This window comes from Oribacterium sp. P6A1, from assembly GCF_000702885.1.
In the GTDB taxonomy this organism is placed as follows: domain Bacteria; phylum Bacillota; class Clostridia; order Lachnospirales; family Lachnospiraceae; genus Oribacterium.
Window position 1 is genome coordinate 115,344 of the sequence record NZ_JNKO01000001.1, and the last position, 57,671, is coordinate 173,014.

Annotated in this window: 50 protein-coding genes and 2 riboswitches (2 of these 52 cut by a window edge); of the genes, 8 read left to right on the forward strand and 42 right to left on the reverse strand. The window is 41.6% G+C overall.

From position 1 onward, the window contains the following. Positions 1–2,304: the 5' portion of an ATP-dependent helicase gene (locus T515_RS00485; RefSeq protein ID WP_036606374.1), read on the reverse strand. 204 nt of this gene lie to the left of the window's left edge; the window shows 2,304 of its 2,508 coding nt (coding positions 1–2,304); it begins with the start codon at positions 2,302–2,304; its stop codon lies beyond the left edge, outside the window. 111 nt (positions 2,305–2,415) lie between these two features. Here T515_RS00485 and T515_RS00490 point away from each other — a divergent pair, with 111 nt between their 5' ends. Then, positions 2,416–3,063, forward strand: a complete 648-nt coding sequence (locus T515_RS00490) for a DUF1836 domain-containing protein (protein WP_036606626.1) — start codon at positions 2,416–2,418, stop codon at positions 3,061–3,063. A 161-nt stretch (positions 3,064–3,224) separates the two neighbouring features. Here the strand turns inward: T515_RS00490 and T515_RS00495 are convergent, their stop codons facing one another. Then, the gene (locus tag T515_RS00495) at positions 3,225–3,533 is read right to left on the reverse strand and encodes a YerC/YecD family TrpR-related protein (protein WP_036606376.1); all 309 of its coding nucleotides are present in this window, start codon (positions 3,531–3,533) and stop codon (positions 3,225–3,227) included. A 473-nt stretch (positions 3,534–4,006) separates the two neighbouring features. Next, positions 4,007–5,755, reverse strand: coding sequence for a polysaccharide deacetylase family protein (locus T515_RS00500; RefSeq protein ID WP_242839295.1), 1,749 nt, complete (start codon positions 5,753–5,755; stop codon positions 4,007–4,009). Positions 5,756–6,005: 250 nt separating this feature from the next. Here T515_RS00500 and T515_RS00505 point away from each other — a divergent pair, with 250 nt between their 5' ends. Then, complete coding sequence (locus tag T515_RS00505; protein ID WP_036606378.1) at positions 6,006–6,860, forward strand: DegV family protein; 855 nt, start codon at positions 6,006–6,008, stop codon at positions 6,858–6,860. 44 nt (positions 6,861–6,904) lie between these two features. Here T515_RS00505 and T515_RS00510 read toward each other — a convergent pair whose 3' ends face one another. The 15 genes from T515_RS00510 to T515_RS00580 all read right to left on the reverse strand — a co-directional run bounded on the left by T515_RS00510 (position 6,905) and on the right by T515_RS00580 (position 22,567). Beyond that, positions 6,905–7,912, reverse strand: coding sequence for a hypothetical protein (locus T515_RS00510; protein WP_036606380.1), 1,008 nt, complete (start codon positions 7,910–7,912; stop codon positions 6,905–6,907). Positions 7,913–8,152: 240 nt separating this feature from the next. Continuing rightward, positions 8,153–9,649 carry a carbon starvation CstA family protein gene (locus T515_RS00515; protein WP_036606382.1) on the reverse strand — a complete coding sequence of 499 codons (1,497 nt, stop codon included), beginning with the start codon at positions 9,647–9,649 and terminating at the stop codon, positions 8,153–8,155. Between the two features lie 311 nt (positions 9,650–9,960). Further along, entirely contained in the window at positions 9,961–10,941 is a 981-nt protein-coding gene (locus T515_RS00520) for a peptidylprolyl isomerase (RefSeq protein WP_036606391.1), read from the reverse strand. A gap of 23 nt (positions 10,942–10,964) precedes the next feature. Next, on the reverse strand, positions 10,965–11,432 hold the full coding sequence (locus T515_RS00525) for a divergent PAP2 family protein (RefSeq protein ID WP_036606393.1): 468 nt from the start codon (positions 11,430–11,432) through the stop codon (positions 10,965–10,967). Positions 11,433–11,438: 6 nt separating this feature from the next. After that, positions 11,439–12,884 (reverse strand): glycogen synthase GlgA, encoded by a 1,446-nt coding sequence (gene glgA, locus T515_RS00530; RefSeq protein WP_036606395.1) that lies wholly within the window; start codon positions 12,882–12,884, stop codon positions 11,439–11,441. A gap of 129 nt (positions 12,885–13,013) precedes the next feature. Continuing rightward, the gene (recN, locus tag T515_RS00535) at positions 13,014–14,669 is read right to left on the reverse strand and encodes a DNA repair protein RecN (protein WP_036606397.1); all 1,656 of its coding nucleotides are present in this window, start codon (positions 14,667–14,669) and stop codon (positions 13,014–13,016) included. A gap of 92 nt (positions 14,670–14,761) precedes the next feature. Further along, positions 14,762–15,211 carry an arginine repressor gene (gene argR / locus T515_RS00540; RefSeq protein WP_036606398.1) on the reverse strand — a complete coding sequence of 150 codons (450 nt, stop codon included), beginning with the start codon at positions 15,209–15,211 and terminating at the stop codon, positions 14,762–14,764. Between the two features lie 21 nt (positions 15,212–15,232). Beyond that, a complete protein-coding gene (locus tag T515_RS00545; protein ID WP_036606400.1) occupies positions 15,233–16,051 on the reverse strand; it encodes an NAD(+)/NADH kinase in 819 nt (272 codons plus the stop codon). 28 nt (positions 16,052–16,079) lie between these two features. Continuing rightward, the gene (locus T515_RS00550) at positions 16,080–16,910 is read right to left on the reverse strand and encodes a TlyA family RNA methyltransferase (RefSeq protein ID WP_036606402.1); all 831 of its coding nucleotides are present in this window, start codon (positions 16,908–16,910) and stop codon (positions 16,080–16,082) included. 86 nt (positions 16,911–16,996) lie between these two features. Next, entirely contained in the window at positions 16,997–18,883 is a 1,887-nt protein-coding gene (gene dxs, locus T515_RS00555; RefSeq protein WP_036606404.1) for a 1-deoxy-D-xylulose-5-phosphate synthase, read from the reverse strand. 83 nt (positions 18,884–18,966) lie between these two features. Then, the gene (locus tag T515_RS00560; RefSeq protein WP_051671277.1) at positions 18,967–19,947 is read right to left on the reverse strand and encodes a polyprenyl synthetase family protein; all 981 of its coding nucleotides are present in this window, start codon (positions 19,945–19,947) and stop codon (positions 18,967–18,969) included. Next, the gene (gene xseB, locus T515_RS00565) at positions 19,925–20,167 is read right to left on the reverse strand and encodes an exodeoxyribonuclease VII small subunit (RefSeq protein WP_051671278.1); all 243 of its coding nucleotides are present in this window, start codon (positions 20,165–20,167) and stop codon (positions 19,925–19,927) included. Before xseB ends, T515_RS00560 begins: the two co-directional genes overlap by 23 nt. A 1-nt stretch (position 20,168) precedes the next feature. Then, the gene (gene xseA, locus T515_RS00570; protein WP_036606406.1) at positions 20,169–21,506 is read right to left on the reverse strand and encodes an exodeoxyribonuclease VII large subunit; all 1,338 of its coding nucleotides are present in this window, start codon (positions 21,504–21,506) and stop codon (positions 20,169–20,171) included. A 3-nt stretch (positions 21,507–21,509) separates the two neighbouring features. Continuing rightward, positions 21,510–22,058, reverse strand: a complete 549-nt coding sequence (nusB, locus tag T515_RS00575) for a transcription antitermination factor NusB (protein ID WP_036606408.1) — start codon at positions 22,056–22,058, stop codon at positions 21,510–21,512. 125 nt (positions 22,059–22,183) lie between these two features. Continuing rightward, positions 22,184–22,567 (reverse strand): Asp23/Gls24 family envelope stress response protein, encoded by a 384-nt coding sequence (locus T515_RS00580; protein ID WP_036606409.1) that lies wholly within the window; start codon positions 22,565–22,567, stop codon positions 22,184–22,186. Between the two features lie 311 nt (positions 22,568–22,878). On the opposite strand from T515_RS00580, the gene T515_RS00585 reads away from it, so the two are divergent. Continuing rightward, positions 22,879–23,499, forward strand: coding sequence for an NUDIX hydrolase (locus tag T515_RS00585; protein WP_081832595.1), 621 nt, complete (start codon positions 22,879–22,881; stop codon positions 23,497–23,499). Between the two features lie 145 nt (positions 23,500–23,644). Here the strand turns inward: T515_RS00585 and T515_RS00590 are convergent, their stop codons facing one another. Together T515_RS00590 and T515_RS16200 are read right to left on the reverse strand one after the other, a co-directional pair. Continuing rightward, positions 23,645–25,039 (reverse strand): hypothetical protein, encoded by a 1,395-nt coding sequence (locus T515_RS00590; protein ID WP_036606410.1) that lies wholly within the window; start codon positions 25,037–25,039, stop codon positions 23,645–23,647. Between the two features lie 183 nt (positions 25,040–25,222). Continuing rightward, complete coding sequence (locus T515_RS16200) at positions 25,223–25,801, reverse strand: ComEA family DNA-binding protein (RefSeq protein ID WP_051671279.1); 579 nt, start codon at positions 25,799–25,801, stop codon at positions 25,223–25,225. Between the two features lie 66 nt (positions 25,802–25,867). Continuing rightward, positions 25,868–25,965, forward strand: a riboswitch (TPP riboswitch). 87 nt (positions 25,966–26,052) lie between these two features. Between T515_RS16200 and T515_RS00600 the strand changes: the two genes are divergently transcribed. Beyond that, positions 26,053–26,595: an energy-coupled thiamine transporter ThiT gene (locus T515_RS00600; protein ID WP_036606411.1), complete on the forward strand. Its 543-nt coding sequence runs from the start codon at positions 26,053–26,055 to the stop codon at positions 26,593–26,595. 413 nt (positions 26,596–27,008) lie between these two features. Here the strand turns inward: T515_RS00600 and T515_RS00605 are convergent, their stop codons facing one another. The 11 genes from T515_RS00605 to T515_RS16205 form a co-directional block, all read right to left on the reverse strand. Beyond that, a complete protein-coding gene (locus T515_RS00605; RefSeq protein WP_036606412.1) occupies positions 27,009–27,827 on the reverse strand; it encodes a hypothetical protein in 819 nt (272 codons plus the stop codon). A gap of 120 nt (positions 27,828–27,947) precedes the next feature. After that, complete coding sequence (locus tag T515_RS00610; RefSeq protein ID WP_051671280.1) at positions 27,948–28,898, reverse strand: hydroxyethylthiazole kinase; 951 nt, start codon at positions 28,896–28,898, stop codon at positions 27,948–27,950. A gap of 95 nt (positions 28,899–28,993) precedes the next feature. Next, positions 28,994–29,542: an energy coupling factor transporter S component ThiW gene (thiW, locus tag T515_RS00615; protein WP_242839296.1), complete on the reverse strand. Its 549-nt coding sequence runs from the start codon at positions 29,540–29,542 to the stop codon at positions 28,994–28,996. 61 nt (positions 29,543–29,603) lie between these two features. After that, on the reverse strand, positions 29,604–30,404 hold the full coding sequence (gene thiD, locus T515_RS00620; RefSeq protein WP_036606413.1) for a bifunctional hydroxymethylpyrimidine kinase/phosphomethylpyrimidine kinase: 801 nt from the start codon (positions 30,402–30,404) through the stop codon (positions 29,604–29,606). A gap of 366 nt (positions 30,405–30,770) precedes the next feature. Then, positions 30,771–31,415: a thiamine phosphate synthase gene (gene thiE / locus T515_RS00625; protein ID WP_036606415.1), complete on the reverse strand. Its 645-nt coding sequence runs from the start codon at positions 31,413–31,415 to the stop codon at positions 30,771–30,773. A 166-nt stretch (positions 31,416–31,581) separates the two neighbouring features. Continuing rightward, a riboswitch (TPP riboswitch) is annotated at positions 31,582–31,694 on the reverse strand. Positions 31,695–31,773: 79 nt separating this feature from the next. Further along, positions 31,774–32,655: a bifunctional 5,10-methylenetetrahydrofolate dehydrogenase/5,10-methenyltetrahydrofolate cyclohydrolase gene (locus T515_RS00630; RefSeq protein ID WP_051671281.1), complete on the reverse strand. Its 882-nt coding sequence runs from the start codon at positions 32,653–32,655 to the stop codon at positions 31,774–31,776. 173 nt (positions 32,656–32,828) lie between these two features. Further along, positions 32,829–33,512 (reverse strand): cyclodeaminase/cyclohydrolase family protein, encoded by a 684-nt coding sequence (locus tag T515_RS00635; protein ID WP_051671282.1) that lies wholly within the window; start codon positions 33,510–33,512, stop codon positions 32,829–32,831. Between the two features lie 251 nt (positions 33,513–33,763). Then, positions 33,764–35,200, reverse strand: coding sequence for an N-acetylmuramoyl-L-alanine amidase family protein (locus tag T515_RS00640; protein WP_036606417.1), 1,437 nt, complete (start codon positions 35,198–35,200; stop codon positions 33,764–33,766). Between the two features lie 501 nt (positions 35,201–35,701). Beyond that, on the reverse strand, positions 35,702–35,941 hold the full coding sequence (locus T515_RS00645; RefSeq protein WP_081832596.1) for a cyclodeaminase/cyclohydrolase family protein: 240 nt from the start codon (positions 35,939–35,941) through the stop codon (positions 35,702–35,704). After that, a complete protein-coding gene (locus T515_RS17255; RefSeq protein ID WP_197026375.1) occupies positions 35,916–36,023 on the reverse strand; it encodes a cyclodeaminase/cyclohydrolase family protein in 108 nt (35 codons plus the stop codon). Before T515_RS17255 ends, T515_RS00645 begins: the two co-directional genes overlap by 26 nt. Positions 36,024–36,293: 270 nt before the next feature. Beyond that, positions 36,294–37,745: an N-acetylmuramoyl-L-alanine amidase family protein gene (locus T515_RS16205; RefSeq protein WP_051671284.1), complete on the reverse strand. Its 1,452-nt coding sequence runs from the start codon at positions 37,743–37,745 to the stop codon at positions 36,294–36,296. 502 nt (positions 37,746–38,247) lie between these two features. Between T515_RS16205 and T515_RS00655 the strand changes: the two genes are divergently transcribed. From T515_RS00655 to coaBC, 3 genes are all read left to right on the forward strand, one after another. Beyond that, on the forward strand, positions 38,248–38,931 hold the full coding sequence (locus T515_RS00655; RefSeq protein WP_051671285.1) for an ECF transporter S component: 684 nt from the start codon (positions 38,248–38,250) through the stop codon (positions 38,929–38,931). Positions 38,932–39,081: 150 nt separating this feature from the next. Beyond that, positions 39,082–39,864, forward strand: a complete 783-nt coding sequence (locus tag T515_RS00660) for a type III pantothenate kinase (protein ID WP_036606419.1) — start codon at positions 39,082–39,084, stop codon at positions 39,862–39,864. Between the two features lie 23 nt (positions 39,865–39,887). Continuing rightward, the gene (gene coaBC, locus T515_RS00665) at positions 39,888–41,090 is read left to right on the forward strand and encodes a bifunctional phosphopantothenoylcysteine decarboxylase/phosphopantothenate--cysteine ligase CoaBC (protein WP_036606421.1); all 1,203 of its coding nucleotides are present in this window, start codon (positions 39,888–39,890) and stop codon (positions 41,088–41,090) included. A gap of 63 nt (positions 41,091–41,153) precedes the next feature. Here coaBC and T515_RS00670 read toward each other — a convergent pair whose 3' ends face one another. From T515_RS00670 to T515_RS00705, 8 genes are all read right to left on the reverse strand, one after another. Next, entirely contained in the window at positions 41,154–42,578 is a 1,425-nt protein-coding gene (locus T515_RS00670; protein WP_036606423.1) for a hypothetical protein, read from the reverse strand. Between the two features lie 209 nt (positions 42,579–42,787). Further along, positions 42,788–44,023 (reverse strand): aspartate aminotransferase family protein, encoded by a 1,236-nt coding sequence (locus T515_RS00675; protein WP_051671307.1) that lies wholly within the window; start codon positions 44,021–44,023, stop codon positions 42,788–42,790. A gap of 21 nt (positions 44,024–44,044) precedes the next feature. Then, positions 44,045–44,932, reverse strand: a complete 888-nt coding sequence (gene argB / locus T515_RS00680) for an acetylglutamate kinase (RefSeq protein WP_442950141.1) — start codon at positions 44,930–44,932, stop codon at positions 44,045–44,047. A gap of 69 nt (positions 44,933–45,001) precedes the next feature. Continuing rightward, a complete protein-coding gene (gene argJ, locus T515_RS00685; RefSeq protein ID WP_036606655.1) occupies positions 45,002–46,231 on the reverse strand; it encodes a bifunctional glutamate N-acetyltransferase/amino-acid acetyltransferase ArgJ in 1,230 nt (409 codons plus the stop codon). A 339-nt stretch (positions 46,232–46,570) separates the two neighbouring features. Further along, a complete protein-coding gene (locus tag T515_RS00690; protein ID WP_036606425.1) occupies positions 46,571–47,833 on the reverse strand; it encodes an argininosuccinate synthase in 1,263 nt (420 codons plus the stop codon). 518 nt (positions 47,834–48,351) lie between these two features. After that, entirely contained in the window at positions 48,352–49,683 is a 1,332-nt protein-coding gene (gene argH / locus T515_RS00695; protein WP_036606427.1) for an argininosuccinate lyase, read from the reverse strand. 160 nt (positions 49,684–49,843) lie between these two features. Further along, complete coding sequence (locus T515_RS00700; RefSeq protein WP_051671286.1) at positions 49,844–52,513, reverse strand: YfhO family protein; 2,670 nt, start codon at positions 52,511–52,513, stop codon at positions 49,844–49,846. A 20-nt stretch (positions 52,514–52,533) separates the two neighbouring features. Next, positions 52,534–52,953 carry a GtrA family protein gene (locus T515_RS00705; protein WP_036606432.1) on the reverse strand — a complete coding sequence of 140 codons (420 nt, stop codon included), beginning with the start codon at positions 52,951–52,953 and terminating at the stop codon, positions 52,534–52,536. Positions 52,954–53,235: 282 nt separating this feature from the next. On the opposite strand from T515_RS00705, the gene T515_RS00710 reads away from it, so the two are divergent. After that, complete coding sequence (locus T515_RS00710) at positions 53,236–53,745, forward strand: CarD family transcriptional regulator (protein ID WP_036606434.1); 510 nt, start codon at positions 53,236–53,238, stop codon at positions 53,743–53,745. 234 nt (positions 53,746–53,979) lie between these two features. Here the strand turns inward: T515_RS00710 and rlmH are convergent, their stop codons facing one another. From rlmH to T515_RS16210, 3 genes are all read right to left on the reverse strand, one after another. Further along, positions 53,980–54,459, reverse strand: a complete 480-nt coding sequence (gene rlmH, locus T515_RS00715) for a 23S rRNA (pseudouridine(1915)-N(3))-methyltransferase RlmH (protein WP_036606436.1) — start codon at positions 54,457–54,459, stop codon at positions 53,980–53,982. A 174-nt stretch (positions 54,460–54,633) separates the two neighbouring features. Then, positions 54,634–57,273: a valine--tRNA ligase gene (locus T515_RS00720; RefSeq protein ID WP_036606438.1), complete on the reverse strand. Its 2,640-nt coding sequence runs from the start codon at positions 57,271–57,273 to the stop codon at positions 54,634–54,636. 28 nt (positions 57,274–57,301) lie between these two features. Further along, positions 57,302–57,671, reverse strand: the end of a protein-coding gene (locus tag T515_RS16210; RefSeq protein ID WP_155988217.1) for a hypothetical protein. The gene runs 422 nt beyond the window's last position; only the last 370 of its 792 coding nucleotides appear in the window; its start codon lies off the right edge, out of view; it ends in the stop codon at positions 57,302–57,304.

The window sequence follows — 57,671 nt, forward strand, 5'->3', positions numbered from 1 at the left end:
CTTGGGAATGCCTGAACCGCTGGTTTTCTTTGGAGTTCCCGCGCCGGTACTTCTGTTCAAATATCCCGTGGAACCCATACCGCTTAAACCATAGCTGTTGGCGCCAAAGCCTGATGAACCGAAGCCTCCCGATGAACGGTTTCCTCTTCCGCCTATAGTATTTCCAAAGCTGTCCGAACCGAATCTATATTCATCCAGTTCATTATACTTCTGACTCTCACGCCTGTTCTTTCTGTAATCCCCGCAGCTTCCTGAACCGTATGAACTGCCATGACCGTAACCGGAACCAAAGGCATCCGCAAACGGCATTTCATCCTCACCGTATCTGTTGATAAAAGACTTCCTGCACATCTCATCAGGTATTTCATTGATAAACATGGACGGCTTCATTCTCTCGAAGTTTCCGTTTACCATACGTGAACGGGCACTTGTCATAACAAGCTCCTCTTCAGCTCTTGTAATACCGACATAGCAAAGACGTCTTTCCTCTTCAAGATCTTCATGGTCCTCCATGGATCTGTAGCCCGGAAAAAGACCGTCACTCATACCAACAAGGTATACCTTTGGAAATTCAAGTCCCTTGGCTCCGTGAAGGGTCATAAGAGTGAGAAGATCAGTATTGTCATCCTTTCTGTCTATATCCGCAACAAGAGAAACCTCTTCCAGGAACTCACTCAGCTTCGGTTCCTCGGCATGAGCCTGATAGTCGGCTGCCTTGTTAATGATTTCCTCAATGTTCTGGAATCTGGTCTCTGCTTCGATGGTTCCCTCTGCCTTTATCTCTGTTCCGTATCCGGTATCATCACGAATGGACTCAATAAGCTTCTGAATGGAAAAACTCTCCTCATCCATTGCATTCTGGTCAAGATAACCGGCGATACGAAGTCTGTACTTCCAGTTCTCAACCATCTCAGTGAACTCAAGAAGTTTTTTTCCTGCTTTTCCCGAAATGCCTATAAGCTCTGCCTTTGTGGCCGCCTCGTACATGGTCACAACATGCTCCGGAGTTGTATTGGCCGCAGCAAATACTCTAAGCTTTTCAAGGGTGGCATCACCGATACCGCGCTTAGGTACATTGATGATACGTTCAAATGCCACATTATCCGCAGCATTGGCAATCACCTTCATATATGCAAGAACATCTTTTATCTCACGTCTCTGATAGAAGTTTACACCGCCTATAATCTGATAAGGTATGTTCATCTTTATGCACTGCTCTTCCATAAGACGGGACTGGGCATTTGTACGATAAAGAATAGCCTGGTCATGGTAGGCTCTCGGTGTATTCTTAACCTCTCTTACTACAGCATAAGCTTCATCATTGGCACTGTCGAACTCCTGAAAGGTAACATCGGCACCACCCTTTTTGTCGGTCCAGAGACGCTTCTGCTTACGGCCCTTGTTGTTCGCGATGACAGCATTGGCACAATCAAGGATCTTTTCTGTGGAACGGTAATTCTGCTCAAGCTTTATTACCCTTGCCCCCGGAAAGCTCTTCTCAAAGGAAAGAATATTTTCGAGATTTGCTCCACGGAACTTGTATATACTCTGATCATCATCACCTACAACACAGATATTTTTATACTTTCCTGCAAGCTTGTGAATGAGGTTGAACTGTATATCATTGGTATCCTGATACTCATCCACAAGTATGTATCTGAATCTCTCCTGATAATACTGAAGTACCTCAGGCTCCGTATCAAGAAGCTCAACTGTCTTTAAAAGAAGATCATCGAAATCCAGTGCATCGTTCTGATGAAGCTTCTTCTCATACAGTGTGTAGCACTCGGCAATTTTCTTTTCAGTGAAATCTCCTCCTGAAATCTGCTTTCCGAAATCCTCAGGAGACATACCCTCATTCTTTGCCTTGGAGATAGCTGACAGAACAGCCCTGTCCTTGATCTTCTGATTATCGATATTAAGCTCTTTAAACACCTGACGCATTACGGTCTTCTGATCATCTGTATCATAAATCGAGAAATTGGAAGTATATCCAATTCTTTCGATATGACGACGCAGCATACGGACACACATGGAATGGAAGGTTGAAACCCAAACCTCTCTTGCCCGGACACCAACTATCTTATCAACACGGTCTCTCATTTCTCCGGCTGCTTTGTTTGTAAATGTTATGGCCAGGATGTTCCACGGCTGAACATCGCAGTTTTCGATGAGGTAGGCTATACGATGAGTAAGAACTCTTGTCTTTCCTGATCCTGCTCCGGCAAGTACCAGAAGAGGTCCTTCTGTATGTCTTACTGCATCACACTGTTCCTTATTTAAAATTCTTTCAAGATTTTCCATGTTACTCCTAAATCTCTTATTATTTTAACGTCGCTCGATTATAACACATGAGTCTTTAGGGGTCAAAAGTATTTATTGTGGCAAAAAATGGATTGTGTTATACTTTACGGCATGGACGAAAAATACTTTGAAGAATTAATTGAATATTTTCATTCTCTTGATCATATCACCACTGAAGATATACCAAACATAGATCTTTACATGGATCAGGTGACCGGTTTTATGGATCAGCATCTTGATCCCATTAAGAGACATCACGAGGACAAGGCACTTACGAAGACCATGATCAACAATTATGCGAAGAACAAGCTTCTGCCTCCTCCTGACCGTAAGAGATACAACAGAGAGCATATGCTCATTTTACTGTTCATCTACTATTATAAGGGCATCCTTCAGTTAAATGATATTGAGGTCATCCTTAAGCCTCTCAATGAGAAATATTTTTCCGGACATCCCTCAGTGACACTTACAGATATCTATGATGAAGTGTTTACTCTGGAGCCTGATGAGAAGAAAAGGATCTTTGCCGAAGTTGAAACCATGGCAAAGATGTCGCTTGATTCCTTCCGTGCCGATAATCCCAAATTTTCCGGAATTTCCGACGAAGACAGAGGGGAACTCCAGCTTTTTTCTTTTTTGTGTGAACTTGGATTGGATGTATTCATGAAAAAGCTGCTTATGGAAAAGATAGCTGACAAGCTTCATGAAGCAGAGCTTTCAAGACAGGCCGCAGAAAGAGCCATGAAGAAAAAGAAATAATGTTTTATTAGTTAATTATAAATAAGGAGGCAAACGATCATCGGTCGTTTGTCTCTTTTTTCGCGATACGGCTGTCAAGCGTCTATCCTGTTTGCATAAGCGGACCATAACAGAATTAATGAAATCGGGCAGGGTATTTCTACCCTGCCCGATTAATCGAATCATTTCTTTTTCAGATTATCTTCATACCCCAGTCTCTCAAATACCATATCGTATCCGTCTGCTCCGTAATTAAGGGAACGGTTTACTCTTGATATAGTAGCTGTAGAAGCTCCGGTTGCTTTTGCGATGTTCAGATAAGTCTCTCCCTCACGAAGCATCTTGGCAACTTCATATCTCTGTGCCATGGAAAGAAGTTCATTGATGGTGCAAACATCCTCAAAAAACTTATAGCATTCATCCTTAGACTTAAGTGTAAGGATTGCATCAAATAAATGGTCTACCTCTTTTGTCTTTAATTTACTGTTCATATCCAAATCCTCTGTCTTTATACGTCAGCCAACACGTATTTTGCAAAGCAATAGACTGACGTTTTATGGCTGACCTGTACAAGGCTGCATCGCCATATCATTCTTTGATTATTCGCTTTATTGTTTTAGCGTGTTAATTCTTTGAACTTTTACACTTTATAACACGAAAGTAGTATAACATTCACCATATTTCATTTCAAGTGAAAAGTTGCAATATAAAAGGGCATGTACTTTTGCAACACACCCCTTGTTATTGTATAACTCAGACGTATACTTTACATAATTCGAAATTATATATCAATAGGTTTTACTTTACGACATTTTATGATATGTATTTAAATTTTTAATTCGTTAAAGTATTACCGCATCGCTTTACTGTACTTGTCTTATGAACTTCTCTTTTCAAACCTGGAAAGAAAAAAACAAGTCATTACCAGGATATGGCATGACTTGTTTTCTTTATTCCTATTGATTTAGTTCCAGGTGATAGGTGTAGGTCTTCTGGTATCAAATACGGTCTTAACATCCATCAGATCGGAAAGTTTACTGTCCTGTCCGGAGTAATCCATCCACATTCTGTAGCCGTCCAGGTTTCTGCGTCCCTGTCTTACAAAATTGCTTCCGAATTGTACCCATGCCGGATTTGAATCCACGTTACAGAAATATCTGAATCCTGCATTCTGAAGCATATTGAACTTTTCATTTTCAGTTGTGTATGGATGCCAGTCTGCAATATCAGCTCCGAAAGGATAGAGAATAATATCACAGTTGCCCGGCATGAGAGTCTCAACATTACGCTCCCATCTGTCTGTATCCTTGGTAAGAGCAGCAAGATCTCTGTTGGTGAAATTCAGATGACCCCAGCTGTGTGAAGCCAGCTCGTAACCGTCATCAACAAGTGCCTGCATAAGTACCTTGCAGGTTTCTCTGTCATCAGCTATGTTAGGATTTGCCTTCATACTCGGGTCACGATTAGGTGAACTTTCATCGTAGGTTTCATCGGTTCTGTATCCAAGAACACCGTTATAACCTGTAAATGCTATGATAGCCTTTGCTCCTCTGTAGGAAAAATCAGGGTGCTGTTCGATGAAATTATCAAGTATGGGAACAATATCATAGTCGCCTATGGAAACATTGCCCGCTGCATCGGTATACTGAAGCTTCAGCTTGCCGTTCTCATCAAGAACCATCTTATCAGCAAAGCCCTTGCCTTCCATGTACTCATAGTAGCATACGTCATCTTCCGACATTACGAATGCTTTCTTTCCTTCCGGCAGCATGATCTGCTTCTTCACCATTTTCTCTGTACCATCCGGCTGAACTTCTATCTCTGCCATGTCGTGAAGTCCTACAAGCACATATCCTCTGTCATACATCTGCTGAAGTATGGCTTCAAACTCCGGTATGGTTGTCATAACCTGATTGAAGTCCTTTCCGGCTGCATCATTTGTAAATGCTCTGTCGGTATCAACACAAAGAATATGGAAGAAAACATGAGTCACCTGAGAATTGTCAAAAGGAACACAGGCTTCCGCTGCTGTTCTGTACTCCTGAATCTTCGCCTGTACTGTCGGATCAGCCCCATAGGCTGAATTGGAAAGGGTCTCAATAGCAGCATCATAGTCATACATAGCAGCCTTTATGTCACAGGCAGCTATAAGCTGATTCATATCCTCCTGAGCCGAAACACTTTCAGAGCTTATATCTGATTCAAGCGCAACTGTTGATTCTTCCGGAGCTGCAGTTGTTTCTACGGCGACCTTCTTACCGATGAGACCACTTAAATTCAGCTTACCTGTGAAAAACATTACTCCGAGAACAAGAACCACGACGATATCTATGGCTATCAGAATCGCAGAAAAACGCATCTGTTTTCTTTTTCTTACGTTCTGCCTGTGCCTGCTTCTTATAGCTTCGCGTCTTTCAGCAAGCCTTTCATCAAAAGACTTTTCTTCATCCGGATAATCGGTTATATCATCATAACTCCCAGTATCCGAATCCAGAAAGAAATCCTCGGAATTCTCCGGAACATCATCATAAGCTCTTCTTTCGGAACGATATGATTCTCTTTTATATTCAGAATCTAAATCATCTCCAGTAGGTACTCTTCTTGTATACTCATTTTCCGTTTTCTGCTGATTACTTTTTGAAGAATCGTTTCTTAATCGATCAGAATGTCTGGAACTGACGGAATTGTTTTGAGAAAACTTTTTCAAACTCATGATACTACCCTCTTCCTGATACGCCAGTCCTTTTAGATTTCACTGTTGGAAGTTCTGACGCTTTTTGCCATTTGTTTATTACAAATGACATATTATGTGATAAAATACCATCCGATTAATATCAAATCAGTATTACACATATTTAATGATTTTAACGCTTATCTTCCATTAGGGCAAGGTCATTGACATACTTTTGTCCTTTGTTATAATATGTAGTAATCAAAACTACGTCAAGAAACGTGGAGGTTATATGGATTACAAGGTTATAGGAGACAGCTGTTGTGATTACACACCTGAATTAAAGGCTGATCCTCATTTTTCTATAGTTCCCCTTACATTGGAAATCGGTTCTTATTCTGTAATTGATGATGAGAATTTTGATCAACTGGACTTTATCAAAAGACTAAAGGAGTCTTCTGAAGGTGCAAAAACCGCCTGTCCTTCTCCTGAAGCCTATAAAAAGGCCATTGAAGACAGTGATTCGGATGAAATATACATCATAACCATATCGGAACATCTTTCAGGATCTTACCAGTCTGCAGTTATCGGTCAACAGATGTATGAAGAAGAGCATCCCGAAAGCACAAAAAAGATTAAAGTTTTCAATACCAACACAGCTACTGCCGGTGAATTGAATCTCTGCCTCACCTTACAGGAGTTAAAGAACGAAGGAAAGACCTTTGATGAGGTTGTTAGTTACATGACTGATAAAATCGATGTCATGCAGATATATTTCGTTCTGGAATCTCTTGAAAACCTTCGAAAGAACGGACGACTTTCCGCTGTAAAGTCTTTCCTTGCATCAGCTCTTAACATCAAGCCTGTTATGACTGCAATCGGAGGAATCATTCAAAAGCTGGATCAGCAAAGAGGACTCAATAAAGCCATTAAACGTATGGTTCAGCTTGCAGTTGAAAGAGCCGGAGGTCCCGAAAAAACAAAACATATGCTTCTTACCATTACTCATGTGAACAATCTTGAGCGTGCCGAATATGTAAAAGAAGAGCTTTTAAAGCTTGCAAGCTTCCGCAGGATTGTTATTTCCAACACAATGGGTGTTGCCACAGTATATGCAGAGGATGGCGGTATCGTTATAGCTCTTTAATCAGGTAAAATAAACCGGCAGGATCATTCATCCTGCCGGTCTTTTTATCTGTAATCCATTACCAAAAACATCGGTTTTACCGTTACTACTTCATCATATTCTTTCTGAGAAACGGTCACATCGCTGTTGAGTTTTCTTAAATCATCTTTCATAGTCCTGAAGGCTTCTGCTACTGTTGTAGCCCTGCCCTCTCTTATGACTCTTATCATGCGTTCTATCACTACAGGATGTGCATACTGGGGCGGTATGGGGAAATCGGATCTGCCACTGATTGTTGAAGTCATATCCGAAAGTGCATCCTCCCATTCTTTTTGCGCACTCCGCTTGTTATTATGTCCTGTAGGAAGAATTCTTGAGGAAATAACTATAAAAATAAATGAAAATCCAAACAAAACAAAATATATTGCCATGCCCTGTCCTTTTAAAATTGCAAATATTCCGAATAATGCAGAACAAATTGCAAGCATAAGTATAACAAGAGCTACCTTCTGATATGTGGGATTTATTCTGTCTATAATCCTCTTCTGTTTAGCCGTTACGGAAAGTCGTGTATACTGTTCTGGATAAGTGTTTATAAGCCTTTCTGCATCTCGCAATTCTTTCACAGAGGCTTCCTGTGCCGGAGAAAGCTCTTTCAGGTATCTGGCCTTCTCTTCTTCCTCTGCTTTTCTTAATTTATATTCCGCCTCCACACTGTGCAGAGGTATTTCGGGCTTCATCTTTTTAAGTTCCGAAAGAAAGATATCAACCTCTTCTTCGTACTTAAAATTACATTGTTTTTCAAGTCCTGTTCCGTATTTTACAACAAGATAGGGCATAGTCCCGAAGATTCCCTTTCCGGAAAATCCTCCCTTACTCATGGCTACGCGTTTGAAGCATCTGCTGATGTCTCTGTAACTGATGTAGTAGCGTCTGTCTATAAAAAAACTGTTCAGGTATATGGCCTTTTTTCCAAGTCCGCACGGCCCCACCTTGATACATTTTTTTCTGTCTTCCCTAAGCTCTTCCCTGCTTAATGTTGTTGTTCCGAGACATATTGGAGTAAATAACATAATGTCCTCCTGTTGCTAAAAATTTGACAGGGTGTAGATTAACTGCACCCTGTCCGTAAATCAAATTGTCGAAGTGAAAATTTGTTCATAAGGATGAACTGTTTTCATTGTTATGATGAACAGTGTACGTTTACGTCTTTTCTGTGCATCATGCAAATATTTAATTTTCAATGTCAGTGGTCAGTTGACATTATCACAGACTCCGGTACTCCTCCTATTCAGTATCCGTAAGCCAGTGTCTCAGGCGTGAGCCAGATTAGCATTCTGATTTGTGCTGTACTTCTTTGAAGCTCTTATGAAGAGATACAGGAAGAATGCTGCGATGATGATTCCCAGTGGATATGCCACTGCAGTATTGTTTTTGAAGAATGGAATAAGTCCCAGACACTCAGGAGCCATCAGGAAGTATGTAGCTGAAACTGCTGACATAAATGTTGCAGGAACTGCGCATACCCAGTAATTTCTCTTCTCTCTTACGAGATACATAGCACCTGTCCAGAGTACCAGCATTGCCAGAGTCTGGTTTGTCCATGAGAAATATCTCCAGATAACTGCATAACTGAAAATTCCGAAAGAGTTTCCGAATCCGAGGAAAGCACCGCATCCAAGTAACGGAACACAAAGCTTAAGTCTGTTGGAGAAGGATTCCTGATCCATCTTGATCCAGTCGGCAACTGTATATCTTGCTGAACGGAATGCAGTATCACCTGATGTTATAGGACATGCAACTACACCGAGCATGGCAAGTACAACACCGATATTTCCCATTGTCTTTACGCAGACATCATATATTGCAACTGACTGTCCGCCTGCAAGAATCTCATTAAGACCAGAATTAAGTCCACCTGTTGTGCTGTAAATAGTGCAGCCTGCCAAAGCCCAGACAAGAGCTATACATCCCTCTGCTACCATCGCACCGTAGAATACGAAGTGTCCCTGTCTCTCGGACTTAAGACATCTTGCCATAAGCGGTGACTGAGTTGAATGGAAACCGGAAATAGCACCGCACGCAACGGTAATGAACATGAAGGACCAGATTGGCTTTGCATCAGGATGCATGTTGTAGAAGTGATCCCAGAGCTCAGGTGCATGGAATCCGTTTATCGGTAATCCGATTACAACACCGATTGCCATGATGATAAGACAGATACCAAATACAGGATAAATCTTTCCGATGATCTTATCGATGGAAATGAAGGTGGCTATGAAATAGTAGATAAGAATGATGGCAAGCCATACAGCCGTATTTGCAAATGCTCCTTCAACGCCCTTACTCTTGAGGAGCTGAACGATGAGACCTGCAGGTCCTACTGCAAATACAGTACCAACCATTACAAGAAGTACTACAGAGAATACTCTCATGATAGACTTCATGGTATTGCCCAAATACTTACCTGTTACCTCTGCGATGGAATAACCGTTATTTCTCTCACTGAGCATTCCTGAGAAATAATCATGTACGCCTCCGGCAAAGATGGTACCAAATGTAATCCAAAGGAAAACTATAGGTCCCCAAAGTGCGCCCTGAAGTGCTCCGAAGATAGGGCCGAGACCTGCGATGTTCAAAAGCTGAACCAGGAACAGCTTCCACTGTGGTAAAACCACGTAATCAACACCATCATTTATTGTGACGGCCGGAGTTTCACGGTCATCAGGTCCAAATGTGCTGTCTACCAGTTTACCATAGGTAAAGTAGCCTGCGATCAGTAAGCAAAGACAAATTAGAAAACTGATCATACATAACCTCCCTAATTATGGGCTTTGATTTAGTAAAATGTTATTGACCGGATAGCACTTTATTAAATCTTTATTAATTGTTCCGTATATATTGTAAATTCTTTATAAATTGTTTTCAATAAAAAAATCATCATCTGTTGAAAGTGCATTAAAAATAATTTTTTATTTGTATAAAATAAGAGTTGTTTTTCGGAAATATTTTCGCAGACCTTTAAATTTTAAGGATTATTTGATTTTCTCCCTGCATTTTTTGTAAAAAATAAGCACTTTGGAGTAAAAATATGTCTCCAAAGCGCTTACATTAATAAATTTTAAAAACTAATATTTTCATTGAAAAGTTTGAAAAAATTGTCAGCTTTACTTTCAGGATTTGAATTCAGGTCGATCTCATTCCAGAAGGAATCTCTGAACCTTACGATGTGCTGGTCTTTATACTCACCGTATACGTCAAAAAAAGCCTTGGACTTCAATACCTCTTCAAGCTGCAGTTTTTTTACATGGGTAGCCTCCTCGTCATAAGAATCCACAACCTTTAATATATAGTATTTACCGTTCTCTTCTATGATTCCGGATATCTGACCCTCTTCAAGACTGAAGGCGGTTGTATATATGGCATCGGTTTTATCGGATTTTGACAAGGTTTTCTCTATCTCGGGATCTTCACTGTTCTGTCTTGCATAATATGCGAAATTTGCCCCTTCCACATTAACAAGTTCCAAGAGCTTTTCCGCAGATTCTTTATCCGAACATTCTATCTGCTGAACCTTTATGACCTTTACTTCCGCATCGGATACCTCAAGGTCAGCATCGGAAATCAGGTAATCCGCTGTTTTGCATGCAAGGAAATACTCCATATAGATGTGCTGTACATCATCAAGAGTACAACCTCCCATAAATTCTATATCCTCAGGTGTAAGCCCATTGTAGAATTCATTGGAAATGGTTCTAATCTTATCCATCTCTGTGGATGTGACTATGATGCCTGATTTTGACGCAAGAAGATTAAGTGTTTTTATGTTCTGAAGAAACTCTTTGTTTTTCGATACAAAATAGGGTCCGTAGGTCGCTTCATGCTGATTTTCCACAGGCAGATTCCAGATATCGGCTCCAAGAGCATTTTGATATCTGTTTCTTTCCGATCCCATAACTATCATACACTCTGCTTCCGAATACTCTTCTACGTCTTCTGTTTTACCTGTTATTTCCACACCCTTACACGAAACTAAGCTGCATGCTATAAGCATGCAGCTCAGAAAAGTTACAGTTGTTTTTAAATACTTTCTAAAAATCATATGTTACTTTTTCCATTTAAGCTTTATATCCATGGATATCTGCTCTTCACAAGAAAAGCCATGCCTATGCCGAGCAATGCCCCCATAAATACCTGCAAAGGAGTATGTCCCACATACTCCTTGAGCTTCATTTCGAACTCCTCAGGCTTCCAGTTGAAAGGATTGTCCTCAAGTATCTTGTTCAGGAGAACAGCCTGTTTTCCTGTTTCCCTGCGGACTCCGGTGGCATCATACATAACTACACTTGCCAGCGCAAAGCACACAGCAAACATAGATGACGATATACCGTATTGAAGAGCTGCCGCCGTAGCTATGGACACTACAAAGGAGGAATGGCTTGAAGGCATGCCCCCCGAGCCGGTCATCCTTTCCCAGTTGATCCCCTTGTTGAAATATGCGTCTATAGCCGTCTTTATCACCTGGGCCGCCAGCCATGAGGAAACAGCCGTGGTGAGCATATAGTTACTAAGTAATTCTTCAAGTAAATTCATCTAAAATCAATATCCTATCAACCAATCATATAATTCCTGATACTTCATGGCTGAAGTTCTCCAGGAGTAATCCTTAGCCATGGCACGATCCACCATCTTGTTCCAGTCACGCTTACGATCATAATATATCTTTTCAGCATACCGGATAGTGTTCAGCATTTCATGGGCATTGTAATTGGTGAATGAGAAACCGGTACCCTTGTCCTCATATTCATTGAAAGGTTCAACAGTATCACGAAGTCCGCCTGTTTCTCTTACGATAGGTATGGTTCCGTATCTTAAGGCTATAAGCTGAGAAAGTCCGCAGGGCTCAAACAGCGACGGCATAAGGTACGCATCGCATGCGGCATACATCTTGTGGCTGATCTCATTGGAATAGTAAATCTGGGCAGAAACCTTGTTATGGTACTTCCAGTCATAGTGACGGAACATATTCTCATACTTCTCATCACCGGTTCCCAGTACAACAAACTGTATATTGTCCTGGCAGAGCTCATCCATGATGCATTCCACCAGATCAAGTCCCTTCTGATCAGTAAGTCTCGATACTATACCGATCATCATCTTTCCGGGATCCACATCCATGCCCCAGTCTTCCTGAAGGGCCTTCTTATTCTTAGCCTTTTCTTTTCTGAAATTCTTGGCATTGAAATTCTTAACCAGGAATCTGTCAGTCTCAGGATTCCACTCATCATAATCAATACCGTTTACTATACCTCTCAAGTCATGCTCACGGGCTCTTAAAAGTCCGTCAAGACCCTCACCGTAGAAAGGCATCTTTATCTCTTCGGCATAGGTATCTGAAACAGTTGTGATGGCGTCTGCATATACTATACCGCCCTTAAGCAGATTACCGTCCTTCTTGCATTCAAGCTTATCAGCCGTAAAGTAGTAATCACTTAACTGTGTGAATCTCTGTATGGTCTTAACATCCCAGACACCCTGGAACTTAAGATTGTGAATGGTGATGACAGACTTTATTGAGCGATAAAACTCACCGCCGGCAAATTTATCATGGAGAAGAACAGGTATGAGACCTGTCTGCCAGTCGTGACAATGGATAAGATCAGGATGCCAGTCAAGAAGAGGTAATGCAGAAAGTGCTGCATAACAGAAAAAGCTGAACTTTTCCAGATCCCAGTACCAGTCACCGTAAGGACGATCTCCTGAGAAATATGACTCATTGTCTATAAAATAATATGTCACGCCGTCCTGCTCGTATTTAAGAACTCCCACGTAGCGGGACTGACCGAGGTAATCCATGTAAAAATGTGTTACATATTCCATTTTCTGTCGCCACTCCCATGGTATGCACATATACTTGGGAATCATAACGCGACAATCATAGTATCTCTTATCAATGGTCTTTGGAAGTGAACCAACAACGTCAGCCAATCCTCCTGTTTTGATAAAAGGCACAGCCTCCGATGCAAGCATCAATACATTTTTCATTTTATACAGCCTCCCACTCGTGATTTAGTTGCGTATTCCGTAATTCTTATGATGTATTGAAAACAATAAGTGAAATTTTTAGTCAAATAGCAATAAATTTACACCCATTAACACATATTATTATACTTCCTACAAACCATCATTAGCAAGTTTTTTAAGTTCTCTGGCATTTGCAAGAACAGCGTCGGTAACCTTTCCTCCCGCAAGAAGTCTGGCCAATTCCATAACCGACTCTTCATTATCAAGCCTTCTTATGCTGGTATGAGTATGCCCGTCTTCTGCAGTTTTCTCTATACAGAAATGAATATCTGCCTTCGCAGCGATCTGAGGAAGGTGAGTGATAAGTATTACCTGATGGGACAATGCTATTTTCTTCAACTTCTCAGATACCTTTTCTGCAGTTCTTCCGGAAATACCTGTATCAACTTCGTCAAATATAAGTGTGGGTATTTCATCGGTATCCGCAAGAACAGTCTTTATGGACAGCATGATACGGCTCAGCTCACCGCCTGAAGCAACCTCGCTAAGGGGCCTTACAGGTTCACCCGGGTTCAGACTGACAACAAAATGAACGTCATCCATTCCGTTTGATGAAGGATCTTTGAGACTCTTGAAATCCATATCGAACTTAACGTCAAGGAAACCCATCTCCGTCATTTCCGACCTTATCTTCTCACAAAGCAGTTTCGCCCCTTTCTTACGGGCTTTTGTCAGTTCATCACAAAGACTTATAAGTTCTTCTTCAGTCTTTGTGAGCTTTTTTATACATTTAGCTCTGTTCTCATCATAATCTTCCAGTTCTTTTAATCTTTCCTGCTTTTCCAAAAGTGCGGCTTCCGTCTTCTCCACAGTACCGCCGTATTTGGCCATAACGCCCCGGATGTAATCAAGGCGTTCCGTGATCTCCAGGAAATCTTCTTCATCAAAATCATTTTTATCAAGATAATGATCCAGCTCTCTCACGGTATCCTCGGAAATAGTCTGGAGATCATACAGACTGTCACTGATATTCTGAAGAGAATCGTCATAATTCAAGGCATCCTGTATGGCTTTTATAGCCGATGAAAGATCCACCTCGTCCATAATGGCTCTCGCCTTTTGGACGGAGCCGTAAATCTTCTGAATATTCTGATACTTTTTGTATCTCTCAGCCAGTTCTTCCTCTTCCCCGTCTTTCAGATCTGCCTTTTCTATATCGTCTATTTCAAATTTAAGAAAATCCAGTTCTCTCAGTCTCTGACCTTCATCCATGTCAAAGCCGGAAAGCCTGTTCTTTAATTCAGTGTATTCATGATACTTTTCAGATACAGATACACGAAGAACACCAGTCTCCTTTTGCTGGAAATCATCCAAAACCTTCAGATGATATCCATCTCTCAAAAGAGACTGATGTTCATGCTGGCCGTGAATATCTATAAGTAATTCCGCAACCTTACGTAACTTTCCGAGTGTCACGGTTTCATCGTTGATCTTTATTTCAGATCTGGTGTTTGAAATCTTACGTTTTATGATGATCTGACCTTCCTCAGGCTCTACATCCAAAGCACGAAGCATCTCTTCCTGATGCTCTGTGAGATCCCCGAAAACAATCTCCACAAACCCTGATTCTTTTCCGTTTCGGATCATATCCTTGTTTGCTTTTGATCCAAGGCAAAGATTGATGGATCCGATCAAAATAGATTTTCCTGCTCCCGTCTCACCTGTGAGGATATTCATCCCTTCACCGAATTCAACTTCCTCCGATTCAATAAGTGCAAGATCTTTTACATGTAGATGATATAACATTTTGTCTCCTCTTTTCCGAAAACCGAGGCATTTATAAATTTGCCAGTCAGCCTCAGGTTTTCACTGTAGTCTTTATCATCCGGTAAATGTTTTTACTCCATTATCTCCTGGATGCGATTCTTTACATCCAGCGCATCCTGTGCGTCTTTCATTGCACACATAATAGTGTCATCGCCGGCAAGAGTTCCGACGATCTTGTCAAGCCTGAACTGGTCCAATGCCGCAGCAACTGCATTGGCCATACCGGTCATGGTACGGATAACAAGAAAATTACCTGCCGTATCCATGCTCATGAGGGCTTCACGAAGAACTCTGATATACTTTTCGGAATATACATGTTCCTCTTTCTCTATGATCTGATAGTATTGGTTACCGTCATTACCCGCAACTTTACTGAGCTTAAGCTCTTTAATATCTCTTGAAACAGTTGCCTGTGTAACCTTGTAGCCTTCTCTGTTCAGAATATCTGCCAGCTCCTCCTGCGTGCCTATGCGCATTCTTCCAACCAGCTCAATGATCTTCTGATGCCTTGATTTCTTCATCTCAGCTCTCCTCTCAGTGTACTATCGCTCACTGTCCATTTTATTTTTCAATGTCTCCAGAAAGCTTCCTTCCCGTAATTTGATGAGCGTTGTCATCTCATTTGCTTTTCTGACAGTGACTATATCTCCTTTTTTCAGTTCAAAGATATGTTCACCATCAAATGCAACCATTTCATTTTCCGAATCCACCCTTACCTGAATCCTGCTGGAGTCCGACAATACAACAGGCCTGCTGTTCGTACTGTGGGCACATACAGGAGTCATAACGATAACAGGCGAACCCGGAGCTACGATGGGGCCTCCTGCAGACAGATTGTATGCCGTAGATCCTGTGGGAGTCGCGAAAATGATCCCGTCGGATATATAGTTGCTCAGTTCCTGACCGTCACAGGTCACAGCGAATCTCATGACACTTATTCCGCTCCTGCGACTAACAAGAATCTCATTAAGAGCAGTATCTCTCATGATAACTTCACCGTTTCTTCTGACACTTCCATGAAGCATGGCTCTGACGTCACGTATATAGTCATGTTTAATGAGGCGATCCATGGCTTCCGGTATCTGATCCTTTTTTGATACCTCTGTAAGATATCCCAGGTGTCCGGCATTGACACCCAGAATAGGTGTGTCCTGACCACGTAAGACTCCTGCGATCCTGAGCATGGTTCCGTCTCCTCCTATGCTGACTATGGCGTCTGCATCGTAGAAATCGTCCCTGCTGTAGGTCTCTTCCAAAAGCGAAGCAACCTTCACTCCTCTGGAGCTGAGATAGTCCTCTATGATATTTTTAAACTCCAATGCTTCTGTTTTTCTGGTATTAACAACTAAAGTTACTTTCATATCCTGTCTCTTTGATATAAGTTTTCTTTTATGATTTAACGTCCAGCAAATCATGGGATGCATTTACGGTCTTCTCTGCTTCCTCATGAATCCAAAGAAGATCTTTTTCCTCAGACTCTGTATCGCTTCTCAGCATAAGCTCTGCAAGATACTCGATATTACCCTCAGGTCCCTTTATAGGACTGAATGTAAGTCCTTTAAGCTCGAAGCCTATGGAATATGCAAAGGAAAGAGTCTTCTCTATAACTTCAACATGAACCTTCTTATCCCTTACAACTCCTTTTTTGCCAACCTGATCTCTTCCTGCTTCAAACTGTGGCTTTATAAGACATACCACCTGGCAGTCATCTTTAATCAGGGTTTTAACAACAGGAAGAACAAGCTGAAGACTAATAAAGCTGACGTCTATGGATACAAGACTTGCAGGCTCTCCCAGATCCTCCGGCTTAACATAGCGTATGTTGGTTTTCTCCATACATACAACCCTCTCATCATTACGAAGCTTCCAGTCAAGCTGCCCGTGACCTACATCAATTGCAAAAACCCTGACTGCACCATTCTGAAGCATGCAGTCTGTAAAGCCACCGGTACTTGCACCTATATCCAGACAAACCTTTCCATCGCAGGAAACCCCAAACTCCTTTATTGCCTTTTCAAGCTTTAAACCGCCTCTTGAAACATAAGGAAGTACATTGCCCCTTACCTCTATATTTACTTCGGGATCAAATGTTGTACCTGCTTTATCCTCTTTTTCACCGTTTACATATACTATACCTGCCATGATGGTTCGCTTGGCCTTTTCTCTTGATTCAGCCAGACCTTTATTGACAAGTAATACATCAAGTCTTTCTTTTTTCAAAATCAATTCCTCATTTTAGGATACTGTGTCTTTAAGAGCATATGACAAAGGCGGGTTCACAGGAATCCGAAAACGGATTTAAGCACTCACACACTCTGCTCTCTGCATCTAAAGTCAATTATTCCTTTTTCATTTAAAAGCTTCATAATGGATTCACTGTCTATTCCGAGACCCTCACGAAGCTTTGTCACATTGCCATGCTCTACATATTTGTCCGGAAGAGTTATGGTAACAACCTTTACCTCCGGATGATTTTCATGAATATATGCCTCAACCTGTATGCCGAATCCTCCCTGCTTGACGTTTTCTTCAAGGGTTACTATCACTTCATGGTCAAGAGAAATGAGATCAAGCATATCTGTATCTATAGGCTTGACAAAACGGGCATTAACAAGAGTAAGATCATAGCCGCATTTTAATGCTTTATCACGTATGTGCTCTGCTGTAGATACCATGGATCCTGCTGCAAGAAGGGCTATTTTCTCTCCCTTGAAAAGCATCTCCGACTTTCCGTATTCTATCGGTGATGAGAACTCGCTTAATCCCTGATATGCAACTCCACGAGGATACCTGATGCTTACAGGCAGTGGATATTTCATGGCAAATTCCATCATCATCTGAAGCTCTGTGGCATTCTTAGGTGCCATGACAGACATGTGGGGGATGGAAGTCAGAAAACTGTAATCGAAGATTCCCTGATGGGTTTCCCCGTCTGAACCTACAAGCCCTGCTCTGTCTATGCAAAAAACAACAGGAAGCTTCTGAAGACAGACATCATGAACTATCTGATCATACGCTCTCTGTAAAAAGCTTGAATATACTGCGATAACAGGTTTAAGACCATTTGAGGCCATACCGGCTGCACAGGTAACCGCATGCTGCTCGGCTATTCCCACATCAAAAAATCTGTTGGGATAGTCATGAGCAAATCTGCTGAGCCCGGTTCCGTCAGGCATAGCCGCTGTTATGCCGACTATCTTTTTGTTTTCCTTTGCAAGTTCACAGATTTTGTCGGAAAAATATTCTGTATATGTCTTTCCGTTATGTGAAAGAGGCTTTCCGGAATGAACATCAAAGGGTGAAACTCCATGATATCTGGAGGGGTATCTTTCAGCAGGTTTATAGCCCCTTCCCTTTTGGGTGAGAACATGAACCAAAACGGCATGATCTATCTTCTTTGCTTCATTAATGGTTCTTTCAACCTCTTTTATATTGTGACCGTCGATGGGACCAAGATATGTTATTCCCATATCCTCAAAGAACATACCGGGAATAACAAGCTGTTTTATGGATTTTTTCGCCTGCTGTATATGCTTTACAAGCCTTTCTCCAACGACAGGAAGTTTAAGCAGTGTTCCGCCTACGTCAACCTTTAATCTGTTGTAGCCCTTTGCGGATCTGAGACCGTTTAAGTACTTGGATATACCTCCGACATTCTGGGAAATAGACATATTATTGTCATTCAGAACTATGATAAAGTTCTTTTTCATGCGGGAAGCATTGTTAAGTCCCTCATAAGCGAGGCCGCCGGTAAGAGCGCCATCACCTATAACAGAAACAACTGTATAGTCCTCGCCTTTTATATCTCTGGCTGCCGCTATGCCGAGTCCGGCTGAAATGGAAGTCGAACTGTGTCCGGTACCGAAGCAGTCGTATGGGCTTTCAGAACGCTTTGGAAAACCGCTCATACCATGGTACTGTCTCAATCCGTCGAAGTTATCCTTACGACCCGACAGAATCTTATGGGTATAAGCCTGATGTCCCACATCCCAGACAAGCTTGTCATGAGGAAGATCAAGGGCACGATAAAGTCCTATGGTCAGATCAACAACACCCAGGTTAGATGCAAGATGTCCTCCGAATTCTGAAGTTTTTTCAATTATAAATTGTCTGATTTCGGACGCAAGCTGATTAAGCTGCTGTTCATCCAGCCTTTTCAGATCTTCAGGTCCATATATATCATCAAGTAACATTTTAATATCTAACTTTCTAAAAAATATTTTATTAGAAAATCATCCGTCCCCGACTTTGTTTTTAAAGTTTCCTGAAGACGGAATCATTTTTTTCTGTTGATCAACATATCCGTCAGATTCATAAGAAATTCACGGCTTTGGTCATTTACATCCGGGAGATTTTTGAGCTCATCAATAGCCTTCTTTGATAAACTCTCCACCTCTTTATGAGCATCTGAAAGACCATATATGGAAACATAGGTGGTCTTGTTGTTTTCATCATCAGAATGAATAGGCTTTCCGAGAACCTCTACAGTACTTGTTTCATCCAGAATGTCATCCTGAATCTGGAAGGCCACACCAATCTTCTCTCCAATATCTTCAAGCCTTTTCAGCTCTTCATCCTTTGCACCGCCGAGGACAGCTCCGATCATAAGAGATGCCTGTAAAAGCGCTCCGGTCTTCAGTTTATAGATAAACATAAGCTGTTCGTCCGTAAGGGGCTTTCCTGTCATTTCAACATCAACCACCTGACCTCCCAGCATACCGTAAACCCCCGACTTTTCCATAAGGATGTCAAGTGCCCTGACAAATGAAAGAGAATAAGCATTGAGCTCTTCCTGAGTTATACCCTTATCACCTCCGGAATACTCCGAAAGCTGCTTTTTATAAGCCTTCGCGACTATCTCCGGTGCATACATCAAAAGAGCATCACCACAAAGAGTTCCCATGGCTTCACCATATTTAAACCATGTAGACTCTCTTCCGCGTCTGTACTTATCACCATCCATGCAGGGAAGATCATCATGGCAAAGACTTGATGTATGAATCATCTCCATGGCACACATAAAGCTGTGGACCACAGGAAGCATGAATTCATCTCTGCCGGAGGTTCTGTCCCTGTAGAGCTCATAGCTCTTAAGTATCATAAGCGGTCTTATGCGCTTACCGCCCGCTTCCACAGAATAATCCATGGAATCCAGTACGGTAGACTGAAGACCTTTGACCTCCGGAATTCCTTTTTTGATAATCTCGTTTACTGATCTGACTGTTTCATCCAATTCATGAGAGAATGCCATCTTCATCCAACACCTTTACCTGTTTTTCAATCTTATCGATACTTTCGTTTGCATCCTTAAGAAGTCCGACACCCTTTTTATACATATCAAATGTCTTTTCAAGGCTGTCTTCATTTTCCATCTTTTCTATAAGCTCATCCAATTCTGCAAAAATCTCATTTAAGGGTTTTCTGCTTTCTACGGATGCTTCAGCCTGTGGTTCCTTGCTTTTGGTTCTGCCGGCCATATCAACCTCCAAAATTTATATCCTCAATACGGCTTTTTAATGTTCCGTCCTTGAGTGTAGTGCTTATCAGATCACCTTTTTTCAGCTTCTTTACACTGTCAACTCTTTTTCCTTCATCATCACGAATGAAACCGTAACCACCTGACAGCTTTCGCAAAGGACTGACGGCTTCAAGCCGTTCTGTCTTTATCATAAGCTTATGACGGGCTTTTTCCAGACTCTGTTTCATGATGGAAGGCATACCATCATAGTCTCTCAAATGATTCTTCGTAAGATGAAGCATGTCAGTCATAAGAGTTTTTAATTCATCATAATCTCTCAGTCTTTCCCTGCAGAATACAAGTTTATTCTGCATAAGCCTGGTCAATTCGTTTTTACTGAGAATTTCTTTTTTGTGGTATTCATTGAGAATGTACTTGGGATTAAGCTGATTTAACTTAAGTTTGTACATGGATAACTTCTGTCTTGAATCCTGAACATGCTCATAAAGAACGGATTCCAGTGCAGCTTTGTATCCTGAAATATCGTCTTCGAATTTTGAATAGTCAAAAACTGCCAGCTCAGCTCCGGCACTTGGTGTCGGGGCCCTGAGGTCTGCCACGTAATCAGCAATGGTAGTATCAGTTTCATGCCCTACTGCACTGATAATGGGAGTGTCTGCATCGAAGATGGCCTGAGCCACAGCCTGTTCGTTAAAAGCCCATAGATCCTCGATGGAACCTCCGCCGCGGCCCACTATGATGACATCCATACCCATGAGATCCAGGGTCTTTATACCGCGTATTATAGATTGAACAGCTCCGTCACCCTGAACCTGAGCAGGATACAAAGTAAGGTTCACATAAGGATTTCTTCTCTTCGCTATCTGAACTATATCCCTTACGGCCGCACCTGTTTTTGCCGTTACTATCCCGATATTCCTTGCATACTTCGGAATCGGCTTTTTATACATAGGGTCAAACATGCCCATTTCGGCAAGCTCTTTCTTTAGCTGTTCAAATCTTATGTATAGATCTCCGACCCCGTCTGACCTAAAGCTTTTGGCATAAATCTGGTATGTTCCGCCTCTTTCGTAGACACCTACGCTTCCGGTACACAGAACGCTCATACCGTCCTCTAACTTAAACTGAAGCCCCGCACGATCTCTGACGAACATTACGCCGGAAATCTGCGAAGCTGTATCTTTTAATGTAAAGTAAATATGACCTGAAGTATGATACTTCAGGTTCGATATTTCTCCTTTTATTGTGATGCCGGACAACGCAAAGTCCGTGGCAAACATATTACCTATGTAACTGTTGACCTGCGATACCGTATATGCCCTGTTAAGCTGACCCATCTTTTATTTATTGTTCTTATTGATAAGAATATGAACGCTCTTGCCTTCAGCGGACTTCTTTTCAGTAAGCTCGCCCTGCTGCTTACGAGGTGCCTTCTCCACTTTCTTAGATTCACGTGTGCTGTCAACAAGTCTCGCAAGAACCCCGTTTACAAAAGAACCTGATTCATTGCCGCCGTACTTCTTGGCAAGCTCGATTGCCTCGTTGATAGCAACCTTCTCAGGAACGGCTTCATCATAATTTATCTCATAAAGAGCAAGACGGATTGCTGTAAGATCAGTCTTTGTCATACGATCCGTTTTCCATCCGTCAGCACTTGAATTAATCTTTTCATCAAGTTCAGGAAGCTTGTCAACTATCTTCTGTACTGAGGATTCAAGATCCTTCTGTTCATCTTCAGTCAGATTTTCAATTTTGATCAGACTGTCACCATCCTCATAGTCAGGTGAATCAAAATAACGATCCATCTGTGAAGGAATCTCGTCTCCAGGATAAAACTGTGTGGAGAAAAGAAGTTTAAATTTATGATCTCTTTCTTCTCGCTTATTCATACTTTTCCTATCTGATAATATTTTAAATGTACTGTGGTTTAAAACTTCATGATTTTCAAAAATGAAATAGTCACAATGACCTGCTTCTCTTCGGATCATGAATTAAACCTGTTCATCGGAGGACATCAATCCTCTGTGGTAACAACTCCCGAAATCTTGATGTTTACATCAAGCACATTGAGACCTGTCATGGATTCAATAGCCTGGGCAACCTTGTCCTGAACATTCTTAGATACTTCAGGAATAGAATATCCATACTTGACATTGAGACTGAGGTCAACCGAAACATGACCTTCCTCAATACTTATGGAAACTCCCTTTCCAAGATCCTTGATTCCCATTCTGGAAATGATCTCACCTGACCATCCTCCGTTCATGGAATCAACTCCCTCTGTCTCTGTTGCAGCAATTCCGGCAATGACAGCTACAACTTCATCGGCGATAACAACCTGACCGTTGTCATCCTTCTCATATACAACATGTGTTGCTCTTTCCAGTTTCTGTTCCATATAGAACCTCCAATATAAGTTGTGCAAATGCACATTTTACATATATATATCTGATTTGTACAGATTAATTTGAATATTTGATACTTTTGTCATGAAGTCCATCTACCACTTATGTTCTTACACAAACGGTAGATGGACCTATTGAACTGATGCAATCATACCATATTTCTTTATTTTATGCATTTTAAAAATCTTTTTTGTATATTTTTATGAAATAAGAGTTTATTATATATATTAAAGAAATCAGTTCCAAGTCGTGCACTTAGGATTCGTGACATCAGGTATTCCGATAACCTTGGGGAGGGTATAATATGCAGTTCAAAGGCATTAAACAAATCGAAAAAGGTAACTTTATCAACAGGTATGATATTCTGTATGAATCCAATGATCATAAAGAGAAGACCTATGAAATCGTAAGCCGTAATCCAAATATCACATCACTTGAAGAATTATCCGATTGGAGCAGTAAAACCGTCTGCATTATTGGTCTTTCCAGAAATCATAATCGTATCCTTCTGAACAAGGAGTATCAGATGGCAGTCGGTGACTGGGTATATAATTTCCCTTCAGGTCTTATAGATGAGGGAGAAACTCCCACAGAAGCCGCAAAAAGAGAGCTTATGGAGGAAACCGGACTTCGTTTTGTAAAGCGTATAGTACGTCTGAAGAGCAGTTTCAATTCCGTTGGCCTTTCCAATGAATCCACCTCCTGCGTTATCGCTATAGTAGACGGTGACATTCAGGAAAGTAATTCCAGCTTTGAAGAAATCGAAGCTGTCTGGCTCAGCAAGAACGATGTCAAGGAGCTGCTCAAGACTTCAAAGATGTCAGCGAGAGCACAGCTCTTCTGTTTCCTTTGGGTCTACGGAGATCTGTGCCTCGACAGATTCTATGAAGATCAGGAAGATTTCGGAAAAGGCAATTTAAGATAGTTGAAAAGATTTTTAACGACTTCCGGAAAGATGGTGATCTGTCCGGAAGTCGTTTTTTATTTGTGATAAAGTATCAACAGATGTATTGCAAGTACGATAAGATTTTAAAGCTTCGTACACCTGTATAAAGCTTATTCCAGGAATATCACACAGAGCCGAAACTGTCATAATAGATACAGTTATGGTCACATCCGCCCATAAATAATTTTCTGCAGGATTTCATGCGATAGGTTGATTCCTCTTCACTTTGGTTTCTTCCAGTACGTTTTCTTATATAGCCTATATTCTCAAAATTGGCTTCCTTCCCGGGTATCAAAGCCGCACAGGCATTGATCCAGATAACATTACAATCATCATGTGCACAAAGATCCAGTGAAAGCTTAAAATCATAGGAACCGGTAGAATATGCAGGAGCAATGATCATTGTCAGCATAAAGCCTCTCATGATACGTTCCATATATTCATTTGTCAGAAAGTCCTTGCAGATCATAACAGCGAAGCGTCCTATTCCGGGATAATGGAAAATGGTTATTCTATTATTTTTCTTTAAATACTCTCTGTGATTGCCCTGCTTTGTCTTAAGAAAAAATGGATTCTGTTTGCACTGTCTCGTAAGTACATTTCCGTATCTGTCCAAGACCGGGGCATAATTCAGCCCGTCCATGCTGCAGGAAGGAAGTACTATCAATGGCGGTATCTGTTTTCTCTGTTCTTTATCAAGCGAGCCGAGTTTCTCACGTATAAATGTCTCCATGGTGGGATTTCCGAGCATTTCAGGGAAAACCATGAGCTCGCTTCCCTTTTCTCCGGCTTCTTTAATCTTGTTCCACACAAGAACATTATCACGTTTCATACGGGATTCGTTGTACTTTATATCGAAGGTCTGATAATTGTCCGTATTGTGATACTTGATATCAAAATTTGATTTTGCGCTGAGGGGGGAAGCTGCAACATTAAGCTTTTTTGTTTTGTCAAACAAAGGCAGTGAACCTTTTTTTATAAAAACATGGTCGGCTTCTATATCCCGCATATCTTCCACTACAAGAAGATATTTCAGATAACTGTCTATGCGCTCATAAGAAAAGGAATGTCTGTTTTTTCTGGACCATACACATCGCATCTTGGGAAATACAGAGATACCTGTCTCTTTTCTGTTTGTATTGATTTCCGATGAAACACCCTTCTCTTCAAGTATTTCCCGTTCATCATACAAAAGAACTGCTACAGCTTCATCAAGTGCCTGAATAAATCTTATGATACTGTTCCTGTCCAGCTCCCTGTACAGCTTATCCTTAAATGAATACAGCTTATTTATATATTCCCGGTCGAGATCAGGTTCAAAAACCGGAAAATACATACCTTTGTCACTGAGACTGAGATCCGTATTTTCCTGAATATATCTGTCGATACGACTGCATTCTAATCCTGAAATACTTTTATACAAAATAAGATAATCCTTACCAACAGACTTTATCAAAAAAGAACATAAATCCGCGATAAGATCATATATCAATACTCTCTCCGGAACCGACTCTGCCATACAGTCAATTCCTCCTCTCTTCAGTTTTTTCCCATGCCATCATACTGAATCCTGAACACTCTGTGTATTAATGACTTCTGTTACTGATTTTCTAAACTGTTCTCTTTATATCCACAGCATATTCTACAGTTTTATATCTGTTTTTTCAAATGAATACATGTCTTTTATTCTTTATGTATAAGCTTATACAGTTATATGGTCCCTGAGTTTTTCGAAGGTTTTATCTCCTATCCTTTTTACATTCTTTATCTCTTCTACAGCCGCAAAGCCACCGTATTTTTCTCTGTATTCTATGATGTTTTTTGCAGTGGCGGGACCAACTCCCGGAATGGTTTCCAATTCCTGCTGATCTGCTTTATTTATATTAACCAGAGTAGATTGGTATGAAGATGATAAAGAAGAAAAATGAGACCCATTAGCTTCTGATTCAGCCATCTTGTTTTGGGTATCAGAATTCCGTGTATCATCAGATTTTTGAATATATTGTGGTTCCTCAGTACACGGCACATCATTGTCTTTTTTTGAATAGAGCTTATTTTCTGTGTTTTCAATTACTGTCGGATTATAGTTGTTAGCAGAGCTTTTGGTTTTCTCCTCTTCTTTGTACCCCTGGGTTTCCGAATACACTTTAAAGGTAGCTTTGTTTTGGGCTCTTCCCATAGTCACATAATAGACTCCGCTTATAATCATCAGAATGATCACAAGAATCTGTTTTAAACTTTTTAGTCTTTCTCTAAGTTTATTTTTTTCTTTTTCTGTCATAGATTATTCATAATCCTCCTTTTTAAACATTGACAGCCTCCTGCTCCGGCGTATAGAATTATAAAGATAAAACGCTAGGGGCGCATTTGCTGAGATGATCTTAGGATCAACCCTTTTTACCTGATCAGGTTAATGCCTGCGTAGGGAAGCAATATAAGTTAGTTTCATATAGGGTTATCCTGTGTGTTACTTCCATGCCCCTCCATAGATAACGTCTTAAAAGTGACGTTCAAATCAAGGAGGATTTTTTTATGTCAAAAAACATCAAAACACTTGTCTACTGTTCTGCCTGCATAGCTCTTTCAACTATTGCATCCATGATCACACTCTTCAGCTTTCCCACCGGTGGGTCTGTAACCATGTTTTCAATGCTCTTTGCAACTCTTCCGGGATTTTTCTTTGGTCCGGTTGCGGGAATAACCAGCGGCATCGCCTGCGGAATACTGAATTTCATACTTAAGCCCTATATGCTGACGCCGGTACAGGTGATCCTCGATTATGTTCTTGCTTTCGGAGCTTTTGGATTATCCGGTTTCTTTTCAAAAAAAGAAAAGGGGCTTTCACAGGGATATATAGCTGCCCTGGCTGCAAGATGGTTCTTCGCCTTTCTTTCAGGCTGGGTATTTTTCGGAGAATATGCATGGGAAGGATGGAATCCTGCGCTGTATTCCGCCGTTTACAACCTTATCTATATAGGGGCAGAAGCTGTAATAACCCTTGCTGTACTGCAGGTTCCTGCTCTTATAAATGCCTTTTCAAGGGTCAGGACCTCAGCCAATACTGACCGTCGATAATGTTAAACCCGTAAAAATATGACCCGGCAACTATTACAAATTAAAAAAGAACCGTTTTTAATAGTTATAAAAATGTTGTAAATGGAAATGGAAATGCAACTGCGAATGCAGCTAAAATGAATATACATGAGTATCAAACGTCGTCATGGAATCCTTAAACCCGGTGCGTTCTTACGACACTTATGTCATATAAATAAATCCATTCGTATTTTAGAGAATCTTTTGATTCATAACAAGATATCTGTATATTAATTCAGAAAAATTTTACACATATCTCACATCTTTAAATGTTCGATTATGCATTATACTTAAAATGCTCCGAAGGTCTATTGTGCAAGCACAAAGACCTTCGGAGCATAATTTTATATCAACTTACATATTTTGTTTTGCTATAACAGCTTGACCAAAAATCATCAATACACAAGAGCACCATCAGCTCCCACATAGTGGGTTCCGAAAAGAGAATCTGTAACGTAGGTATCGGCATCCATAAATCCTATTGAATTAAGATGATAGTACTTGCCGTTAGACATAACCCATTTATCTTTTACAAGCTGACCGTTTTCAAAGTAAACCCAGCCATATCCCCAATCCTGCCAGGCTGTTGCAGAAGCCTGTGTCTTAGTTTCAGTCTGGGCTGTCTGTGCCGTTTGTGTACCATTCATGGCATCAGCAGGGGTTGAGCTTTGCTGCGTTGTTGTGTTTCCTGATGAAGGATTGACACTGGGGCCACTGCTTGAACCGGAACCTGAACTCGAAGAAGAGCTTGAAGAATTACTTGAAGCAAGTGACTTCAGATAATCGCTGTCGATTTCAAGTGCATCCGACTCTGCAGATGATTTTTCATCTTCACCCTTATTCTTTTTCTGTGATGTAATCTTGAAAGTATAGGATCCCTTCTTGTTCAGTTTCTTAATGATGGATGTAAGCTCTTTTCTTCCTGCAGTGGTTGTTGTAGATATAGTTCCCGTAGAAGACTGCTTCTTCTCATCGACATATATGGTAATGGTTGCACTGGCCTTGTCATCTGATTCCGACCATGTAGCGTATACATGCACTTTACCATTGCTGTCTGTTTCTTCTTCCCAGGCGGCATCAGAGATACTGTAGTCCTTTTCATCTTCATCACTGCTCTTTGCGAATGAAGAGAGCTGACCAAGATATGCTCCCGCAGGTGTTGATGCAACAAGTACAGCCGTCATTAAGGCTGCTGTCATCTTCTTAAATTTCATTTTTCCATACTCCTTGTTTTCTGTAAGATATAATTATCTTTTCTTCTATTCTACAATCCGTTACAGAAAAAACAATTTACAATGAACTTAAATTATAGCAATTAAATATTAACTATGTTTTCAAATATTATCCCTGCCAAGCTGATCTATAAACATCACCCTGTAGCTGCCTGTTCTGAAGGTGCCGAAGGGCAATGTCTCCTTCTTTCTAAGATAATTCAGATTTTCTTCCGCTCTTTCTGCTGCAGCATTAATGTACTTTACTGCCGAGACACAGGCATCAAAATCGCTGATTTCCGTTTCAACCTCTGAGTGTTTTTCAGACCCGGATTCTGATTTATCATATACTTCGGATCCGGCACCGGAGTCCCTCAGGCTGTTATGCTCTTCACTGTTTTTAATTCTCGCTCCTGACAAAAATGAAGCCAGGATGACGGAAGACATACAGCCTGTTCCTGTCACACCGGACATCTCAGAGGAGCCACCCTCAGCTACGACCGATTTATCAGAACAGGCTATAAGATCTGTTTTACCGGAGCAGACAAGAATGAGCTCATGTGAAACTCCTGAAGCTATATACTCTTCTTTTCTTTTCCTGCAGAATTCCTGCATCATAGAAATTATTTCTACGTCGGAGTAATCCGCATCAAACCTTAGAGAATCCACTCCTGTTTCGGTTTTTTCATCCCTTATCATAGCAAGTATCTCCGAACGGTTTCCTCTTACAGCCACAGGATGACAGCATTCAATAAGCCTTTTCAGGAAATTTCTTCTGTATGAAGAGCCTGAAACTCCTACAGGATCAATGATTATGGGAATCCCTGATGAATCAGCCTCTCTTCCGCTGAGAAGCATGGATTCATAGTACTCCGTAGCTCCCAGATTCAGCTCCAGTCCATCACTTCCCGAAGTGATCTCAGCTGCTTCCTCCGGCGCATGGGACATGACAGGACGGGCACCTATGGCAAGTAAGGCGTTCGCACAGTCATTGACAGTCACATAATTCGTGATGGAATGAATGAGAGGACGATATTCTCTGATTTTGTCTGATAGTTCTTTAGTTGTATCCATATATTATTCCTGTAATTTCCTGTTAAAGCTGTGATTCATGTGAGACAGTTCATCTTCGGATAAAGGTTTCAGTTCAGTAAATCAAAAAGTGACTTTTATACCAGATTTTCCCTGATCCTGTCAATGAGATTCAGCTGCCTTAAGGCCATGGTTATGACTATGGCAAGTATGGTTCCTCCTATGGTGCTGATGAGGAAAGGAATCACAAAGGTGAATACACCCGCTGAACTGTTTCCCATGATAAATGCAGCCACCGGATATGAAAGTATGCCGCCGATTATACCGGTACCGAATACTTCACCTATATAAGCTGCAGGCAGCTTTCTTAGGCTCTTATACATAATTCCGGAAAGGAAGGCTCCGCACATGGATCCCGGAAAGGCAAGAAAAGATCCAAGTCCCATGAGATTTCTGATGAGACTCGCCACAAATGCGGCCAGAACACCATATCCCGGTCCTAAAAAGATAGCGCACAGAACATTGATAAGATGCTGGACAGGTGAACATTTTGCCCCGAAGACCGGTATGGAAAATGTGGAGCCCACCACTGCTACAGCCGCAAAAAAAGCAGCCAGGGCAAGCTTCTTTGTGTTGATATAGGTCGTTCCCTTCATTTCCAGTGTTTCCTTTTTTACATTATTCATTTTGATCTCCATTCCAAGGAGCAGCAGTAAACAATTTATTTAATCGGCAGGTACCATGGCCTTAAATATTTTTGTATTCACCATTTATGGCAAATCCATGATCCATGGGTCCAGAACCCTTTCCGAGATCAAGCATAGCGGCAAGAGCTCCGGAAATATAGTTTTTTGCATAACGTACAGCAGTTTCAAGATCATATCCCTTTGCAAGATTCGAAGCTATGGCTGATGACAATGTACATCCCGTGCCGTGGGTGTTTTTGTTATCAATACGTTTTCCCCTGAACCAGGTATATCCGTTTTCCGAGTACAGAAGATCATTGGCATCATTAAGGTTATGTCCGCCTTTGCAAAGTACTGCGCAGCCATACTCCTCAAATATCTTTTTTGATGCCTCCACCATATCCTCCGGGCTCTCTATCCTCATTCCTGAAAGTACCTCTGTCTCAGGTATATTCGGAGTTATGACAGTGGCAAGAGGAAGCAGACTTTCCTTCAATGTCTTTACAGCCTCTTCAGTAATGAGCCTGGCTCCGCTTGTTGCCACCATAACTGGGTCTACAACGATGTTTTTTGCCTTGTAGAACCTGAGTCTCTCAGCAATTACTTCTATAAGCCCCTTTGATGATACCATTCCCGTTTTTACCGCATCCGGGTAAATATCAGTGAATATACAGTCCAGCTGCTCCTTTAAAAATTCAGGACTGCTTTCCATAATGTCAGAAACACCGGTAGTATTCTGGGCAGTCAATGCCGTAATCGCACTCATGGCGTATACATGATTTGCGAGCATTGTCTTGATATCTGCCTGGATGCCGGCGCCTCCGCTGGAATCACTTCCTGCGATTGTTAATGCTGTTTTCATTATTACTCTCCTTTCATACGGGAATATCGATCCATTTTAATTATCATAAAGACAAGGATCCACATCATATTGCATAAGCATTTACCTATGCACATATCTGCACTTCTGCAGCCCACAACACTAATTTTATATAGCGACCTCAGGTGGTGCCCCCAAGAAGCCGCTGTATGTAAAGCGATATATTATGATGTGTATGCTAATGCTTTTGCCAGAAGCTTTCTAAGAACACATCAAATCGCATCATACTTTTATGTTTTGATTCCGATATCGATAGCCACCTTACTGTAGCTGCCTTTCGGTTATCACTCTATTTTTTTCTGTGTTTGTTTCAACTTGCTCTCTGTTTCCACTACTTTTTCAGTTCTCTTATTTGCTATATGCGACTATTTTTTCAGCTGTCTTTCTGAGCCTTTCAGCAGCTCCTCTTATATCCTCCTGTCCGAAGATGCTGCTGACAACAGCTATTCCGGCAGCCCCGGTTCCTGTAAGAAGCGATGCATTGTCCTCATTTATTCCGCCTATTCCCACAACAGGGATATCAACGGAGCGAATGATATCTGCAATTGTTTCCCTCGTCATGTATATGGCATCCTTCTTGGTTGATGAACCGAAAAGAGCACCGGAACCCAGATAGTCAGCTCCGTTTTGTACCGCATTTTCTGCCTGTTCTACAGTTTTGGCCGTAACTCCGACAATTTTCCCCGGACCAATGATCCTTCTTGCCTCCAGAGGCGCCATATCCTCCTGACCCACATGAACACCATCAGCATCGATGATCCTGCAAAGCTCAGCATCATCGTTTATGATGAATGGGATGTCATGTTTTCTGCATATCAAAAGAAGCTCTCTTGCAAGGTTTTTTAGATCTTCCCCCTTCAGTTCCTTTTCCCTGAGCTGCAGCATGGTTACTCCGCCTTCTATGGCTTCCAAAACTGCCTGAGTGAGGCTCTTTCCCCGGGGAAGACATCCTCTGTCGGTTATTCCGTATAATAGTAGTGACTTTTTATCCATATATTCTCCTGCGAAGCATACTCATTTTTAAATAATCAAGTACGGAAGAAGCACCCTTCTCGATGAATCTGGCTGCCAAATGCATATTCAAGCGGACACGACATGCTCTTTACAGCCTTATCAAAAAAATAAGGGACTGTCCTGATTCGGACAATCCCTTTAAAGGCGTTAAATAAAGCTCACTCCCTACGTTGGCATGATCCAAATCAGGTTTCATAGGGTCCGGAAACGTACAGTTCCCATCTCAGCCGGTTCTGACCGACACCCCCGTTAACTTACTTAAAAAATTCTTTTTAAAAATATTTACCTTCGAAATTATAGCACTCTGTTTTGAAATATGAAATGAGTTTTTAACAATTTACTCTATATATTCATCCTTTGAATCATCAACCGGAGCCAGATTCATCTGACGTCTTGCCGCATCTATAAGATGCTTTGCAAGAACAGCTGTTGTCACTGTTCCCACGCCACCTGGAACCGGTGTTGCAGCTCCAGCCTTAAGTACGATCTGATCCCAGTCACAGTCACCGCAAAGATTGCCGTGCTCGTCAACATTGATTCCTACATCGATAAGTGTCGCATCTTCCTTTATATATCCGCTGCTGATCTTCTTCGCCTTACCTATGGCCGCAATCACGATATCAGCATCACTTGCCACTTCCTTGATATTTTCTGATTTTGAGTGGCAGACTGTAACAGTGGCATTCTCATTAAGAAGCAGCATGGAAAGAGGTTTTCCTACCACCATGGAACGCCCGATTATGCAGGCCTTTTTACCTGCCATCTCGATATTATATCCCTTAAGAATCTCAATTACTGCCTGTGCCGTACAAGGTGCAAATGCTTCCTTGTCGCCTCTCATCACGCCGGAAACATTGGCATCGGTTATACAGTCGATATCCTTCAACGGATTCATCTTCTTAAGCATCTCTTCCTCATTGATCTGCTTTGGAAGAGGACGCATAACAAGTATTCCGTGAATTTCAGGATCGTTGTTAATGAAATCAAAGACCTCCTGGAACTCTTCGTTGGTACAATTCTCCGGAAGCTCATAATCCTTTGCCTCCAGTCCGAAATTAACGAAACGGTTTTTTATGCTTCTTTCGTAAGAAAGGTCTGCTTCCCTGCTGCCGACTCTGAGAATAGCCAGTGCCGGCATGATGCCGTTGTACTTTCCCACAAAATCAAGACATTCTTCCTTTATTCTGTCTGCAATGAGTTTTCCTTTTAATTCCTGCATGTTCACTCCTCTTTTATTGCTGTAGGTTTAACTGCTGAAACAGCTTATTAAGGCCTATCCCGTTTGGCTATTATTTTCACTCATAGTCCTATACCTTTTATGATAATGCATTTACTATCAAGTGTATGGTTCTAATTATTATAATAATATCTCAGCCGTCTCGTTAGATTATATCAGGAAAAATCGACTTTATTTCTCGTGATTTTGTCTTTTTCCGCATCATAAGACGGTTTTATCGCAGTCTCGACCTGCTCATATATTAGTCTCGCTCTGCTCTTTCCGTCAGACAAAAGCTTATATGCATATTCATTGAGCTCTATCATACGATTTCTGTTCTTCATCATCTTTGTGTTAATATAGACATTCATCACTGCACCCTGAAGGGCTGTGTTCAGGAATGAAACACCTACTCCCACATCGCTGAGCATAAGCTTCGAACCGTTATCTGCAAGCTCCTGCATGTAATTCAACGCCTCGCATGCACACTCCATAATCTTTATGGGTGTCATGGAAGCCGCGGAAAGACAGGTCTCAAGAGTGGTCTCTTTATAATCTTTCTCTTCCACTGTCTCTTCCGGAAGTCCGTATGCCTGACTAAGCGGATAGAAAACCTTCTCATCTTCGTCTGAGAGTTCCAAAAACCTGACTCTCAATTTCTCAAGCTTTTCTTTTATCGCCTGAAGTCTTGGCTCAAAATCTGCATATTTCTTCTTGCCGCTGGTGAAGGACACAACCATCAGACCAAGACTGACTCCATAAGCCCCTGCAAGCGCACTGGCACCGCCGCCACCGGGAACAGACTCCTTTGCACCGAGTTTTTCCAGATAATCATTCAGTTTAGTTTCCTTTGCAGTCATCTCGTTCTCTCAATACTTTCTTCTATATTTTGCACAACAGAATCAACTATACCCATATTGCTGTAGGTTTGATACTTCAATATATGACTCGTATTTCAATGCTTACATCATAATAACCATTATTATAGTTTTTATCAACCTGATAAGAAGGTAAGAAGACTTCACTGAATCTGAGATTAAAAAAGCCCCTCCATAACGGTTTCACCGTTACGGAGAGGATGTATTTCGGAGGGTATATTTTAGTAATAGATTTATGCTAATGCTTCATAAGAAAGCATAACACCTTCATCATTAAATGTGATTTTCATACCATTAAGTGTAACAACACCTGTGTAGAAAAATCCCTGGGCATTAACAAAATGAGCATGCATCTGCCCATCAAGTCCAAGCTGCATATAAACAGCATCGGCTCCTGTTGCAAGAGGAGCTCCTGTTGCAGGATTTACAAAGCATCCGACAACTGTGCCGTCAGGTTTTGTTGTGACCATCATAGTCGCATTTGTCACCGGATATGTCATACCATCAGGTGTGGTAAGTGTTGATCCGTCTGCTGAAACAGCTCCAACTCCTGCAAATGTAAGACCTGCAACATCACCGCTGACCTTGTATTCTCTTACTGTTGAATCATCAGCAAGCTTAGTAACAGTTTCAACAGCTGAAATACTCTTTCCGCCAAGGGAGATAGTTGCTGTAGTAATGATCTCGCCATTAGCACCTGTAGTTACGTTTGTGGTTACTACTGCGCCGCTTGACTGTGTTGAGACACTATTCTGGGAAGATGTAGAACCTCTGTCGTTTGAATCGCCGCTATCTGAAGAACCATTATCTGAAGACTTCTTCCAAGTCTTAATCAGTTCGCCTTTTTCATTAAACATGTAGTAAGTATCGCCAAGACGGATAGTCTTACTTGTTACCATGATTCCATCATCATCGAAGAAATAGGTGGCAGTAGTTCCATCTTTATATTTATATGTAAATAATGTAGCAGTAAGCATGAGGCCTTCTTCATCGAAGAAATGCCATTCTCCATTGATTTCACGCCAGCTATTGATGACCATAGCGCCATCTTTGCCAAAGTACTGCATATGTCCATCCGGTGTTTCCAGGAACTTGTTTGTTTCCATAAAACCTTCTTTACCGAAGAAATAAATCTTTCCGTTTATCTTCTTTAACCGGCTCTTTAACATGGAACCCCTGTCATAATAACGCCATTTTCCATTGCTGCCTTCTTTATGCCAACCGCATTTTACATTTACGTTTACAATAAGTGTTGCGAAACACTTTATTTCACTCGGACTGCTTTCTGAAGGAGAAGAAACATTACTTGGAGTGCTCTTATAAGTATCATGTAGCTCAGCCGTGATTGTCACGGCATCAATTATTAAACTTTTATTATTATCTTCGATATGTAATTCAAGATTTCCGTTTTCATCTACAGATAATAATGAAGGATTGGATGAATTCCAGTATATTAATGGATCTTTAGAAGCTTCTCCTTCGAGAAGTTTAGTCAAATCATCCATTTCTTTTACCTGTTCTAAAGACTCAATAGTAATACTATTCTCAGTAAATTTAAAATAATCACTATTTGTCTTTGTTGTTGTTCCGGCAATAGACATCACCGGCACCTGTGCCACTGCCAGAAGACCTGCGAGGACAAGGCACATAAGTTTTTTTGTTAATTTCATACTAACTCCCTATGCAAATGCACACAACTTCATAAGGAAGTGTAAGAAATCATAGTGTTTTATTCCCAATGAGCTGATATAACTAATTTATACTCTCTTCAATAATCTTTAACCCTCCCGAAGAGTGGGAACTAAAGCACATCAACTTGCCAAACCACTTCTTTACGAAGTAAATCCAGCCTTATTTTCATAAGGCAGTTCACTGAGCTATTCTTAATTTTTTCATACAATATATGAAGATTTTTCAGCTCATCATAGTTATTATAGTACATATACATATATGTTCAAGTGGTGTTTTTGTACATTTCATACAATACATAGCGTAAATCACCAACGTACCGCATATAATCGGTACGTTGGTGATTATAAAAAAAACTAAATCTATGCACGCCCTTAAAAACAGTATACTTGACTCATTCCTTTGACTTTAATCTCAATATCTCATCCAGAAGCTTATGGGCTGCCTCCCACTTTGACATGAGGGGGAGCTCCACCTCGGAATCATGGGAAATAAGGGTCAGGACATTGGTAAATAAGTCTTGCCCTGCTATTCCCGTCAGTAAGAAGTTTATAGGCATATTCATTCAGCTCTATCATACGGTTAGTGTTCTTCATCATCTTTGTGTTGATGTAGACATTCATCACCGCGCCCTGGAGGGCAGTGTTCAGGAAAGATACGCCTACGCCCACATCACTGAGCATTAGCTTTGAACCGTTATCCGCAAGCTCCTGCCAGTGCACTGGCTCCGCCGCCTCCGGGAACAGATTCCTTTGCTCCAAGCTTTTCAAGATAATCCTTCAGTACCGTTTCCTTTGCTGTCATCATGGTCTCCATTCTTGTGATTGTGCCGATGTGCTTACTTCGCATTTCTTAATTATGATAAACCTTAAGTTTGATTTATCAATGAAAAAAGTTTGACAGCAGATTCCAGGATTCAACTTAAGGATTTTTATCATTCTTCTGCATTTAAAAGCCCCTGCCTGTACCGGACGAACCAATACAAACAGAGGCTTATATTCGGAGGGTTAAAACCATTCAGGGAATCATTTTATTTCAGAGTTCCCTTATTAAAAAATTAATGTTCTTTTACCGTCAGGCAAGGCTTTCAAAGGAAAGCATCACGCCCTCTTCATCGAAAAGAATCTTCATTCCGTTGAGAATGACTTCACCTGTGTAGAAGTATCCCTGAGGATTGATGAAATGTCCATGCATCTGACCGTCCATGCCGAGCTGCATAAGAACTGTAACAGTTCCGGTTGCCATAGGCATTCCCGTAGCAGGATCCTCAAAGTAACCTAATGTTGTGCCATCAGGAGCCTTGGTGATGATCATAGCTGCATTTGTAACATGAAGTGTTAATCCTTCCTGAGTTGTAAGTGTTGAACCGTCTTGAGATACTGTACCGACTCCTGCAAATGTAAGACCAGATACATCACCTGTCACCTTGTACTCTGTTTTTATTGAGCCGTCAGCAAGCTTTGTCGCAGTTTCAATAACGTTCATGGTCTTTCCGCCAAGAGAAATAACTGCTGTTGTAATTGTCTCACCATTAGGGCCTGTTGTACCACTGGTGTTTACAGTAGCTCCGCTTGGAAGAGTTTCTACCTTGGATGAATTAGTTCCTTCAGAGCCGCCGGATTCTCCGCCACCTGATGATGAATTATTATCTGATGACTCTTTCCATGTCTTTATGAGTATTCCTTCATCATTGAACATATAGTATGTACCGTCAAGAAGGATGGTCTTGTTTGTAACCATGATACCGTCAGAATCAAAATAGTATGTGTTCTCTTTACCATCTTCATCTGCAAAGGTGAATAGTGTATCTATCAGCATAACACCGTCTTCATCAAAGTACTTCCATACACCGTTTATCCTTTTCCAACTGTCTACGACCATAACGCCATCTTCACCGAAATACCGTTTGCTCTTTCCATCTGCAGTTTCAAGGTAAGCATCGGTTACCATAAATCCGTCTTTTCCTAAGAAATAGGTTTTGCCCCCAATTTCCTTCAGAGCGCTCTTGACCTGCTCACCCCTGTCAAAGTAACTCCACTTTTTACTGTTTTGGGTCTGGAACCAACCGTTCTTGACATTGATATGAGCTTTTAATGTTGCGATACATACTATCTCACTCGGTGTTGCTTCATCTGAACTTTTCTTGATTTCACTTTCAGTACTGACTTCTTTTCTTAATGAGGCACTTATATCAACATCTTTTTTTATCACCTCACCCACAGGATCCGTGTTTTCTTCGATATTTAAAGTGAGCTTTCCATTATCCTCTACAGACAGAAGTTTCTCATCTGAAGATTCCCACTCTATTCCGGGACCTTTATAATCTCCGGAAAGCATACTATCCAGTTCATCAAGTTCATCAACCTGTTTCTTAGAGGTAATGCTTATACTGCCTTCTTCAAAGTACAAATAATCTTTATTGTTTCTTACTGTTTTAGTGGTTGCTGCCATGGACATCACAGGCACTTGACCTACTGTTAAAATACATGCAAGTCCAAGACACAGCAGTTTTTTGGTTAATTTCATACTAATGCCCTCATAAAAATAAATGCACACGACCTTGATATGAAGTCACTGTTGTCATGGCATTCCATCTCTTGTGAGCAGTATTTGATTTTCTTTCTCACGACTTATTTAGCCCTCCATAAATCATGAAATACATGTACCCATATTACTTCACTATCAAAGCCCTTATTTAACCTTACTTAAGTAAGGATGTTTCACGAATTGTTAATGAAATTATGCAATATACATAATTTTCTATTACATTCTTTAAAAATATTATATACATCCACATATATGTATTCAAGGTTTTTGGGATGATTTCTTCACTTATCCAATCGCAGCAAAATTACTTTCCACACTTTTCATCTTTTCTTCCCATTTGTTTTATAAAAAATCCATTTTGAAATATTGCATACAAAAGTAAGAAATGACATAATGACCCTGAGCGATACTTTGCAGAGAATCCCCGGGATAGTCTCAGGGAACAATCCTCATAAGACAAAGACCGCATCAGGAGGGAAAAATGAATAATAATTTATCAACAACTACCACTACCAAAGCTGGCATCGGTATCTCCGGTCAGGTACGTGACCTTTCAATCATGGCTATGTTTACAGCCATAGTTATGATCATGGCATTTACCCCGTTTGGAATCATCGATCTGCCGCTCATCAAAGCAACTATCTTACATGTACCTGTTGTTATTGGTTCCGTAGTTCTCGGACCTAAAAAGGGTGCATTCCTTGGATTCCTTTTCGGAGCAACAAGCCTTTTTAAAAACATCACAGCCCCAAGTCTTCTGTCCTTTGCATTTACACCGACAGTTCCTGTTCCGGGTCTTACACATGGTTCAGTATGGGCACTTTTCATCTGTTTCGTACCACGTATCCTTGTGGGCGTTACACCATGGCTTCTTTACACAGCAGCAAAAAAGCTTCTTCCAAAGATGAATGATGCTGTACGTTTTATGTTTCTTGCTCTTTGCGGTGCTCTCGGTGCCATTACCAACACTGCTCTTGTTATGGGATCGATATTTGTTGTTTTCAGAAATGCTTATGCCACAGCAAACAACATTCCGGTTGACAAGGTTCTAAGTGTGATTCTTGGTATCGTATTTACAAACGGCATCCCTGAAATGCTTGTAGCAGCAGTTATAGTACCTGTTGTCATTACAGCACTTATCAAGGCACATGTAGTTTCAAAATAAATCACCAGTTTTCCGGCACATATTGATAACAGATAAACCAGTCTTTATAAAGCTAAGTACTGCTAGATTCAATATTCCTGGATTACATATTTCTACCGGTCAAATTGAATATCAGTTTGACCGGTATTTTTTAGATAAGAATGGATATAAATGAAAACTCTTTTAATAGATGTAGGAAATTCAAATATCGTCATCGGTCTTTTTGAAAACGGTACAAAGCTTTTTCAGGACAGAGCCGATACAAGAAGGAAGTGGGATCAGCTCAGCTTTATGAATGAGTTAAAAACCATTTTTAATCTTAATAATGTTTCCGCCGGTGAAATCGATGGCTCCATCATCTCATCAGTGGTACCGGACATTAACCCTATCCTTGTTTCAGCCATAAAAAGGCTTACAGGTAAAAAGGCCATTATCGCAGGAAAGGATAATGTCGACATTCCCGTAAAGAATTATGATATGTCTCTGCTTGGCATGGACAGAATGGTGGATATGCTGGCAGCCAGAGAAAAGTACGGCTTTCCGCTTATGATCTACGACCTTGGAACCTGTACCACCATGTCGGTTATAGACAGCGATGGCTTTTTCATCGGTGGGATGATTTCACCCGGAGTTCAGTTAAGCCTCGACGCTGAAGCCGAAAAGACTGCACAGCTTCCGGAACTTATGGCGGATGCACCGGAAAAGCTTCTCGGTGACGATACCGTTTCATGTATGATAAACGGTGTGGTCATCGGAACAGCAGCAATGATAGACGGTATTCATGAAAGAGTTTCGGATGAACTTAATATCAGTCCCGAAAACTTCCCTCTTGTTCTGACCGGCGGACTCAGCAGACTCGTGCTCCCCTGGATGAAACATGAGGCACATTTTGAACCGGATCTTCTTTTGAATGGCCTGGAGATACTGTACCTGAAATCAAATTCAAATCCTTGATTTATATTAAGTAGGTAGAAATTATGCTAAATGGAAAAAACATACTTCTTGGAGTCACAGGAGGCATAGCCGCATATAAAGCAGCAGATATCTGTTCCCGACTTGTGAAGCTTCATGCCAATGTAGACGTCATCATGACTGAGCATGCCCTTAACTTCATAACTCCCAACACTTTTGAGGCCCTTTGCCACAACAAGGTGACTACAGATACCTTTGACAGAAACCATCCTTTCGAAGTTGAACATATCGCTCTTGCGGATAAAGCAGACTGTGTGATTATCGCTCCTGCAACAGCCAACATTATCGGGAAACTGGCTAACGGTCTCGCGGACGACATGCTTTCAACAACACTTCTGGCCTGCCGCTGTCCGAAGCTCATCGCCCCTGCCATGAATACTCATATGTGGCAGAATCCTATAGTGCAGGACAATATTTCAAAGCTAAAACATTATGGCTTCTCCATAATTGAACCTGCCAGCGGACATCTTGCCTGCGGATATGACGGTTCAGGAAAACTGGCTGATACCGGCCTCATAGCAGATTATGTAGTTAATGCCTGTGCCCATGAAAAGGATATGGCCGGACTTAAGGTACTTGTGAGCGCAGGTCCCACCTGTGAGGATCTTGATCCTGTACGTTTCATCACAAACCGTTCTTCAGGAAAGATGGGCTACAGCATCGCCTCTGCTGCCGCAAGCCGCGGGGCAGCAGTCACACTTGTAAGCGGGCCTGTGGATCTCCCCGTTCCTGCCGGTGTAAATATCGTACATATAAGAAATGCCGAAGATATGTATCGTGAAATCACTTCACGTCAGGAAGAATCTGACATCATCATAAAGGCTGCTGCCGTTGCAGACTACAGACCATCCATAGTTTCTGATAATAAGATAAAGAAAAAGGATGACGGTTCAGATCTGAGTCTTCCTCTCGAAAGAACAAAAGATATACTAAAATTCCTGGGGGAACATAAAAGAGATGGGCAGTTCCTCTGCGGCTTCTCCATGGAAACGGAGAATATGCTTGAGAACTCCAGAAAGAAACTTACAAAGAAAAATCTTGACCTTATAGCCGCAAACAACGTAAAGGTTTCCGGTGCAGGCTTTCTGGGCGATACAAATGTCCTGACCCTTATATCAAAGGACAGGGAAACCGAGCTTCCTCTCATGTCTAAGTGGGACGCCGCACATCAGCTTCTTGATGAAATACTGAAGATAAGAAACAACTGACTTAAGAATTCCTTTTACTTAACGATTAAGAGCCGCAGGATTATCCCGCGGCTCTTTTTTTCTTTAGTTAAATGTAATACTGTTAAGTATCTTATCTCCCATTGCCCCATCAGAGATATCCACTCTGACGATTCCTACGGAAATTGCCTTTCCATCAGATACTGTTCCAATGTACTCCGTCCACTCGTATCCGATGTTCTTGTATGTGCGGCCTTTCATCTTGATTCCGCCTATCTCTCTGTCATCGATTTCCTTATAGTTTTCAAATTTATCTTTATAGAAATCAAATTTTTCGATTTCCTCTGCCATCTCAAATTTGATAAATCCGGCGCCAAATGCATCAGGATCTTCATTTTCGATGAGCTTCCATTTACCACTGGTCTCACTGGTGCTCCATCCGGAATCAGGCATCTGTAACTTGACATCCAGAGTTTTATCTGAGGAACCGAAAGGATGCAGGGTAAGAGTTGTATCCTTCATAGCAGCATTGGCCGCTGCTGCCTTTCCTGCTTCGGAAGCTTCTTCCTCAAGTACGGACAGATACTTTTCTTCCGCTTCCGATGACTTGAATCCACTGGAGTTAAATCCAGTGATCTTATAAACTCCGGGAGCTCCTGCAGGATCCTTCTCTCCGAAGTTCACATAAATAAAGTGATTCGGATCCTCTGAAGAAATCCACTTATAGTATCGGCGGTTCTGTTTCATATTCTCCACGTACTCTTCTTTATCAAACTCACCGTCTACACCAAAGTAAGCCACCAGATCCTCGTATGTGGTGTTAAAGATATCCTTGTTGATCTTATTCATCCAGACATAGCCCTTCTGAACCTCTTCTTCACTTATGATACCATCTCCATTGGGAACATCTGCGGAGGCTGATGTTTTCTTGTTATCATCCTTTTCAGACTCAGTTTCAGCCGCTGCCTCTGTAGTTTCTTCTGTATCCTTCTTATCCTTACTGTCATCCTTGCTGTCAGGTTTTGCTGCTGCAGGTGCCGCATCACCGCTTCTCTTCATGGTGTACTGAACACCGGCCATATCAAGGATAAGAGTGTCACCGTCCAATGTATAGGTATAGTCAGTTGTGCCGTAAACCTTTACACTGCCTTCTTTCCAGGTAATATCCAAAACAGTTGTGAAAAGACAAAGCTCTCCGGTTCCGTCATCTCTCAGATCAAGATAAGTATCTCCCATTCCTGCCTGAACCAGCATTTCATGAGTTACTGTATTTCCGTTTCCGGTATACTCATAGATTTCATAATGACCGACATCTTTGGATGTTGTTTTTTCAGCCGCTTTTTCTTCCTTCTTTTCCTCTGCCTCTTTCTTTTCAGCTTTGGCTTCCTTTACGGCCGCGGCCTTCGTTTCAACCTTCTCTGTTTCCTTATGAGTTGTCTCCTGAGCACTTGCTTCCTTTGTTCCACCACATGCTATAAGAGCTGCCGATGTGGACAAAGCCAAAAGAAACATTATCAGCTTACGTTTCATTTTCCCTCCCATTAACACAAATAAAAGTCTGATCTTTTTTAACGGATCAATAGTGTATAGCTACATCTTAAATATCAGCAAAGGACAGCCTATATATAAGCTGCCCTTTGATATTCACATAACTTGCTACATATTTAAGCGTTTTTATACGTTGATTTTTACTGTTTATTTCTATGTAAGTGTGTTGGAAATATTTAATTTAGTTTATATTAGGCTTTCATCTCATCCAGAACTGCAATGAGTCTTTCCTTCATCGCTTCCACATGCTCACGCTCAATAACAAGAGGAGGAACAAAACGGATAGTGTTGTGTTCCGCTGAAATAAGTATAAGCTGCTGCTCAAGAAGTGCCTTGCTGACTATATCGGAAACCTTTACATCAGCCGCAAATTCAAGTCCCTGAATAAGGCCCTTTCCTCTGTGATCCACTATAAGCTCGGGATACTTCTCCATTACTTCATCAAGAGCCTTAAAGAGATGTACACCCATCTCCTTTGCATGTCCCGGTATGTCCGCTTCCTTAAACACATCAAGTACCGCAGATGCCACAGCACATACAAAAGGATTTCCTCCGTAAGTGGAACCGTGATCTCCCGGCTTCATGGCATCTGAAGCCTTTCCGGAAGCGAGGAACGCACCAACAGGCACTCCGTTTCCGAGAGCCTTTGCCACAGTAAGCACATCCGGCTTCACTCCGAACTCCTGCCATGCGAACATATATCCTGTACGTCCCATTCCGCACTGAATCTCATCAAAAATCAGAATGAGATCATTTTCATCGCATATCTTGCGTACGCCCTTCAGAAACTCTTCGGTTGCAGGATAGATTCCGCCTTCACCCTGGAAGGTCTCAAGGATTATGGCTCCGGTGTTCTCATTAACAAGAGCCTTTACCGAATCAAGGTCATTGTATGTGGCGAACCTGACTCCTCCCACAAGCGGTTCAAAGGGTTCACGATAATGATCCTTTCCCGTTACGCTGAGAGCTCCCATGCTTCTTCCGTGGAATGAACCCTGCATTGCAATGATTTCACTGTTCTTCTTGCCCTTATTGTAGTTGTATCTGCGGGCTATCTTTAATGCACCCTCTATGGCCTCGGTTCCTGAATTTGTAAAGAAAACCTTGTCCATCTGAGACAATGCTATGAGTTTTTCCGCGGCATCGATTGCAGGTTCGTTATAAAAAAGATTCGATATATGAAGAAGTCCCTTATCGATCTGTGATTTCATTACCCGGTTCACAAGATCGTTTCCGTATCCGAGACCGCAGACAGAAATTCCGGCACCGAAATCAAGATACTTCTTGTCTCCCACGTCATAAATATAAACCCCATCTGCATGGTCAAAGACCACCGGGAACCTGTTGTAGGTTTTGTAAAAATACTTCTCACCCTCTTTAAGAAGACGGTCATTTACAACATTACCCTTTACGATGGTATCATCCATAAAATTCATTTAAGTCTCCTTTTAGTCAAAATGCTTATCTATCGACTTCTCGATCATAGTTCCGATACCCTTATTCGTGAATATCTCAAGCAAGAGACAATGGGGCACTCTTCCATCCAGAATATGTACCTGATTTACGCCCTTCTTCATGGCATCTATGCAGTTCTGGAGCTTGGGAAGCATGCCTCCCCCAAGTACTCCTGAATCTATCATGGTCTGAGCTTCATCGAGATTCAAGGTATGAATAAGAGATTCCTTATCTTCAAAATCTCTGTACACACCTTCTACATCTGTAAGGTATGCCAGCTTTTCTGCATGCATTGAAGCCGCAATGGCGCAGGCTGCATCGTCTGCATTGACATTATAGGTCTGTCCGTGATCATCAAAACCCACAGGACAAATAATGGGTATGAAATCGTCATCCAAAAGGTCCTTAATAATGGTAGTGTCTACATCCACTACCTCCCCCACATAACCTATGTCCTGTCCCTTGCTGAACTTCTTCACACATTTAAGGAGATTTCCGTCCTTACCTGAAATACCAACTGCCTTTCCCCCCAGGTTGTTGATGAGCTGCACCAGAGACTTGTTCACTTTATTCAGAACCATCTCTGCTATCTCCATGGTATCCTCATCGGTAACACGAAGCCCGTTTACAAATCTGGGTTCCATCCCCACCTTGCCTATCCATCTGGAAATCTCTTTTCCGCCTCCGTGGACAAGTATGGGCTTAAGACCAACCAGCTTAAGAAGGGATACATCCTGCATTACCTGCATCTTGAGATGCTCATCGGTCATGGCAGATCCGCCGTATTTTACGATAACCACTTTATTCTGGAATTTCTGAATATATGGCAGTGCCTCCACAAGGGTGGCCGCTTTATTCATTATTTCCTGTGAAATCTCCATCATATACCTCCAGGGTTCAAATCATATAAATGAGTATAAAAAACACTCCCCGCTATTCACTTATCCGTATCAGGTACGGTATTCTGCGTTAATGTCTACATATTCATGAGTCAGGTCACAGCCCCATGCCGTTGCCGTTTCTGATCCTTCATTCATTTCTATAAGAGCCGTAACTTCCTGATAAGAAAGAATCTCCAAAGCGAAATCCTCATCGAAATCAAGCGGTACTCCCTGCTTATAGAGGGCAATCTTTCCTATATCATTAACAAAATAAAGGTCCACCTTCTCAGGATCAAATTCCGCACCGGAGTAACCCATGGCACAGAGTATACGTCCCCAGTTTGCGTCCTTTCCGTAAATCGCAGCCTTGGTAAGTGTGGAGGATACAACAGCCCTTGCAAGAGTTCTTGCCTCTTCCTTGCTCTTTGCTCCGACAACCTTTGCTGTGAAAAGATGGGATGCACCTTCTCCGTCTGCAGCCATACGGGTGGCAAGTGTACTGTTCACCTGGTGAAGAGCTTCGCAGAATGTCTTGAAATCCTCATTTTCTTCGGTTATCTCTTCATTACCCGCTGTTCCATTGGAAAGAATAACACAGGTGTCGTTTGTGGAAGTGTCACCATCAACGGATATCATATTGTAGGTATCTGTGATGTCGGCACTGAGAGCTTTCTGAAGCAATTCTTTTGAGATCGCCACATCGGTGGTCAGGAAGCAGAGCATGGTACACATACGAGGGTGGATCATGCCTGAACCCTTTGTCATTCCTCCCAAATGAACCTTCTTTCCGGAAAGCTCAAACTCAACTGCGAACTCCTTGTTCACAGTATCAGTGGTCATAATGGCTTTACTTGCAAGAGTTGCATTCTCTTCTCCGTCTGAAAGCTTCAGCACCATCTCCGAAATCGCATCCTGCATCTTTTCTACAGGAAGCTGCATTCCTATGACACCTGTGGAAGCAACAAGTACCGAATCTTCTGAAATTTCATTTCCAAACTGGTAGGCTACACTTCTTGCAAGCTGAAGACAGGCATCCAAGCCCTCCTTGCCTGTGCAGGCATTCGCGATTCCCGAGTTTACAACTACCGCATGTACATCATTACCTGAAGCAACAATTTTTTTATCCCACTGGACAGGAGCGGCCTTAACCACATTTGAAGTAAAGGTTCCTGCAACTTTACATGGCTCCTTGGAGAAAAGAAGGGCCATGTCCTCACGACCTTTTTTCCTGATTCCTGCAGCTGCGGATGCTGCCATAAATCCTGAAGCGGCACATACACCGCCATTAACTGAAATCATTCCCATAACTCACCCTCTATATATTACTGACAATTCAATATCTTAAAATCTACTTTAACACATTTCCTCAGGGAATATTAACATTAATTATTATTCATAAATTCACTGCATCAATATGCAAAAATTCTATGAAAATGTATAACTAAACATCTGTGTATACTCATAAAGTCTATCTTCCGCTTTGTGAAGGCACGCCCGGTTAAAGACTTATGACACTTATATCATAATATGAATTCAGCTCTCCGGTTTACCGCGCCGAAGAGCCTCCTTCTATGAGCAAGCTTTTTCATGATGCTGCAGTAAGCCGCTTCATGAAAAAGATCTTACCGGTTTAAATGATCACTTGTTGTTCTCAAGATTTTTCACTTCAAGCATCTTCATGGCACGTACCTTCTCCGGAAGTCCGAACAGGGTGATGAAACCGGATGCATCATGATGATCGTAAAGATCACCTGTAGTGAAAGAAGCGAGAGATTCATTGTACAGTGAGTATGGTGATGTTGTTCCGGCCTTGATTACATTGCCCTTATAGAGCTTCATCTTAGTCACACCTGTAACATACTGCTGAGTTGACTTAACGAAAGCCTGAAGAGCTTCGCAGAGCGGATCGAACCACTTTCCTTCGTAAACCACCTGTGAGAACTTTGTATCTACCATCTGCTTGAATTCCATGGTCTGACGGTCAAGTATGAGTTCCTCAATCTGCTTATGTGCCTCCATAAGGATGGTAAGTCCCGGAGTCTCATAAACGCCTCTGCTCTTCATACCTACTACACGGTTCTCAACTATATCGATGATACCGATTCCGTTCTCTCCTCCAAGCTTGTTCAGCTCGATGATGATTTCCTTTACGCTCATTTTCTTTCCGTTGAGTTCTACAGGGATACCCTTTTCCCACTTGATCTCCACTGCTGTCTCCTTGTCAGGTGCCTTCTCGGGAGAGTTTGAAAGTACAAGCATATGATCATAGTTAGGCTCCTGTGAAGGATCCTCAAGCTCTAATCCCTCATGGGAAATATGAACGATGTTACGGTCACGGCTGTAAGAGTTGTCAGCAGAGAATGTAAGAGGAATTCCCTTTGACTTAATATAATTAAACTCATCTTCACGGGACTGGAAGGTCCAGATATCTGTCATACGCCAAGGAGCGATGATATCGAGATCAGGTGCCAGTGCCTTGATGGAAAGCTCGAAACGTATCTGATCATTTCCCTTTCCTGTTGCACCGTGGCAGATAGCCTTTGCCCCTTCCTTACGGGCGATCTCAACCAGCTTCTTCGCAATAGCCGGTCTTGCCATGGAAGTTCCCAGAAGATATTTATTTTCGTAAGTTGCATCCGCCTGAAGGCAAGGTACAACATAATTATCACAGAAATCATCGGTAATGTCTTCGATGTAGAGCTTTGAAGCTCCGGAAAGCTTTGCTCTCTCAGCAAGTCCGTCAAGTTCGTTTCCCTGTCCTACATCAACACAGCAGCAGATTACCTCATAGCCGAAGGTCTCTTTGAGCCATGGTACGATAGCTGTTGTATCAAGTCCGCCTGAATATGCGAGTACGACTTTCTCGCCCTGTGTGTTGTTCTTAGGTGTAAGATTGCTCATAATTACTCTCCTTTTCAAAAACTCTTTTTTCATACTGCGAAAGTACCGATCAAGATCTGAAGTGTGGTAAGTACTTCATACTTTCTGCATCAGTTCTTTAAACCGATGCTGTATGAAAGTTTTATCTGATGTTTGGATAATACGCTCTATCGAATAAAAATGCAAGCTTTTTCTGTATAAAAATGCATATTTAGTCATTTTAGTTTGCATAAACTATCACATAATGCATTTTTGGGGTATATTTATACATACGCTCCGGTGATATCTGTTATAACCCGGCTAACGCAGAATCTCCCATGTTCTTTTGTGCAAGCACAACGCCCATGGATGCACTTGACGGCTTTATCAACCGCGCAGGGTAAACCCTGCGCGATTCCGCGTTGGCCGTCAAATGTACCCATGGTCTTTTGTGCAAGCACAACGCCCATGGGTACACTTGACGGCTTTATCGCGAAAAAAAACGGGACAGCAAAGCTGTCCCGCAGAAAATCTTATTCTATTTCACCACGACAGGAACGTTAAAGCATCTCTCCCGGTGCACCCTTTGTCTTACGGTTTCTGACACAGGTGTCAAGGGAAATAGCCTCATATATGTCTTCGTCTATCTTGTCACATATCTCACGATATTCCTGAACTGTAAGGTCATCCAATGCGCACTTTTTCTTTTCACAGAGAAGTACAAGCTCTCCGACTATGCCATGGGCTGTACGGAATGGAACACCCTTACGTACAAGATAGTCGGCAACATCTGTAGCATTGGTAAATCCCCGCTTTGCCGAATCTTCCATACGAGGCTTGTTCCATGTCATGGTACTGAGCATACCGTTCATGAGTATAACCGAATTTGTCACTGTATCCATGGCATCAAAAGCCATCTCCTTGTCCTCCTGCATATCCTTGTTATACGCAAGGGGAAGTCCCTTCATAGTCACCATAAGACTCTGGAGAGCTCCGTAAACACGTCCTGTCTTGCCGCGGATAAGCTCTGCTATATCCGGATTCTTCTTCTGGGGCATGATACTTGAGCCTGTGGAATATGCATCCGAGATTCTGACAAACTGATACTCATTGGAATTCCAGATTATTATCTCCTCGCTGAGACGGCTCAGGTGCATCTGTATGGTGGAAAGATCAAATAAATACTCAAGAAGATAGTCTCTGTCCGAAACCGAATCCATGGAATTGTCTGTCGGCTTTCTGAACAAAAGCTCCTTTGCGGTAAAATCTCTGTCCAGAGGATATGTGGTTCCAGCAAATGCTCCCGCTCCTAAAGGACATTCATTGAGACGGTCTCTTGTGTCACTGAGACGTCCGAGATCTCTCAGGAACATCTCCTTATAAGCCCCCATATGATGGGCAAGAGTAGTTGGCTGAGCCTTCTGAAGATGAGTAAATCCCGGCATGAAGGTATCTTTGTTCTCATTAATGATCTTTTCAAAAGTATCTACCAGCTTTTGAAGTTCTTTCATCATGCCGTCGATGTTATCTCTTGTATACATCTTCATATCGAGAGCAACCTGATCATTACGGCTTCTTCCCGTGTGGAGACGCTTTCCGGCCTCTCCTATACGCTGTGTAAGTTCAGCTTCTATGAAGCTGTGAATATCCTCTGCATCACCGCCTATCAGAAGCTTTCCTTCCTCGATATCCCGGAGAATGCCCTGAAGCCCGTTTACGATTTCTTCCGAATCCTCCATAGAAATGATTCCCTGTTTTCCCAGCATCTTTGCATGGGCTACAGAACCGTTTATGTCCTGCCTGTACATACGCTTATCAAAGCTGAGGGATTCATTAAATGCCTCTGTTAATGCATCCTCCGCTTCTGTAAATCTGCCGCCCCAAAGCTTCATACAAAACCCTCCAAATTATTATTCATGGCAGGATATAATCAAATCTCCTGCTCTGCCCTTAGTTATCCTATATATTACCGGTATTTTACTGCAATAAAAACCCAGTCTATAGATAACCATACTACAGACCGGGTCCAATGTTAAATAATAAAAATGAATATCAGAGATTCTCTATTTCATCAACTGCGTCTATTTCTTCTATCTCTTCATTTTCTTCTATCTCTTCTATTACTCCTGTTTCTTCCAATTCATCCTCATCATACTCCTCATATCTCACCGGCAGGATTCTTTCGATACAGCCGTAACGTCCTGTGAAGAAATTTATGATGATAAGAGACAAAAGACTAAGGAAGCTGATAAGAAGACCAGCCTTAAGCCCCCGTGGAAAATACTTCATCTCCACAGTATGGGTTCCGGGTTCCAGTTTAACTCCTATAAAGGTATCCTTCACCTTATAAAGCTCTGCCTTTTCACCGTCAACGTACATTGACCAGCCTTCATCATAAGGAATGGAAGTCATCATGATGCCTCCTTCCTTTGTGGTGATATTCCCTGACAAAAAGGTATCCTTCCATGTGGTAAGATTCCAGGATTCATCATTAAGCTTTTCATAGACTCCGGCCAAAGAGGAATAGTCGAAGTAATATATATCCGCATCCATAGCCTGCTCATTGGTTTCATTTACAAGAGTTACCTTCTCTCCCGCTTCAAGATAACCGATTTCGATAAAGAACCCTCTGTCAACATTATTTGTCTTCTTACTTCTGTAACCATAATCAACATTCACTTCCTTTATGGAGGAGTTGTTGACATAGGCATAGTACTCTCCGGATATTCCGGCAGTAAATATATACTTCTTGCCTTCAAATGTTCCCAGCATATTTTTCAGGACCGGTTCTGCCCCCAATGCTTCACACAGGCTGTTTTGTGCAAGGGCCGGTGTTCCCATATCGGTTTCCCAGTTTCTGAGCTCCTGCTCCGAGAACATATATCCCAGAGGAAGACTATATCTGTTCCGGAACAAAGAAGTGTTTCCGGACTCCGAAACAAATTCAAGGGCTGTTTCGGCAGAGGCTGCAGGTTCCTGGGAATAGATACCGTATTTTACTCCAAAAAGCATATTCATAAGCGGAGTGGAGCCTGTTATGGAATAGGCATTTGTAGAGGCTTCCATACCCATTTCCCTGAAGAAATCGGAACAGGCAGAATATGCTGTGGAAGAAAACAGGGATACGCTGGGGAAATTCATCCAGGCACCGTCATCCTTGGTTTTTCTGGTCATCTTCTCAAATCTGTAGAAGCTGTCATCTTTCTCACGGACCTCCTTTACCAGATTCCGGACATCAGCATTATCCGCAGTATAAGAGGTTCTTGAAGTTATGGTGACTGAGGTTACCGCCATGTTTATGGTAAGCTCCATAAACACAATGAACAGAAGACATATAGCTCCAAACTCACGATTGAGCTTTTTCACCCTGTCAGCATACATGAATAAAAAGTATATAAGCAGGAAAAGCATGGTTACATAGAAGGCATACCATTTTATGGCGTCATCTGTTACCAGCTTTTGAGCCAGTATGATAAATCCCATTGCGGCTGCAAGAGAAACACCCACCTGCTTTACAGACGCCTCATTTCGTTTTATATAGGCTTCATAACACATGCAGAGCTCTATAAAAATGTATATGAAGCTCTGACGACATGGCAGTGAATTCGGATAGTGGAATCCATGCCATATGAAGTTAAGCATATTTATGCTGAAGCTAAGGAAAAAGAAAATAAGAAGCACTCCATTTATGGTCTTTTCCTTCATTCTTATCCTTCTATTCATGAAATATAAGGGCAGAAGAATGAAAATCATGGCTCCGGCATAGATATTGGGCCAGTGATCAAGCCCCTGTTCTGTTTCAACCAAAGGCATCTGACGGGCAAACATATCTATGATCGTGAAATACTGCTGTACTACATGAGGGAAATTTATATCACCTGAAGCAGTAAGCTGTAAAGCAAATATCTCCGGAAGAAGTGTCACAGCGGCAAGTCCGCCTGCAATAAGTGAGTATACACCGAATCTCAGAGCTCTCACCATGAGACACTCAAATCCGTATGCGCCATTATCCTCGTAATAGTCCTCGGAAATACCTGTTTCGTGAGGATTCACCACAATCTTTGACGTTCCGTAGCAGACATTGAGACAAATAAAATATACTATCATAAAGATACATATCATTATGGATATATAGTAATTTGAAAGAATGCTGAGCCCCAGAGATATGACGTAGAGCATTCCGCTCTTTCCCTGTACAAGTCTTTCCAGCCCAAGCATAATCAGCGGAAAGAGTATGATGCAGTCCAGCCACATCAGATTCCAGCTGTATGCGGAAATATATCCTGACATGGCATACGCCATTGCAAAAAATGCGCAGCCAAAGGATTTTAAAGGAAAATGATGTCTCAGATAGTAACACATGGAAACTCCGCATAGACCGATCTTCAGAACTATGGAATATGTCATGAATTCCAGTATCAGTCCTTTTGGACACAGTATCATGAGCCAGTTAAGCGGACTTGCAAGATAGTATGCATAGAGTGCAGTAAAGTTAATGCCGAGACCTACATCCCATGTATAGAGAAGTGAACCGGCATTCTGCAGCTTATGATTGAATTCAGATGAAAAGGGAGCATACTGATGGTACATATCCGTACGCAGAAAGGTTTCTGTTCCGAAAGGATAGATTCCTCTGAAAACAAAAATCAAAAGCATCCCCAGAACAGGAAACATAAATGAAACAAGATAGCTTTTATGTCTTTTCAAATATCTTAAAAACATCAGGAACAACTCCTTATTTTTTATTTTTTGTTAAACACCAGGTACTTGCTGAGAAAATAGTTGGCAACGGTGATAATTACCTGAACCATTAATTTTGCGACTTTGTCATTCATATGAAGAAGACTTACACTGATGAACATTATACCCATATCCATGAGCAGGGTACCGAGTCTTGCAGCATAAAATTTCCCCGCTTCAGCCATAAGTGCATCACTGCTGCTCTCGAATACAAATCTTCTGTTTGTAAAAAATGCAAATGTAACTGCCGCCACCCATGAAATGATGTTTGCAATCTGCAATTGTACAGGCGCTTCAGGGTCAAGGAAGGTTAATACGCAAATATAATAAACACTGAGACTTACCAATGTTGTAAGTCCCCCCACGATCAGATAATTCACTATTTCTTTATAACTGAAATACAGCTCTTTAATCTTCTGCATTTGATGTTCTCCAAATTGATTTTTTGACACAATTTCAATTGACAATCACGCTAAAGTATAGCTTACAGCTGTTGCCATATCAAGAAATCATATAAATTTTACCGCGTAATTGTGCAATATTGACTTTGAAAGTTTTTCAAAAAAATGTAAAATATATAATATATGAATTTGGAGTTTAATTGTCAAGATAATATATTCTTTATTTTATTACAAAAATTTCACAATTAGATTTAAATTCCTGTTTCATTTCCATGTTTTGCTACAATTTAAAAAGGAGGTATTATGTTTCACAATGGTGATTATGTAGTTTACGGATGTAAAGGCATACACAAAATCATCGACACAACAATTCTTAATCTTGATGGCGTATCAAAAGACAAAGAGTATTATGTGATGCAGCCATACGACAAACCCTCAGGTTCTGTTTATGCACCTGTGGATTCAACAAAAATCAATATGAGAAAAGTGATGTCAAAGGATGAAGCAAAGGCTTTTATCAAAACAGTTCCGGGTATCGGAGTGCTTGACATCAAGAACAACAAACAGCGGGAGGATGCATACAAAGAGTGCATCAAGAGCTGTAGTCCCGATGAACTCATGAGAGTCATCAAAACATTGCATCTTCGCAAGGAAGAGCGCAGCAGTCAGGGCAAAAAGCTTACACTTACAGACACACATTATATGCAGCAGGCAGAGGGGATCCTTTACGACGAGTTATCTCTCGTTCTGGATATGCCGAAGGATGATGTTCCTGATTACATTTCTGACGTAGTACATAAATCAGTTGTATAGATATATAATTATCTTTTCTGTATTTTATCTATTATCTGTCACTATCGGGTGAGGCCGGAGACGGCACTTCACAATTGATTTAAAAAATCTGGTAGAGTATTTTTTACTTTACATATAACTTCTGAGTATAGACTAACTTGAATGTTATTAGTATGAATATAGATAGCTGAAGGGCTGCCGCAGATTTTTGGTTTCGTTCATTATGAAACAGGAAATCTGCAGCAGCCCTTTTTATCACTTGTGATAGGGTTCATTGTTATTTATTTTAAACGCCCTGTAGATCTGCTCAAGAAGTATGACTCTCATAAGCTGATGAGGGAAGGTCATCTTGCTGAAGCTAAGTTTATAGTTGGCTCTTTTAAGAACATCAGGAGAAAGTCCCAGTGATCCTCCGATCACAAATGTTATATCCGAAGTTCCGCGAACCATAAGGTCAGAAATCTTTCCTGCCAGCTGTTCAGAGCTTAGCATTTCCCCCTCTATGGCAAGAACAACAACAAAAGACCTGTCGCTTATCTTTTGCAGTATCCTCTCACCTTCCGTTTCCTTTATCTTTTCTTCAACCGACAGAGGTGCACGATCGGGAGTTTTTTCATCCTGTACCTCAATAATATTTATGTCGCAGAAAGCCCCCAGTCTTTTACTGTATTCCGCTATAGCGTCTCTCAGATATTTCTCTTTGATTTTTCCTACTGTTACAAGTGTTACTTTCATAATCAACTTCCATTCTTTCCTGCACGGGGTAAATCCGGGAGGGATCCATTCCGGCTGCTGTCTTACCCGTTTATAAAGTTTGATGGTTCACTTTCAATCTTATATATGAAAATCAGCCGACAGATACCTGCCGACTGATTAATTTCACTAAATATACGGAACTTTCAGGAGACGTCAGTTAAGTGTCTGAAGACGTTCTTCAACCTGCTTAAGCATCTGCATATTACGCTCAAGCTTCTCACGTTCCTCCTGAACCTTGGCAGCAGGAGCCTTGGAGATAAATCTCTCGTTATTAAGCATACCGTTTGAACGCTTTATCTCAGCTTCCCACTTCTCCTTCTCCTTCAGGAGTCTCTCCTTCTCCTTCTCGATATCAACGAGATCCGCAAAAGGAATGTAGATGGTGGCATCAGGAATGGCAACGGATACTGCATCATCAGCTATGCCTGACTTATCCTCCTGAATCACTACGTCTGAAGCACTTGCAAGGGTGGCAAAGAATACCTTACTGTGCTCAAAGGTCTTTCTTACTCTGTCATTTGTTGTAACAACGAAGTTCTGAGCCTTTCTTGAAGGAGCAACGTTCATTTCCGTACGAACATTTCTGATGGCACGTACTGCTTCCTTGATAGCTTCGATCTCAGACTCATCCTCTGAGAAATTGAAATCCTCTTTATATACAGGCCACTCCTGCTTCATGAGAGGTGACTGTGAATCTGTAAGAGTATCAAAAATCTCTTCTGTGATGAACGGACAGAACGGGTGAAGCAGCTTAAGAGATGTAGTAAGTACATACTTAAGTGTCCAGAGAGCTGCGCTCTTGGTCTCATCCTTCTCATCCCAAAGTCTCGGCTTAACCATCTCTATGTACCAGTCACAGAACTCCTCCCAGATAAAGTTCTGAACCTTATCAAGAGCTATACCAAGGTCAAATGCCTCCATATTACGTGTAACATCCTGAATAAGATTGTTTACCTTGCTGAGGATCCAACGGTCAGCCATGGTTATATTGGATGGCATATCAGCAGGAACCGAAGCCTTATCAAGGTTCATCATGATGAATCTTGAAGCATTCCATACCTTGTTCATGAAGTTACGTGAAGCTTCTACTCTTGACCAGTAGAAACGCATGTCATTTCCCGGAGCATTACCTGTAAGAAGTGTCATACGGAGTGCATCGGCACCATAAGTCCTGATTACCTCAAGTGGATCGATACCGTTTCCGAGAGACTTACTCATCTTACGTCCCTGATCATCTCTTACGAGACCATGGATAAGAACCTTTCCGAAAGGAACCTTTCCCGTCTGCTCTATGCCTGAGAATACCATACGTACTACCCAGAAGAAAATGATATCGTATCCTGTTACAAGGACATTTGTAGGATAGAAATACTTATACTCAGGAGTCTCCTCAGGCCAGCCTAATGTCTCAAACGGCCAAAGGGCACTTGAGAACCATGTATCAAGAGTATCGGGATCCTGAGTAAAATGTGTTCCTCTGCACTTTGGACATACTGTCGGAACCTCTCCGGAAACCACCATTTCTCCACAAGCGTCGCAGTAGTAGGCCGGAATTCTGTGTCCCCACCAAAGCTGTCTTGAGATACACCAGTCCTTGATGTTCTCCAGCCAGTGAAGATATGTCTTTGAATAGTTCTCAGGTACGAACTGAAGATCTCCTGTCTCTATAGCCTTGATAGCAGGCTTTGCCATTTCAGCCATCTTAACAAACCACTGAGGCTTGATCATAGGCTCAACTGTAGTGCCGCATCTGTCATGGGTGCCGACATTATGCTTTGTAGGAACGATCTTAACGAGGAGCCCGAGATCCTTGAGATCCTGAACCATGAGCTTACGGGCCTCATAACGATCCATACCATCGTACTTTGATCCCGGACAATTGATTGTAGCATCATCCGCAAGAATGTTTATCTCAGGAAGGTTATGGCGCTTTCCAACCTCAAAGTCGTTAGGATCATGTGCCGGTGTGATCTTAACCGCACCTGTTCCGAACTCCATATCTGCATGCTCATCCCCTACGATAGGTATCTCTCTGTCTGTAAGAGGAAGCTTAACCATCTTTCCGATGAGATCCTTGTATCTTGGATCCTCAGGATTTACGGCAACGGCTGTATCACCAAGAAGAGTCTCCGGTCTTGTGGTAGCGATCTCTATAAATCTGTCATCCTGTCCTGCGATAGGATACTTGATATGCCAGAAATTGCCATCCTGCTCCTCATGAAGAACCTCTGCATCGGAAAGTGATGTATGACATACAGGACACCAGTTGATGATTCGTGAACCCTTGTAGATATATCCCTTCTTGTAAAGCTTGATAAAGGTAGTCTCAACAGCCTTTGAACATCCCTCATCCATAGTAAAACGAAGTCTGTCCCAATCTGCTGAGGAACCGATCTTGTGGAGCTGATTAACGATTCTTGACTCGTACTCTTCCTTCCACTTCCATGCTTCCTTAAGGAACCCTTCACGACCAAGATCGTGCTTATCGATACCCTGTTCCTTCAGTTTATTTGTAACCTTAACTTCTGTAGCGATAGCTGCATGGTCACAACCCGGCTGCCAGAGAGCCTCGTAACCCTGCATTCTCTTAAAACGGATAAGAGAATCCTGCAGAGTATTGTCAAGTGCGTGTCCCATATGTAACTGACCTGTTACATTTGGAGGAGGCATCATGATGGTAAACGGCTTTTTGTTGGCATTTACCTCTGCATGAAAATAATTCCCCTTCATCCACATTTCATAAATGCGGTCCTCAACTTCTTCCGGATTGTACTGTTTAGCAAGTTCCTTCATAAATGTTGTACCTTTCTATATTTAGTATTCAGATTTTCGCACGGTATTCACGTTTCCATTTCAGGATCATGATTTTTGAATGTTCACGGAATGCGGAACGATTTTTCTGATATATCTCATGTATTTCTCTGACTCTGTCACTTTGCTCGGCGACAGCCTGTACTTCATTATACAGAAGTTCCCAGTTTGCAAGCATATCCACGCCTATATTTTCGATATACTTTTCTATGGTATCGACGGATGGCTCAAGCTTACTTATGAAATACAGCTTTTTCAGGGCTTCATCAGAACCTGTAGCGATAAAAACCTCCTCATAAAGATCGGAAGCTTTCTGATACTGCATTACTGTAACATAAGTTCCGGCAAGTTTCATCTCTACATTGAAATCCGTATTCAAA

Bases quoted from the DNA above. Each gene is read 5' to 3' on its own strand.
- T515_RS00490 (WP_036606626.1), top strand. From the start codon at position 2,416: ATGGACGAAAAATACTTTGAAGAATTAATTGAATATTTTCATTCTCTT.
- T515_RS00495 (WP_036606376.1), bottom strand. From the start codon at position 3,533: ATGAACAGTAAATTAAAGACAAAAGAGGTAGACCATTTATTTGATGCA.
- T515_RS00500 (WP_242839295.1), bottom strand. From the start codon at position 5,755: ATGAGTTTGAAAAAGTTTTCTCAAAACAATTCCGTCAGTTCCAGACAT.
- T515_RS00505 (WP_036606378.1), top strand. From the start codon at position 6,006: ATGGATTACAAGGTTATAGGAGACAGCTGTTGTGATTACACACCTGAA.
- T515_RS00510 (WP_036606380.1), bottom strand. From the start codon at position 7,912: ATGTTATTTACTCCAATATGTCTCGGAACAACAACATTAAGCAGGGAA.
- T515_RS00515 (WP_036606382.1), bottom strand. From the start codon at position 9,649: ATGATCAGTTTTCTAATTTGTCTTTGCTTACTGATCGCAGGCTACTTT.
- T515_RS00520 (WP_036606391.1), bottom strand. From the start codon at position 10,941: ATGATTTTTAGAAAGTATTTAAAAACAACTGTAACTTTTCTGAGCTGC.
- T515_RS00525 (WP_036606393.1), bottom strand. From the start codon at position 11,432: ATGAATTTACTTGAAGAATTACTTAGTAACTATATGCTCACCACGGCT.
- glgA (WP_036606395.1), bottom strand. From the start codon at position 12,884: ATGAAAAATGTATTGATGCTTGCATCGGAGGCTGTGCCTTTTATCAAA.
- recN (WP_036606397.1), bottom strand. From the start codon at position 14,669: ATGTTATATCATCTACATGTAAAAGATCTTGCACTTATTGAATCGGAG.
- argR (WP_036606398.1), bottom strand. From the start codon at position 15,211: ATGAAGAAATCAAGGCATCAGAAGATCATTGAGCTGGTTGGAAGAATG.
- T515_RS00545 (WP_036606400.1), bottom strand. From the start codon at position 16,051: ATGAAAGTAACTTTAGTTGTTAATACCAGAAAAACAGAAGCATTGGAG.
- dxs (WP_036606404.1), bottom strand. From the start codon at position 18,883: ATGTTACTTGATGATATATATGGACCTGAAGATCTGAAAAGGCTGGAT.
- T515_RS00560 (WP_051671277.1), bottom strand. From the start codon at position 19,947: ATGAAGATGGCATTCTCTCATGAATTGGATGAAACAGTCAGATCAGTA.
- xseB (WP_051671278.1), bottom strand. From the start codon at position 20,167: ATGGCCGGCAGAACCAAAAGCAAGGAACCACAGGCTGAAGCATCCGTA.
- xseA (WP_036606406.1), bottom strand. From the start codon at position 21,506: ATGGGTCAGCTTAACAGGGCATATACGGTATCGCAGGTCAACAGTTAC.
- nusB (WP_036606408.1), bottom strand. From the start codon at position 22,058: ATGAATAAGCGAGAAGAAAGAGATCATAAATTTAAACTTCTTTTCTCC.
- T515_RS00580 (WP_036606409.1), bottom strand. From the start codon at position 22,567: ATGGAACAGAAACTGGAAAGAGCAACACATGTTGTATATGAGAAGGAT.
- T515_RS00585 (WP_081832595.1), top strand. From the start codon at position 22,879: ATGCAGTTCAAAGGCATTAAACAAATCGAAAAAGGTAACTTTATCAAC.
- T515_RS00590 (WP_036606410.1), bottom strand. From the start codon at position 25,039: ATGGCAGAGTCGGTTCCGGAGAGAGTATTGATATATGATCTTATCGCG.
- T515_RS16200 (WP_051671279.1), bottom strand. From the start codon at position 25,801: ATGACAGAAAAAGAAAAAAATAAACTTAGAGAAAGACTAAAAAGTTTA.
- T515_RS00600 (WP_036606411.1), top strand. From the start codon at position 26,053: ATGTCAAAAAACATCAAAACACTTGTCTACTGTTCTGCCTGCATAGCT.
- T515_RS00605 (WP_036606412.1), bottom strand. From the start codon at position 27,827: ATGAAATTTAAGAAGATGACAGCAGCCTTAATGACGGCTGTACTTGTT.
- T515_RS00610 (WP_051671280.1), bottom strand. From the start codon at position 28,898: ATGGATACAACTAAAGAACTATCAGACAAAATCAGAGAATATCGTCCT.
- thiW (WP_242839296.1), bottom strand. From the start codon at position 29,542: ATGAATAATGTAAAAAAGGAAACACTGGAAATGAAGGGAACGACCTAT.
- thiD (WP_036606413.1), bottom strand. From the start codon at position 30,404: ATGAAAACAGCATTAACAATCGCAGGAAGTGATTCCAGCGGAGGCGCC.
- thiE (WP_036606415.1), bottom strand. From the start codon at position 31,415: ATGGATAAAAAGTCACTACTATTATACGGAATAACCGACAGAGGATGT.
- T515_RS00630 (WP_051671281.1), bottom strand. From the start codon at position 32,655: ATGCAGGAATTAAAAGGAAAACTCATTGCAGACAGAATAAAGGAAGAA.
- T515_RS00635 (WP_051671282.1), bottom strand. From the start codon at position 33,512: ATGACTGCAAAGGAAACTAAACTGAATGATTATCTGGAAAAACTCGGT.
- T515_RS00640 (WP_036606417.1), bottom strand. From the start codon at position 35,200: ATGAAATTAACAAAAAAACTTATGTGCCTTGTCCTCGCAGGTCTTCTG.
- T515_RS17255 (WP_197026375.1), bottom strand. From the start codon at position 36,023: ATGACAGCAAAGGAAACGGTACTGAAGGATTATCTTGAAAAGCTTGGA.
- T515_RS16205 (WP_051671284.1), bottom strand. From the start codon at position 37,745: ATGAAATTAACCAAAAAACTGCTGTGTCTTGGACTTGCATGTATTTTA.
- T515_RS00655 (WP_051671285.1), top strand. From the start codon at position 38,248: ATGAATAATAATTTATCAACAACTACCACTACCAAAGCTGGCATCGGT.
- T515_RS00660 (WP_036606419.1), top strand. From the start codon at position 39,082: ATGAAAACTCTTTTAATAGATGTAGGAAATTCAAATATCGTCATCGGT.
- coaBC (WP_036606421.1), top strand. From the start codon at position 39,888: ATGCTAAATGGAAAAAACATACTTCTTGGAGTCACAGGAGGCATAGCC.
- T515_RS00670 (WP_036606423.1), bottom strand. From the start codon at position 42,578: ATGAAACGTAAGCTGATAATGTTTCTTTTGGCTTTGTCCACATCGGCA.
- T515_RS00675 (WP_051671307.1), bottom strand. From the start codon at position 44,023: ATGGATGATACCATCGTAAAGGGTAATGTTGTAAATGACCGTCTTCTT.
- argB (WP_442950141.1), bottom strand. From the start codon at position 44,932: ATGGAGATTTCACAGGAAATAATGAATAAAGCGGCCACCCTTGTGGAG.
- argJ (WP_036606655.1), bottom strand. From the start codon at position 46,231: ATGATTTCAGTTAATGGCGGTGTATGTGCCGCTTCAGGATTTATGGCA.
- T515_RS00690 (WP_036606425.1), bottom strand. From the start codon at position 47,833: ATGAGCAATCTTACACCTAAGAACAACACACAGGGCGAGAAAGTCGTA.
- argH (WP_036606427.1), bottom strand. From the start codon at position 49,683: ATGAAGCTTTGGGGCGGCAGATTTACAGAAGCGGAGGATGCATTAACA.
- T515_RS00700 (WP_051671286.1), bottom strand. From the start codon at position 52,513: ATGTTTTTAAGATATTTGAAAAGACATAAAAGCTATCTTGTTTCATTT.
- T515_RS00705 (WP_036606432.1), bottom strand. From the start codon at position 52,953: ATGCAGAAGATTAAAGAGCTGTATTTCAGTTATAAAGAAATAGTGAAT.
- T515_RS00710 (WP_036606434.1), top strand. From the start codon at position 53,236: ATGTTTCACAATGGTGATTATGTAGTTTACGGATGTAAAGGCATACAC.
- rlmH (WP_036606436.1), bottom strand. From the start codon at position 54,459: ATGAAAGTAACACTTGTAACAGTAGGAAAAATCAAAGAGAAATATCTG.
- T515_RS00720 (WP_036606438.1), bottom strand. From the start codon at position 57,273: ATGAAGGAACTTGCTAAACAGTACAATCCGGAAGAAGTTGAGGACCGC.